Genomic DNA, 56,382 nt, shown 5'->3' with positions numbered 1-56,382 from the left:
GCTATAGGCTGTGCGGACATGCTCCGATTCCAGTCCAGAAATGAGTCCTGATCGTGCGTACATTGAAGACTTTGGTTGCCGCCGCCGTCGCCGCCACCCTGCTCGCCGGCTGCGGCGGTGCTTCCACCCCGCCCGCTTCCACCGGCGAAGCCTCCGGGGCTCCGGCAGGAGCCTCCGGGGACACCCTGGTGATCTACACCAACTCCAACGGCGAGGGCCGGGGCGACTGGTTAGCGGCCAAGGCGGCCGAGGCCGGATTCAAGATCGAGATCGTGGGGGCCGGGGGCGCCGATGCCACCAACAAGCTCATTGCGGAGAAGAACAACCCCATTGCCGACGTAGCATTCGGCCTGAACAACATGTACTTCTCGCAGGTCAAGAACGAGGGCGCGCTGGAGGCGTACCAGCCCGCGTGGGCCGGCGACGTGGACAAGGGCCTGGGCGACGGGGAGACGTACTGGCCCCTGGTGAAGCAGGCCATCCTCCTGGGGTACAACTCGGACAAGATCAGCAAGGATGCCGCACCGAAGGACTGGACGGACCTGTGGACCAAGGACGAGTTCAAGAGCCGCTATGAGCGAGTCACCGGCCTGGGCACGGCCACGGCGCAGCTGGTTTTCGCCGGCATCCTCTCCCGGTACCGGGACGACTCCGGGGATCTGGGGATTTCCGACGACGGCTGGAAGCAGGTTGAGCAGTACTTCAAGAACGGCAGCCCCGCAGTGGCCAAGACCGACCTGTTCGCCCGGATCGCCGCCGGCGACGTGGACATGGGCCAGATGCCGTCCTCGATCATTGCCGATCGCGAAAAGTCCTTCAAAGTGAACGTGGACACGGTCATTCCTTCCGTGGGGGTCCCCCTTGCCGTGGAGCAGATCGCCCTGGTGAAGGGGACCAAGAAGAAGGAGCAGGCGCAGAAGTTCATCGACTGGTTCGGCAGCGCAGACGTCCAGGGTGAATTCGCGCAGAAGTTCAACTCCATGCCGGTCAACAAGGCTGCCCAGGCAAAGGCCAATCCCGAGGTGGTGAACTTCTTTGCCGGCCTCAAGCAGCAGGACATCGACTGGGACTTCGTCCAGAAAAACATGGGCGCCTGGGTGGAGAAGATCGAACTCGAGTACATGACGTAGCCCGCACTGCCAGCCGCCGTTTCCGCGTTCCATCAGACAGGGTTGCCATGATCCGCTTGGAAAACATCGAAGTTACCTTTGGCGATTTCACCGCCATTCCGCATCTGGACCTTCATGTCCGGCCGGGTGAGTTCTTCACCCTCCTGGGGCCCTCCGGCTGTGGAAAGACGACGGCGCTGCGCACCCTGGCCGGCTTCATCCAGCCGGCCGGGGGTACGGTCCGGGTGGACGGGAAGGATGTGACCCGCCTTCCCAGCGACAAGCGGCAGGTGGGCATGGTGTTCCAGAACTATGCCCTGTTCCCGAGCATGAGCGTATGGGAGAACATCGCCTTCGGACTCCGGGTCCGGAAGGAAAAACCTGCCGACAGTGACCGCCTTGTGCGTGATATTGCACGGCGCGTGGAACTCAGCGACGAGCAGCTGGCGAAGAACGTGGCCGAGCTGTCCGGCGGCCAGCAGCAGCGCGTGGCTGTTGCCCGCGCCCTGGTGCTGCGGCCCAAGATCCTGCTGCTGGACGAGCCGCTGTCCAACCTCGATGCCAAGCTCCGCCACCAGTTGCGCCAGCAGCTCAAGGACCTGCAGAGCGAGTTCGGCATCACCACCGTGTACGTTACCCACGACCAGGACGAGGCCCTTGCCATGAGTGACCGGGTGGCGGTCTTCAACAAGGGCGTGGTGGAACAGGTTGGGACGCCCCAGGAAATCTACGACCATGCCGCTACGGAGTTCGTCTGCAACTTCATTGGTGACAGCTCGGCCCTGACGCCGGACTTCGTGGCGGAGGTCAACCGGCTCTCCGGCGCCGGCCTCAGCACGGATGCCAGATCCTACCTGCGCGTGGAAAAGGCCTCCCTGGACCGGCCGGCGGACGGAGGGGCCGCCGTCGGGCTTCCCGCCACCGTGGTGTCCCGGACCTACCACGGCCTGCACAGCCGGTATGTGGTCCGCAGCCATGGCGCGGATATCCGCCTCCTGGTCCGGGAAGACGGCGCCGCGCACCCTGAGGCCGGCACGGCCACAACGGTCTACGTCCAGCCCGGGCACATCCTCCAGTACCATCCGGGATCCGGTGCCGCGCTTGCACAGGACCGGGCGGTTGCCCTGCCATGAGCGGCAACAATGCGGTGCGCAGCATGGTCCGCTCCCCGTTCGTCGTGGTGGTGGGGGTCATCCTTACCTGGTTCATCGCCGCGTTCCTGGTATGGCCCAACGTGAACATCCTGATCGCCACGTTCTTCCCCGACGGCAGCTTTTCGGGCCGTGCCGCGGAGAAGCTGTTCTCCTCCCAGCGGGCCATGAAGGCACTGGGCAACAGCTTCCTGCTGGCCGTGGCGCTGTCCGTCACCGTCAACCTGGTGGGCGTCTTCATCGTCCTGGTGACGCATTACTTCAGGATCCGGGGTTCGAGGATCCTTTTCCTGGGCTATGCCTCCACCTTCATCTATGGCGGCATCGTGCTGGCGGCGGGGTATAAATTCATCTACGGGGACAAGGGCATTGTCACGTCGCTGCTGGTCCGGGTTGTCCCCGGCATGGACCCCGGCTGGTTTTCCGGGTTCTTTGCCGTGCTGGCGGTCATGACCTTTGCCACCACCACCAACCACATGCTGTTCGTTGCCAACGCCCTCAATGGCATTGACTACCAGACCATCGAGGCCGCGCGGAACCTTGGCGCCTCCACGTGGACCATCCTGCGGCGCATCGTCCTGCCGATGCTCAAGCCCACGCTGTTCGCCGTCACCATCCTGTCCTTCCTCACCGGCCTGGGCGCCCTCAGCGCCCCGCAGGTGCTGGGTGGCCGCGACTTCCAGACCATCACACCGATGATCCTGACGTTCACCAACAGCCCCACCTCGCGTGACCTGGCGGCGCTGCTGGCCGTGATACTTGGCCTGGCCACCATGGTGATGCTCGCCGTGATGTCCCGGCTGGAGAAGGGCGGCACCTACTTTTCGGTGTCAAAGGTGTCTTCCGAGCTGCAGAAACAGGACATTGCCAACCCCGTAGCCAACGTGGCCGTGCACGCCGTGGCCTATCTCCTCTTTGCCGTCTACACGCTTCCCGTGGTGCTGATCGTGCTTTATTCATTTGCCGACGGCGCCGCCATCCAGACCGGACAGCTCTCGTTTTCCAACCTGACACTGGACAACTACATCCGCGTCCTCACCCAGCAGTCCGGGCTCCGGCCGTTCATCGTCAGCGTGGTGTACAGCGCCCTGGCGGCCGTCATCGCCGTCGGCGGCCTGCTCTTTGTGGCCCGCCTGCTGCAGAAGTACAAAAACTGGGTGGCCTCAACGTTTGAGTACCTGCTGCACATCCCGTGGATCCTGCCGTCAGCGCTGCTGGCCCTGGGCCTGATTGTCAGCTACGACCATTCCAATCCTCTGGTGGGCGGTGCCGTCCTCACGGGAACAACGGTGATCCTGCTCATCGCCTTCGTCACGGTGAAGATCCCGTTCACCCTGCGGATGCTCAAGGCGTCCTTTGCCGCCGTGAACTCTTCCCTGGAGGAGGCTGCGGCCATTATGGGCGCCAAGACGCTGTATGTCTTCCGCCGGATCCTCCTGCCCCTGGTGCTTCCGGCGGCCGCAGCCATCACGGCCCTGAACTTCAACAGCCTGCTGGACGACTACGACACGGCGATCTTCCTGGCCCATCCGCTGGTACAGCCCCTGGGCCTGGTGATCAAGGCGAACACCGACGGTGCCGAGGGCACGGAGGGCATCGCAAACACCTTTGTCTACACGGTGCTGCTGATGGTGATCACCGGGGTGACGATGTACCTCGTGTACGGCAGGTCCGGGCGGCGGAAGGGCAGGAAGCGGCTTCCCGCAGCTCCGGCCGGCCCGCAGGTCTCCGGCGCCGGACTTCCCGGCGCCCAGGCGCCGGGTGAGGACGACGCCACGCGCCCGGCAGCTGCCGTCCGCTGACTACCTCCCCGGACCGCTGGCGACGGCGGCCCGTGCGTTCCGCCGCCGGGCCAGGTTGAGCACGCGGTCGCGCAGCGGCTGGGCACCGTCTGCCAGGGCTACCAGCATCATGACCGCCGATGCCCGACTGAGCGCCCGGGTCCGAAGCCGGCGCTGCCGGTTGTAGGCGGCGAGTGCCTTTTCCTGTGGGAGGCTGTTCAACAGGTCTGCCAGGACGACGGCATCCACCAGCGATTCACAGGCGCCCCGGCCCAGGTTCGGAGTCATGGCGTGTGCTGCATCGCCCACCAGCACGGCCGCGCCACGGACGTAGGACCGCAGAGGCGGCGTGGTCCAGATCCGCTGGGCGAGCGAGAGTTCGGGAACGGCGGCGGCCAGCACCTGGCGGATGGCGGGAGCGTGGCCTTCGAAACGCTGCCGCGCTTGCTCCAGCGCCTCTGCAACGTCGATCCCGGAAGGGCCCATGTCCGAACGCCAGCTGGCGTACCAGTTGGTTCCTCCGGGGGAGGCTGCGATCCCGAAAAGGTCACCCCGTCCCCAGTACTCCCCTACTGCATCGGGATCGACGGGCGCCGGAATGGTGCCCCGCAGCGCGAGGCAGGATGTCACCCTGGCATCTGCAGCGGCGCCCCAAACCTGACGGCGGACTACGCTGTGGACCCCATCGGCGCCCACCATCAGTCCTTGACCGGCCGGCAGGTCCTTCACCTGCCTGTTGACCCGCCGGACCGTTGCGGGGACAGCCGAGTCGAGGAGCCGAAGCAGGTCCACCCGCGACATCCCGATCAGTTCGCCGCCGTTAACGGTGATCCACGGTTCACCTGCCGCGTTGCGGATGGAACCGCTGCCAAGGACAGGGCTCACCGCCCGCGCCTGCCCGAGGATTCCCACCCGGGCCAGCGCCCGCTGCGCGTTGGGCCACATGGCCAGCACTGTGCCAACCGTGGGGAGCCCGGGGCGCTTCTCATAAACCGTCACGTGGAAGCGGCTGGGGTCCAGGGCTGCCGCAAGGGCCAGACCGGCGATGCCGCCGCCAACGATCGTGATCGTTTCCATGCGCGCCATTTTACTACTTTTGTAGTGATCCGGAAGGGGTCCCACTACACTGAATCCATGCCGGACCGACGCACCCTGTTGCTCGATGCCGCCCTGGCCGTGGTGGCGGACAAGGGCATGAAGGGGCTCACCCACCGGGCCGTGGACACCGCGGCAGGCCTGTCGGAAGGCACCACGTCCAACTACTACCGGAACCGCGCTGCCCTGGTTGACGCCGTCCTGGACCGTCTGCTGGAACTGGACGCCACCCTCCTCCGGGACCAGGGGCCTGCCGGTCCGCCCGAGGACGTGGATGAACTGGCAGGCCAGCTCGCCTCCATGATGGTGATGCTGGCAGGCCGGCACGCCGGCCTGACCCGCGCCCGGCTGGCACTCTCCCTGGATAAACCGGACTCCGTGACGGCCGGCCACTTCCAGCTGGTGGGCGGCCTGGAACAGGCGCTTGCCGGGCTGGGAGTGCCGGACGCGCGGGCGCGGGCGCGGGATGTGGCCGACTACGGCGACGGGGTGCTGCTGCACCTGCTCACCGTCAGGCGGGACGAGCAGCCCGACGCTGCCGCCATCGCCGCCGCCGTCCGGCGGCTGGTGGGCATTTGAGCCTCACCCGGCCAGCCGGCGTCGTCCTTCTCCGGATGCCCTAGGAGGAGGCGGGCCAGCCCGTGTAGGCCTCAGCCAGGTAGGCCCTGCCATGGCGGGAGGAGACCACGGAGTTCAGTTCGCCGAGCTGGCGGGCGCGGGAGAAGTCGTCCGCATCGGCCGGGGTGTGCAGCATGGTGGTCATCCAGTAGGAGAACTGCTGGGCCTTCCACACCCGGTCCAGGGCGCGGTCGCTGTACGTGTCCAGGAGCCGGTCCGAGCCGGAGTTGTAGTGGCTGTCCAGTCCCTCGAAAAGGAACTTGACGTCATTGATGGCCAGGTTCAAGCCCTTGGCGCCGGTAGGCGGCACGGTGTGTGCGGCGTCGCCGGCCAGGAACAGGTTGCCGTGGCGCATGGGGGTGTGGACGAAGCTGCGGAACGGCAGGACCATCTTTTCCAAAACCGGACCCTCCTTGAGCTCGAAGCCGTTGCCGTTGACGCGGCTGCGGAATTCGGCCCAGATCCGGTCGTCATCCCATTCCGCCACGTTCTCCTTGGGGTCGCACTGGAAGTACATCCGCTGCACGGTTTCCGTGCGCTGGCTGATCAGGGCGAAGCCGTTGGCCGAGTTGGCGTAGATGAGTTCATCGGAGCTGCGCGGCGCCTCGGCAAGGATGCCGAACCAGGCAAAGGGGTATTCGTGGAAGTACCACTTGCGGTGGGCCTCGGGGATCTGGAACCGGCAGTGGCTGCGCGAGCCGTCAGCGCCCACCAGGAAGTCGGCCTGGATTTCGAACTCGACGCCGTCGGCATCGGTGAACCAGACCTTCGGCCTGCCCTCCAGGTCGTGGACTGTGGTGTCGGTGACGCTGTACCGCACGTCGCCGCCGTCGTCCTTCCTCCGTGCGGCGAGGTCCAGGAAGACGTCCGTCTGCGGGTACAGCCACACGGACTCGCCCACGAGGTCCTTGAAGTCGATGCGGTGGCTCTCATTGTTGAAGCGCAGCTCGATGCCGTCGTGCCGGTCGCCGTCGCGCAGCACCCGGTCCGAGACTCCGCTGTCCACCAGCAGGTTGACGGTTCCGTGCTCCAGGATGCCGGCGCGCACGGTGTGGGCGATTTCCTCGTGGCTGCGGATCTCGATCACCGTGGACTCGATGCCTGCCTTGGCCAGCAGATGGGAGAGCATCAGCCCTGCCGGACCGCCTCCCATGATGGCTACCTGGGTGGTGATGATTTTTCGTGCCATGGCTTTGTCTCGCTTCGTTGCGGGGCCCGGGGGTGGGGCCGGAATGGGTGCCTGGGTTCAGTGTGCGCCAGGCCGGGTGACCGGCGTTACAGGCATTCCGTTCAACGGATTCCGGGGGTAGCGTGAGGGGGCCGGATCAGGCCTCGGCCAGGCCGCGGGCAATGCCGCGGGCCGCCGTCTGCAGCGCGGGAACCAGCGCCTGCAGCCGCATTTCCCGCAGTGGAACCACGACGCCGAGAGACGCCACCGCGCGCCGGCGGCGGTTCAGGACGGGCACGGCGATGCCCCAGGTATCCGGGTCAACCACGCCCTTCAGCTGGGCGAAACCCTGGAGGGACGTGTCCGCGAGGAGGGTCCGCACGTCATCGGCAGTCAGCTTTCCGTATGGATCGTGGAACTGGCCGAGGTACTCGTTCTGCAGCGCCCTGTCCTGGTGGGCCATGAGCGCCAGCCCGGCGGACGAAATGTGGATGGGCATCCGGCCTGCCACCTGGGCGCGGTTGGCCACCGAGCCGCGCCGGGAGAGCCGCTCCACGAAGAGCGCCTCCCAGCCGTCCAGTACCGCCAGGTTCACGTTCTGGTTCAGGACCTGCTGGATGTCCTCCATGAAGGGCATGGCGGCCTGGCGCAGCGCCAGTGCCGGGGAGGCACGGTTCACCAGTTCCCAGAGCCGGAGGCCGGGACGGACCGTTCCACCGGAGGCAGTCTCCAGCAGGCCATGCCCGGCGAGCTGGCCCACCAGCCGGTGCGTGGTGGTCAGGGGGAGGCCGGCCCGCTCCGCAAGCTCCGACAACCGGAGATCGGCGACGTCCTGGGGGAAGGCGGAGATCAGCCGCACAATCCGGTCCACCACCGAATCGCCCGAGCTTGAGTTCGCCACGGCCGCACGCCCTTCCGTTGAATGGGAAGTCCAGCGTACCGCGCCCGGCGGACCAAAGGCGGGACGAACCGAAGGCGGGGCGCACCCACGGGCGCTTTCCCGGACGGTTGTCAGGCCGCCGTCGGGCCCTGCTCCGGCCTGCGCCGCAGGCGCCGCCACGCGCCGGGGGCGAGCACCACCGCGATGCCGACGGCGGCGCCAATGACGGTCTCGATGATGCGGTCCCGCAGCAGGATGGACGCCGAGGCGGGGACCACCAGGAGCGTGGACACCAGCGCGAGGGGTGTGACGAACACCTGGGCCACCAGGTACTGGCGGATGATGAACATCTCCGCGCCGAACTGGCAGAGCGCCATCACCAGCACCGTCTGCCAGGGCTGCAGGCCCACCAATAAGACGGCTGCCAGGACCAGCAGGCCCAGCACCGTGCCGATGATCCTTTGGATGCCGCGGCGCACCCGGTGCCTGGTGGTGTGCCCCACCAGCGGAACCACGGCGGCCACCATGGCCCAGTAGTTGTGGCCGAAGCCGAGCCGGCCGCCGGCCCACGTGGCCAACGAGCCGGCCAGGCCTGCCGCCACCAGGTAGCCGAAACCCTCAAGCCACGCCGTCCGCTTCTCCGCCGGGGTCCGCCGGATGCGGGGAGGCCTGGCCCAAGGGGTGCGGTGACTGGGAAGGATCCGGGAGGAGAAGCCGATGAGCAGGGCGAACACCGTGGTGAGGACCGCGACCAGCATGCCCTGCCACAGCGGCGGCTGGTTGGGAATGGAGGCGATGGCGGCGAAGGCGAAGATGTGGAAGAGGGAGCCCGCCGGGCGCAGCCGCAGCCAGGAGATCGCCACCGAACACCCGCCGGCCACCAGGGTGGTGGCCAGGACCAGCAGCCAGGTGTGCGCGGCGGCATCCAGGCCCCAGGCTGGACCCATCCGGGCGGCGAGCGCGGCGAGGAGGATCACCAGCAGCATCAGCAGCCCGGCGCGCAGCTGCAGCACAAAACGGACGGCGTGCGGCTCTCCGCGGCCATAGATTCCGGTGAAGGCACCGAACGACGCGAAGATTGCCAGGTCCAGCCTGCCCAGCAGCACCAGGGTGATCAGGGGCACGAAGACGCCGACGGCGCACCTCAGTGCCGGGTGGTGGTCCTTGTTGCCGGGGGCGATGCTGAACATCTCAGCAAGCATCTTCACGGGGGCAGCGCCTTCCTTGGGGGTGGATTCCGGGGTGGCGGCCGCGCTGACGTTCCTGGTAAATCCTACGGCCCAGACCCCCGGGACCGCCCGGCACGTTCCCATGAACGGAATCGGGAGGCAATGCGGCGGAAACAACGCCCCATGATGCTTGAGTCATGAAGCGCCCTCCGCACAACTCGCCCGCCGCTGACCTGAGCTGTGAAGTCTGCGGCCGGATGCCGGAACCGCCCAAGGCGCGGCTGACCCTGGCGAACGTGGCAGCGATGCTGCCCATCGAGCTCCTGGTGCACGCGCTGGTGGTGGAGACGCACCTCCCTTACGTGGCGAAGGTGCTGGTGCTGACCCTCACCGCCACGGTCCTGGTGATCTGGGTGGCCGAGCCGTCCGCCGCCCGGATCCTGCGCGGCTGGCTGCATGCCCCGGCGCTGCGGCACCGCCGCCGGCTGGCCGCCGCCCCGGCGCTGTGGCGGGCGCGGACGATGCTCCAGGACCAGCCGGGATCGCTGCAGCGGGTCACGCGGGCGCTGTCCCGGCTGGATACCAATATCCTCGGCATCCACGTCCACCCGGTGCCGGGAGGGGTCCTGGACGAGTTCGTGCTCTCGGCTCAAGGGACCGTGGGCGAGCGTGAGTTGCTGGCCGCGCTTGCCGACGGCGGCGGGAGCCGTTCGCACGTTTGGCCCACCACCGCGCTGGCCATGGCGGACGGGCAGACCAGGGCGCTGAGCCTTGCCTCGAGGATCGCGGCTGCACCGGAGGAACTGCCCCTGGCGGTGGCCGAGCTGCTGCACGCAACGATTGTGCCGCCGTCGGACGCCGGCACCAAAGCGGCCGACGACGGCACCCGGCTTAAGATCCCCACGGCCTGGCATGGCCCCATCACCTTTGCCCGGCCGGGCGAGCCGTTCACCCCGGCCGAGTCGGCCCGGGCGCACCGTCTGGCGGAGCTTGCCGAGATCCTGTCCCACCGGCGCGAGGACTCCCGCGCCTAGGTCCACGGGCAGTCACAATCCGTTGGCAGGCCATCCGGGCTCATCGGACCGTGAAACCCCTTGACAGTGGCGGGAGTCACTTCTACCTTTGATTTTGGGATCCCAAATTGGGATCCCAAAAAGAGTATCCGCTCCACGCTCCGGATCGTCCAGCGGCCGCTCCCCCTCCGCAGGCCGGCCCCATCCTGCCCGCGACGCATCACACATCTTTTCGAACCCTCCCCATCCGTAAACTTCCCCGTGAAGGAGAAGCTGTGTCCATCCCAAACACCGAAACAACGGCCACGTCCGACGAGGCCGCACCCCAAACCGCCGAACAATCCGGAAAGGGCGGAACGCAACGGCGCACCTCCGTCCGCTGGAAGTTGTTCCTGCTCCTGCTCGTTCTGGTTTCCGTCAACTACATCGACCGCGGCTCCATCTCTGTCGCGCTGCCCATCATCCAGAAGGAATTCAACCTCGCTCCGGAGTTGGTGGGCCTGCTGCTGTCCGCTTTCTTCTGGACCTACGCCCTGATGCAGGTTCCCGTGGGCTGGCTGATCGACAAGTTCGGTCCCCGCAAGGTCATGACCGCTTCCTGCATCGGCTGGGGTGCTGCCACAGCGGCGTCCGGCATGGCCGGCGGCTTCCTGAGCATGTTCATCGCCCGGCTTGGAATCGGCGTGACCGAAGCCGGCGTGATGCCTGCCGGCGGAAAGCTCAACGCAATCTGGATGCACAAGTCCGAACGGGGCCGCGGTGCCACCATCCTTGACGCCGGCGCACCCCTGGGAGCAGGGCTGGGCGGCATCATTATCGCCGGCCTCATCGCCTCCACCGGCAGCTGGCGCTGGTCCTTCGTCATCGCCGGCGCCGCCACCGTCCTCATGGGCGTGGCCGTCTGGTGGTACGTCCGGGACAACCCCCGCCAGCACCGCGGCGTCAACGACGCCGAGGCCTCCTACATCGAAGCCTCGCATGCTGCCGAGGACGCCGAAGCAGCCATGGACGGCAGCAAGGGCAAGCGCGGCCTGCTCCCCTACCTGAAGTTCCGCTCCTTCTGGGCCATGTGCCTGGGCTGGCTGGGATTCAACGGCGTCTTTTACGGCCTGCTGACCTGGGGACCGCTGTACCTGGCCCAGGCCAAGGGCTTCGACCTGAAGACCATCGGCTGGTCCACCCTGGTGATCTTCGGCGCCGGGTTCGTCGGCGAAATCATCGGCGGCACCATCGCCGACAAGTGGCGCGCCTCGGGCGCCTCCGCAAACCTGGTGATGCGGACCCTCCTGGGCATCTCCAGCGCCATCGTCGTGGCGGGGCTGGTGGGCGTGACCGTTGTCCCGGACGCCACCACCGCCGTGGTCCTGCTCTCCGTGGTCCTGTTCTTCCTGCGCTGGGTGGGCCTGTTCTGGAGCATCCCCTCCATCCTGGGCGGCCGCACCAACGCCGGCGTCCTGGGCGGGGCCATGAACCTCAGCGGCAACATCTCCGGCTTCGTCACCCCCATCGTCGTCGGCCTGATCGTGGGAGCCACCGGCTCCTACACCTGGGCGCTGCTGTACTTTGTGGGTTCCGCCGTGATCATGGGCGCATCAGTGCTCACCCTGAACTACAACAAGCGGCTTCCTGTCTAAGCTGACCCTCGCAGGGAAACCTGCAAACACATGCCCCCGCAGCCGGGAGCAGTGCCGCACAAAATCCGAATGGAGCATCATGCTGACCGCAGAAGAGACCCAGGACAAGGACCGCCCCCTCCGCGAGACTGTCCGGGACACCCTCCGCACCCGGATTTTCGAAGGACACTACGCTCCCGGCACGCGGCTCGTGGAGCGCGACCTCGCAGCCGAATTCTCCGTATCCCGGCTGCCGGTCCGCGAAGCGCTCCGCATGCTCCGCCAGGAAGGCCTCATCAGTGACCGCGGCGCCCGCGGCGCCGAAGTCAGCAGCCTCAGCCCCAAGGATGTGGAGGACCTCTTCGACGTCCGCCAGTCCCTGGAGGTGCTGGCCTGCAGGCTCGCCGCCAAGCGGGCCACCAGGGACGACCTTTCCTACCTCAAGCGGCTGCTGGACAACGCGGAGGCGTTCCTGGCCAAGGGGGCGGTGATGGAGGCGCACCGCGCCAACAGTGAATTCCATGACGCCATCACCGCCATCGCAGACAACAACTTCCTCAAGTCCGCGCTGGAGCCCCTCCAGGGCCGCATGCACTGGCTGTTCCGGCACGTCAGCGACCTGCCCGAGCTCATCCGCGAACACCGCGAACTCTATGCCGCCATCGCCAGCGGCGATCCGGACAAGGCAGCCGCCCAGTCCGCCTCCCACATTGGAAAGTACCGGGACCAGTTCCCTGAGGACTTCCAAAAGACCGAACCAGAATTCCACCGGAAGAGAAAATGAAACTCCTGGTCATCAACCCCAACATCAGCGCAGATGTCACGGCGCTGATCGAATCCGAGGCGCTCCGATCCGCTTCCCCCGGCACTGAACTGCTGGTCCGGACGGCCGGCCACGGCGTCGAATACATTGAGACCCGCTTCGAATCCCTCATCGCCGCCGGCGCGGTGGCCGAAATCATCGCCGAACACACCCGCCCCGGAGCAGACCCGGTGGATGCGGTGGTGGTGGCAGCCTTCGGGGATCCGGGCATGCCGGCCCTCAAGGAACTGGCGGACATCCCCGTCATCGGCATCACCGAGGCTGCACTGTGCGCAGCCGCCCTGCAGGGCCACCGTTTTTCCATCATCGCCATCTCGGACCGGATCAAGCCCTGGTACCGCGAGTGCGTGGAGCGGTTCGGCCTGTCCGGCCGGCTGGCTTCCATCCGCTCCATCAACGACTCCCTCACCAGCATCGCTTCCGTGCAGCAGGACTTCCGGGAAACCCTGCTGGCGCTGGGCCGGCAGGCCGTGGCCGAGGACGGTGCCGACGTCGTGATCCTCGCCGGCGCCCCTCTGGCCGGGCTTGCCCGCGAACTCAACGGCCAGATCCCCGTCCCGGTGGTTGACGGCATTTCCGCCGGGATCCGCATGGCGGAGGCCGTGGCCGCACTGCAGTCCGGAACCCACCGCGCCGGAGCCTTCGCCCCGCCCCCGGCGAAGGACCGCAAGGGCCTGTCCGGCAACCTGGACGCGGCCCTCGCCGCCCGCCAGGAACGCGCCGGCACACCCCAGCCCACGGCCTGAACCACACGACCCAAACCCTAGGAGGACACCGATGTCCCACCAGCCAGAACTTGTCATAGCCAACGCCACCGTGGTCAACAGCGACGGCCGCCAGGAAGCCCACATCGTGGTTTCCGGAGGCCGGATCGCGGCCCTTGTGGGCGCCGCCCAACCCGCCCCGGCGGCAGACCGCACCATCGACGCCACGGGCAAGCTCGTGATCCCCGGCGGCGTGGACGGACACTGCCACGTGGCGCAGGTGACCGGCCGCTTCCGCACCGTCGACGACTACCGGACCACATCCACCGCAGCACTGTGGGGCGGCACCACCACCATCATCGACTTCGGCATCCCCCGCGACGCCCAGGAAACCCCGCTCGCCGCCGTCCTGCACAAGAAGGAACTGGCCACCCAGTCACGCTGCGACGTGGCCCTCCACGGCGCCGTGGTCAGCTGGGACGAAACCGTGCCGTGGCAGCTGGAGCAGTTGGCCGCCGAGGGCGTCCGTTCGGTGAAGATGTACACCACCAACCGCGGCACCACCATGGCCGACGGCGGCACCATCCTGAAGGTGATGCGCGAAATGGTGCGGCTGGACGGCCTGGCCTACATCCACGCCGAGCACGATCCCATCATCGCCGACTGCACCGAACAGCACGCCCAGGACGGCCGGATCGGCATCGAACACCTGCACCGGACCCGGCCCGAACTGGCCGAGGAGATCTCCGTCAAGGAAACCCTGGCCATGGCCGAATACACCGGCGCGCCGGTCTATTTCGTCCACCAGTCCACGCCCGGAGCCGTCGACCTGGTATCCCAGGCACGGGAACGCGGGCTCGAGGCCTACTCCGAGACCTGCCCGCACTACGTCACGCTGGACGACACCGTCTACGCCTCCACCTTCCCCGAGTGGTTCGCCTGCTGCCCGCCCATGCGCAGCGCGGAAACCGTGGCCGCCCTCAAGGAGCGGCTGGTCTCGGGCGCCATCCACACCATGTCCTCCGACCACTCCTGCTACGACCTCTCCCAGAAGCGCGAGCGCACCGATGATGTACGCGCCATGCCCCACGGGCTGCCCGGCGTGGAAACCCGGATGCCCGTCACGTTCACCGCCATGACCTCCGCCGGCGCCACCGTTGAGCAGTTCGTCAGTGCATTCGCTGCGGAGCCGGCCCGGATCAACGCCGTCCCCGGCAAAGGCCGCATCGCCGAGGGGTTCGACGCCGACCTGGTCATCTTCGATCCTGCCGAGGAACGCACGGTCAACGGCGCCGCCCTGCACATGGGAACCGACTTTTCACCCTTCGACGGGAAGGCACTCACGGGCTGGCCCGCCGTCGTGGTCTCCAACGGGCGCGTGGTCCTGGACGCCGACGGCTTCCACGACCCCGGCGCCGTGGGCCGCTTCGTCAACCGCAACGGCTTCCGGCAGCACCAGTCCGCCGCCGCCGACGCCTCCCACCTGCCTGCCGCCGTCCTCTAGGAGCCCCCATGCCCGCAACCACACGCCCCCGCAGGATCGGCATGATCGTGCCGTCCTCCAACACCTGCCTGGAACCCCAGACCTACCGCATCCTGGGCAGCCGCACCGATGTCACGGTGCACTTCACCAGGATCCCGGTCACCCGCATCGCCCTGGACGATTCCTCCAACCGGCAGTTCGACCCCGCCGTCATGGAGGAGGCAGCCAGGCTGCTGGCGACGGCGGATGTGGACGTGATTGCCTGGAACGGCACCTCGGGTTCATGGCTGGGGTCAGCCCACGACCAGGAACTGGCCGGCGGGATCACTGCCGCCACCGGGATCCCGGCCACCACCTCCACGCTGGCCTACCTTGAGGCCTTCCGGGCCTTCGGCACCGAGCGGATCGGCCTCTTCACGCCCTATACCGGGGACGTGAACCACCAGGTCATCGCGTCCTACGAGCGTGAAGGCATCAAGACCGTGGATCACCGGGCGCTGGGCCTGAGCGACAACGAGTCCTTTGCCCGGGTGACCGACGATGAGATGCGCCCGGGCTCCCTGGAACTGGCTGCCGCGGCACCGGACGCACTGGTGTACCTGTGCACCAACCTTTACGGAGCCAACATCACCGCAGAGATCGAGGAAGCCACCGGCATTCCCGTGCTGGACTCCGTGGCCGTCACCCTCTGGCACGCCCTGAAACTGGCAGGCGCGCCGTTGCTGGACCCACGCTGGGGACGGCTGCTGGGCTAGCGGACCTGCCCCAAAACCTCCCTGAAGCAGCAGGCCCCTACATGCGCAGGGTGAGGGCCCCGGGCTCCATGGTCATGAGCACGTGCTTGCCCTCGCCCTCGTGGTCTCCGTCCAGCTGGTAGTCGTCCTTGTGCTCCAGCGTGATCTCAACGGTCTTGCCCTGGAAGTACTCCACGGCGGTGTCCCTGTTCTTGCCCTTGCCGATGATGCCGGCCAGCACGGACAGCCAGCCCAGCTTGCCGTGGTGCGGCGCCAGGACGGCAATGTCCAGCAGGCCGTCGTCCACCTTGGCGTCCGGGAAGATCTCCAGGCCGCCCTGGACCTTGCCGCAGTTGCCCACCATCACGCTGCGGACGCCCCGGTGCACCACTTGCTTGCCGTCGATCACCACGGTGGCCTTGACGGGTTTGCCGGGCAGGTTCCTGATCCCGGCGTCCACGTAGGCGAGCCAGCCCACCTTGTCCTTCAGGTCCTCATTGGTGTCCGCCATGATGGTGGCGTCGTAACCCATGCCGGCCATGACCAGGAACAGCTGGTCCTTATCCGGGTCGCTGCGGCGGGCGCGGACCACGTCGATCTTCCGTTCGGTACCGATCAGGGCGCCGGCCATGGCGCCGTCGTAGTCGGTGACGTCCATGCCCAGGTTGCGGGCCAACAGGTTGCCGGTTCCCAGGGGCAGCAGGCCCATGGGGGTATCGCCGCCGGACAGCACCTCGGCGACGCAACGGACAGTACCGTCGCCGCCGGCCGCGATGACGATGTCCGCGCCCTGCGCCAGCGCTTCCTTGGCCTGGCCCACCCCGGGGTCCTCCTTGGTGGTTTCCAGCCAGATGGCTTCGCCCCAGCCGTTTTCCACGCAGTGCTTGGCCACCAGGCCGCGCACGTCGATGTCCACCGGCTTGGCGGGATTGACGATGATGGCGGCACGTTTGGGCGAAGTGGAGCTGGTCTCAGTCATGGCGTCCTCTAATGGCGAATGGAAAGCAGGCTTCTGAAAGAAGGGTATCCCGCCGCGGGGGCGGTCCGGCGCAGCGCGGCGGCCTACAACGCCTTGACCGCACCCAGCACCTGGGCAAGGGAGTCCTTGGCGTCACCAAACAGCAGGGAGGTCTGGGGCTCGTACAGCAGGTCGTTTTCGATGCCGGCGAAGCCCGGGCGCATGGAGCGCTTCAGGAACACCACCTGCCGCGCCTGGGCCACTTCCAGGATGGGCATGCCGTAAATCGGCGACCCGGAGGACGTCTTGGCGGCCGGATTCACGACGTCGTTGGCGCCTACCACCAGGGCCACATCGGTGGTCTTGAACTCCGGGTTGATCTCGCCCATCTCCTTGAGCGACTCGTAGGGCACGTTGGCTTCCGCCAGGAGGACGTTCATGTGGCCGGGCATCCGGCCGGCCACGGGATGGATGGCGAAGTCCACCTCGATGCCCCGGGCTTCCAAGGCCAGCGCCAGTTCCGCGGCCGTGTGCTGGCCCTGTGCCACCGCCAGCCCGTAGCCGGGGACGATAATCACCCGCTGGGCGTACCCCAGCAGGACTGCCACGTCCTCCGGTGAAGACGAGCGGACCGGACGCCCGCTCACAGCCGTGGACCCCGCCGTCGAACCTCCCCGGAAAGCCCCGAACAGGATGCCCGCCACGCTCCGGCCCATGGCAGCCGCCATGGCACGGGTGAGGATGGTGCCGGAGGCTCCCACCAGGGTGCCGGCCACCACCAGCAGGACGTTGCCCAGCACCAGGCCCGATGCCGCGACGGCCAGGCCGGTGAAGGCGTTCAGCAGCGAGATGACGATGGGCACATCGGCGCCGCCCACGGGCAGCACCAGCAGCACGCCGGCGGCCAGGCCCAGGGCCAGCAACAGCGCCGCGAGCGGCAGCGAAGCGGTGAGGACCACGGCGACGCCGGCGGCGATAGCGGCCAGGAGGACCACAGCCATCACCACGGGAAGGCCCGGAAAGACGACAGGCCGGGTGGTCATCAGTTCCTGCAGCTTGGCGAACGTGACGCCTGATCCGGCGAAGGACACAGCCCCCACCAGGAGCGTGAAGACGATCGCCACCCGCATCCAGGGGTTGTCCGCATGCCCCAACTCCAGGAGCGCCACCAGGGCTGCCGCGCCGCCGCCCACCCCGTTGAAGAGCGCCACCAGCTGTGGCATCTGCGTCATCTTCACCCGCCGGGCCACGGGCGCCGCCACCGCGGAACCCACGGCGATGGCGGCCAGGATCCAGGGGATGTTCTCCAGCCGGGCGGACAGGAAGACAGTGACGACGGCGATCAGCGCACCGAGTGCCCCCACCAGGTTTCCGCGGCGGGCCGTCCGCGGGGAACTGAGTCCGCGCAGGGCCAGGATGAAGCAGACCGCAGCGGCGAGGTAAAGCAGGGAAGTCCAGACGGGGTCGAGGAGGCTCATTTGCTGCCTGCCTTGGGCTGGGCGCCCGCCTTCACGGCGTCCTTTTTGCCGTGGAACATGTGCAGCATCCGGTCCGTCACCACGAACCCGCCCACCAGGTTGGCCGTGGCAAGGACGACGGCGAGCAGCGCCACCGCGAGCACCCAGGGGTCCGCTGCCTGGCCGGCGACAATGATGGCCCCCACCAGGATGATCCCGTGGATGGCGTTGGCGCCGGACATCAGGGGCGTGTGCAGGGTGCTGGAGACTTTGGAGACCACCTCGAAGCCAACGAACACCGCCAGCACGGTGATGGTCAGCAGCGCGATCCCGTCCATCAGCGCGCTCCTTCCTGCCCGGCCGCAGCCGTGGCCGTCCGTGCCGCCAGCAGGTCCGCGGTGGGCTGGTGCCGCACTTCCCCGGCGTGGGTGAGGCATGCGCCGGCCACCACTTCGTCACTGAAATCCAGCGCGAGGGTCCCGTCGCGGACCAGGAGGGCCAGCAGGTTGGCCACGTTCTTGGCGTAGAGGCGTGAGGCGTCCGATGCCATGGCGGAGGCGGGGTCTTTCAGCCCCACCAGGGTGATGTGGCCCGTTCCGTCGGCGGTGGAGATGGGGATGTCCCGGCCGGGCACGGAGCCCTCCACGTTGCCGCCGGACTCGGCGGCGAGGTCGACGACGACCGACCCCGGGCGCATGCCCTGCACCATCCCGCGGGTCACCAGGAGGGGCGCCGGGCGCCCGGGGACGGCCGCCGTCGTAATCAGGACGTCCGACTGCGCCACGTGGGGTGCCAACAGCTGACGCTGCCGCGTGCCGGCGTCGGAACTCAGCTGCCTGGCGTAGCCGCCGGCCGCTTCAGCGGTTTCGAGGTCCAGCCGGATAAAGGTGCCGCCCATCGAGGCGACCTCGTCGGCGGAGGCGGGGCGGATGTCGTTGGCGAAGACCCGTGCCCCGAGCCGCTTGGCGGTGCCGATGGCCTGCAGCCCTGCCACGCCGGCGCCGAGCACTAGGACGCGGGCCGGCGGGATGGTTCCCGCCGCGGTCATGTACAGCGGGAAGAACCGGGGAAGCCTGATGGCTGCCTCCAGGACGCACCGGTAACCGGCTACCAGGGCCTGGGAGGTCAGGGCGTCCATGGACTGGGCGCGGGAGATGCGGGGCACCAGTTCCAGGGCGAAGGAAGTCACTCCGGTGTCAGCGAGCGCCTGCACCGCGGGCAGTTCGGACGATGGCGACGCGAGGCCCACCGTCACGGCTCCCCTTGGCAGGGACGCGGCAGTGTGCGGGTCAAGGGGCCGGACGTGGGCCAGGACATCCAAGGCTGAGGTGTCCAGTACAGGGACGATGGTGGCGCCGGCCTGCTGGTAGGCGGGATCGGCATGTCCTGCGCCGTCCCCTGCCCCGGTTTCCACCAGGACGTCCAGTCCCATCCCCGCCAGCTCCCTGACAGTATCCGGAGTGGCGGCGACACGCCGCTCGCCCTCCCTGCGTTCCCGCGGAATCCCCAGTTTCACCCGCCGACTCCTCTTCCTGACGAGCTGTGCAGCGGCTCTGCTGCACGCAGTTGGGTTGAGTCTAGAGCGCGGCGGCCCTCGGCGGGAGTAGTCGGCGGGGAGCTTGTGGGTAACGATTCGCCTGTCAGCGCGCGTCCTCCCGGGGCTGGGCGTCCCTTGGCGCGGCGGGCGGGTTATTTGTTGCTGGCGCGGATGGCGTCCGCCACGCTTTCGAGATGGACGCGCATGGCCTCGGCGGCGGCGTCCGCGTCATGGGCGCAGACGGCATCGATGACGGCAAGGTGCTGCGGGAGCGAGACGGCCGGGCGCCCCGGCTGGCGCGCCAGCCGGAACTGGAAGCGGACCGCCTGTCCGCGCAGCCGCTGGATGGTTGCCGCGGCGGTCTTTTGCCCGCTCATGGCAATGATCTTTTCGTGCATCGCCTGGTTGCCTTCCGAGTAGGACTCGCGGTCTCCGCGGTCCACGGCGCCCTTCATCCGGGCTGCCAGCTCCTGCAGTTCGGCGATGTCGCTGTCCGTGGCCCGTTCGGCTGCCTTGCGGGCACAAAGGGCTTCCAGGGCTGCGCGCACCTCAGTGATCTCAACGGCCTCGTCCACCGAGACGGCGCGCACCCTGGCGCCCCGGTTCTGGACGCGTTCCACGAGGCCTTCAACGCTCAGCTCCGAGAGCGCCACCCTGATATTTCCCCGGCTGGCTCCATACTCGGCGGCGAGGTCGCCTTCCACCAGGCGCTGGTTGGGGACCAGTTCGCCGCTGACGATGGCGGTGCGCAGCAGCTCCGCGAGTTCGGCGGCGGTGAGGGTCCGGCCCGTTCCGTCCATGGTCTCCACAGCCCACCATCTCCCTGTTCAGCCGGTTGCCAATTTTGCTGACAATTTTCCGGATTCAGCGTACTCCAGACCCGGCCGCCCGGACCCCGTGCTGACCATTGATTGTTAGCTATATTGCTGACAACATTTGCTTGTGCGGTTATCGAGTTAGCACGGCGTCGTTCTGCAGGCGCCCCTGCCAGGAGCATGCGCGATGATTATTGACATCCACGGCCACTACACCACGGCCCCAGCCGCCCTTGGGGAGTGGCGCGAGCGCCAGGTGGCAGCGCTGCAGGATGCCTCGCCGCCCCCATCCCGTGCCGATGTGAAGATCTCCGACGACGACCTGCGGGCGAGCATCGAGGCGAACCAGCTCCGGCTCATGGACGAGCGCGGCATCGACCTCACCGTCTTCTCGCCCCGGGCATCCTTCATGGCCCACCACATCGGGTCGTTTGAAACTTCCGCCGAGTGGGCTGCCATCTGCAACGAACTCTGCTACCGGGTCAGCATGCTCTATCCGGAGCGGTTCGTCCCGGCCGCGATGCTTCCGCAGTCCCCCGGCGTGGACCCGGCGACCTGCCTCCCTGAACTGACCCGCTGCGTGGAGGATTACGGGGCCGTGGCCCTTAACCTGAACCCGGACCCGTCCGGCGGCCACTGGACTGCCCCGCCCCTGACGGACCGGTACTGGTACCCGGTCTACGAGAAGATGGTGGAGTACGGCATCCCCGCCATGGTCCACGTCAGCACCAGCGTCAATCCAGCCTTCCACACCACCGGCGCGCACTACCTCAACGCGGACACCACAGCGTTCATGCAGCTCATCCAGGGCGACCTGTTCGCGGACTTCCCCACCCTGAAACTCGTCATCCCCCACGGCGGCGGCGCAGTGCCGTACCACTGGGGACGTTTCCGCGGCCTTGCCATGGCACTGGGAAAGCCCGCACTGGAAGAACACCTCCTGCAGAACGTCTTTTTCGACACCTGCGTCTACCACCAGCCCGGAATCGACCTGCTGCTGGAAGTCATCCCGACGCAGAACATCCTCTTCGCCTCCGAGATGATCGGCGCGGTCCGGGACATCGACCCGTGGACCGGCCACCACTTCGACGACACGGCACGCTACATCGACGACGCCGGCCTTGACGAGGCCGAACTGGGCGCCATCCAGGAACACAACGCACGCAACGTTTATCCACGCCTTGACGCCCTGCTCACGCAGCAGGGCCGGTGACATGCCTTCGGAGGGAACAATGATGCAGGAACTCGGCGTGGTCCACACCAATATCACCCGCGCCGGGGAAGACGCCGTCAAGGCCCTCTCCGCGTTCGGCGTCAGCACTGTGCATGAGGCCATGGGCCGCCTGGGGCTCATGCGGCCCTACATCCGCCCCGTCTACCCCGGCGCCACCCTGTGCGGCACCGCTGTCACCGTCCTGCTCCAGCCCGGCGACAACTGGATGCTGCACGTTGCAGCCGAACAGCTCCGGCCCGGAGACGTGGTGGTGGCAGGGTGCACCACGGAATGCGAGGACGGCTTCTTCGGCGAATTGCTGGCAACGTCGCTCCGGGCACAGGGCGCAGCCGGCCTGGTCATCGACGGCGGCTGCCGCGATGTCGCAGCACTCCAGGCCATGGACTTCCCCGTTTTCAGCCGCGCCATCAATTCCAAAGGCACTGTCAAGGCAACGCTCGGTTCCGTGAACGTCCCGGTGGTCTGCGCCAACGCACTGGTCACCCCCGGGGACGTGGTGATTGCCGACGTCGACGGCGTGGTGGTGGTGCCCGCCGCCCGCGCCGCCGAAGTAGCGGCAGCCGCCAGGAAACGCGAAGAGAACGAAGAAGCCAAGCGCGGGCGCTTCGCAGCAGGAGAGCTCGGCCTGGACATCTACAACATGCGCGGACCGCTTGAAGCGGCGGGGCTGCGGTACGTGGATTAAACGGCGCGGACGGCAGGACCGCCGTAATCGAGTGCAATGCGCCGCGCGGCCTCCGTCAGCTGCGGGAGGACCGTTGCCTCGATATCCCGGGCCGCTGCCCGGTGTGTCTGCAGGGACACATTGGCCGCGGCAACAACCTCGTTTCCGCGGCGGACCGGGACGGCCACACCGCGCAGGCCCTCTTCGAGTTCCTGGGAGACCATGGACCAGCCCCTGGTCCGCGCCGCTTCCACCTCTGCCCTGAGGTCCTCCACACTGCCGATTGAGCGGTCGGTAAAGCGGCGCAGCTGGACCGACCGGAGGTACTCCTCCAGCTGTGGGCCAGGCAGCCCGGCAAGCAGGACGCGGCCCATGGAGGTTGCCCACGCCGGGAAGCGGGTCCCGACGGTGATGGAAACGCTGAGCAGCCCCGGAGACGGCACGCAGGCCACGTAGACCACGTCGCCGCCGTCGAGGATGCACAGGGCTGTTGTTTCATTGAGCTCCGCCGCCAGGTCCCTGAGATGGGGCTCGGCCACCCTGGGCAAGGTCAGGCCCGCGAGGTAGGAACGGCCGACGTCCAGGGACCGGGCCGTGAGTTCGAAGGCCGGCCCCTCGGCGCGGATGTACCCGAGGTCCGCCAGGGTCAGCAGGAAGCGGCGGGCGGAGGCACGGGTCATGTCCGTCCGGGCAGCCACCTGCGACACGGTCAGCCGGGGCTGGTCCGGAGTGAAAGCGAGCAGGACGTCGAATGCCTTCTCAACCGACTTCACGAAGTAGGCTGCCTGCTCCTCCATTGACGTTGCTGTTCCTCTCTGAACGGTTGGCGTGCCTGCGCCGGCCTGCCGGCCTGCGGTGCCTGTTTGATCTTATCGTTCGGCGCGTCCGCCTTTCAGTGCTTTTCCCGGAGCTCTCCCAGGGTCTGCTCCAGCAGCTGGCAGGCCCGCCCGTCCAGGCCGAGGAGGGGCACCATGGCCACGGCTTGCTCACGGAGGTGGTCCCACCCATCGATGCACCGGACCCCCAGCTCCATGGCCCGCTCCACGCTGGCAGTGGCATGGCCGGCGTAGACGTAGTCGTAGAGCACAGCATCGGGGGCCAGCCGGGCGCCGCCCCAGACCGGACCGTCGGTGGCCTTTTTCCCGACAGGAGTCGCATTGACAATCAGGGACGCCCCGGGCGCCAGATCCTGCGCCTCCTGCCAGGTGACGGCCCGGGCCTCGATGCCGAAGCCGTTGGCGAGGTCCAGCAGCTCCTCCGACGCGTGGGGATCGCGGTCCGCAATGGACACTCTTCCCACCTTGTCCTTCAGCGCGATCAAGGCCGCCCGGGCTGCTCCCCCGGCACCCAGCAACAGCGCGTGGCGCTGGTACCGGCCCTCCAGCAGGACGCCCACGGCGGTAACATCCGTGTTGTGCCCCGCCAGCCGGCGGTCCTGCCGTACCAGCAGGTTGCAGGCACCACTGAGTTGGACGGGCCTGGTGGCTTCATCAGCGGTTTCCGCCGCCCAGTGCTTGTGCGGCATGGTCACGTTGGCCGCCACGATGTCCGGTTCCAGGAGCCTGCGCCGGACGGCGCCAAGATCGGCGTCCGGCGCCACGTCCCAGGCCTCATAGGTCCACCCGCTGCCGAGTTCCTGCAGGACCGGATTCCACAGGCCGGGGGACATGGCCTGTGATGCGGCGGAACCGATCAGGACCAGCCGGGATGCGTGCCCGCGTCGTTCGGCCATGATGCACCTTTCCTTTTGCCGTTGTGATTGGCGTCACGGCCTAGTATCCTCTTTCTAGGCGCATTCCGCACACCTGTTCGCATTGCGTACAAATAATGACAGATCCCCACCTTCAGCGTGGAAGGGAACCCCACCATGACCCACATCGCAGCAGGAGCCCAGGCGCAGTCAACGCCTGAAGCACAACGCCAGCTCAAGCGCGCCCGGAAAGCCGCGCTGGCTGCCTTCCTTGGCGGCGCCCTGGAGTACTACGACTTCTTCATCTATGCCACCGCCGCGTCGCTTGTGTTCTCGAAGATCTTCTTCCCGGCCGGCGATCCCACGGTGGCCCTTATCGCCTCCTTTGCGACGTTCGGCGTCGCCTACGTCGCACGGCCCTTCGGAGCTGTGGTGTTCGGTCATCTCGGTGACAAGATCGGCCGCAAGAACACCCTGGTGCTCACCCTGGTGCTCATGGGCAGTGCCACTTTCCTGATCGGCGCCCTGCCCGATTTCAACGCAGCCGGCTACTGGGCCCCGGCACTGCTGGTGGTGCTGCGCCTGATGCAGGGCCTGTCGGCCGGAGCGGAAACCGCAGGTGCTTCCGCGCTGTCCACGGAGGAAGCACCCGAAGGCCGCCGCGGCTTCTTCGCCAGCTTCGCCATGAGCGGCATCTCCGCCGGCATCGTCCTCGCGTCCCTGGCCTTCCTGCCCGTGGCCGCCATGAGCGAGGCGGACCGCCTCGCCTGGGGCTGGCGGATCCCGTTCTGGCTCTCCCTGGTGGTCCTGATCGTCGCCTACCTGGTCCGCCGCTCGCTGGAGGAGCCGGAGGTCTTTGAGGAAAAGCATGACCACGGGGAACTGGTGAAGCTCCCCTTCGCCAAGATGTTCCAGACGCACCCGGCCCAGTTCTTCCAGGTGGCGCTGATGTCCTTCGAGACCGTCACCAACACGTTCATGCAGTCCTTCGGCCTGGCCTATGCGGTGTCGGTGGGCGTCCCCGCCTCCACCATGCTCTGGGTCAGCATCCTGGGCAACGTGCTGGCGATCGCCAGCCAGCCCCTGATGGCACGCTGGTCCGACAGCTTTGGCCGGCGCCCCATCTTCATCAGCGGTGTGCTCGGTTCCGGCGCCATGATCTTTGTCTACTTCTGGGTGATCTCCACCGGAAACATCCCCATGATCTTCCTGACCAGTACGCTGATCACCGCCGGCACCTACTCCATGTCCAACGCCATCTACCCGGCCTGGTTCTCCGAGCTCTTCAACGTCAAGGTCCGGTACTCCGGCATGGCAATCGGACTCCAGGTCGGCATCCTGTGCGCCGGCTTCACCCCGCTGCTCGGCACCGCCCTGGTGGGTGCGGACAAGGCGAACTGGGGACCGGCAGCCTGGATCGTGGCAGGTTCCTCGATCCTCGCGGTGGCGGGCGCCTGGTGGGCGCGCGAAACTGCAAAGACCCCGCTCCGCGAGCTGGGCAACCACGTAAAGTAACGGCCTTCGCGGCCACACCGGAAAACTGAAGAGGACGACGGCGGGAAGCACCCGCCGTCGTCCTCTTCAGTTAAGCTCCGGATAAAGTCAGCCGCGGGCAGTGAGGTCCGCGGAGATGAGCTTGGCCGTGGCCACGATCTCCTGCGCCACCGAAGCCAGGTACGCCTGCGGGTCCGGCTTGGCCTCCACGGACTGGGCCTGCAGCGACACGTTCACCGCCGCCACCACCTTGGCCCCGTCATAGACCGGGGCGGCCACGGACATGAGGCCCAGCTCCAGCTCCTGGTCCAGGAGGCACCAGCCCTGCGCCCGGACGGTGTCCAGCACCTTCAGCAGCGCCGGAACGGTGCTCAGGGCGCGGGGCGTGAGCGGCTTGATTTCGGCCGCCGCCAGGTACGCCTTAAGGTCGGCCGGCGGCAGGTAGGCAAGCAGCACCCGGCCCATCGACGTCGCATACGCCGGGAACCGGGTACCCACCGTTATGCCGACGGTCATGATCCGGCGGCTGGTCACCCGCGCGATGTAGGCGATATCCGTGCCGTCCAGCACGGCCGCGGACGTGGATTCGCCCAGTTTGAGGGACAGCTCCTCCAGGTGCGGCTGCGCCAGCTGCGGCAGCGACAGCCCCGAAAGGTAGGCGTAGCCCAGCTGGAGGACCTTGGCCGTGAGCGCGAACGTCTTGCCGTCGGTGCGTACGTAGCCGAGCTCCACCAGGGTGTGCAGGAAACGGCGGGCCGTGGCCCGGGTCAGGTTGGTACGCGAGGCCACCTCGGTGAGCGTCATGACCGGGCGCTCGGCGTCGAAGGCGCGGATCACGGCCAGGCCCCGGGCCAACGACTGGACGTACTGGTCGCTGGCCTGCGGGGCGGCCTGGGTATCTGTGCCTGCGGCGTCAATCATGGTTACCAATCCTAGGTGCGGTGACGGGCGCAGGCTCATCCGGCGGCGGGCGTGGCCTTGAGCGGGACGGGTACCAGGTCCTGGAGTTCCTTGAGGGTGCAGCCGAAGGTTTCACGGACGGTGACGCCGTCCGGGCCGATGAGGAAGACGGCCTTGTCCGTGTAGACGCGGGTGACGCAGCCGACGCCGGTGATGGGGTAGGTGCAGGCGTCCACGATCTTGGACGCACCTTCACGGGTCAGGAGCGTCATCATCACGAAGACGTCCTTGGCGCCGGTGGCCAGGTCCATGGCACCCCCGACGGCGGGAATCGCCCCTGGTGCGCCGGTGTGCCAGTTGGCGAGGTCGCCGGTGGCGGAGACCTGGAAGGCGCCCAGGACGCAGATGTCCAGGTGCCCGCCGCGCATGATCGCGAACGAGTCGGCGTGGTGGAAGTAGGACGCGCCCGGGAGTTCGGTGACGGGGATCTTGCCGGCGTTGATGAGGTCCTCGTCGATCTGGTCGCCCTTGGCTTCCGGGCCCATGCCGAGCATGCCGTTCTCCGTGTGGAGGGTGATGTTCTGGTCCTCGGTGAGGTAGTTGGACACCAGGGTGGGCTGGCCGATGCCGAGGTTCACGAAGGACCCGGGGGCGATGTCCTTTGCCACCAGCCGGGCCAGGTCATCCCGGCCCAGGGGCGTCGCCGAGGTCTGGAGGGACTTTTCGTTGGACTGCACGCTCATGTCAGGCCGCCTTTCCTGCTGTGCTGCCGCTGCCGGCAACCTTGACGATGCTGTTGACGTAGATGCCCGGGGTGACCACGTTCTCCGGGTCCAGCGCCCCGGTGGGCACGATCCCGGAGACCTGGACGATGGTGTGCTTCGCGGCCGCTGCCATGATGGGGCCAAAGTTCCGGGCGGTCTTGCGGTAGACGAGGTTGCCCTTGCCGTCCGCCTTCAGGGCCTTGATGAGGGCGACGTCGGCGTGGATGGGGGTTTCGAACACGTGGCCGCGGCCGTCGATGATCCGGGTTTCCTTGCCCTCGGCGAGCATGGTGCCGTAGCCGGTGGGGGTGAAGAACCCGCCGATGCCGGCCCCTGCGGCGCGGATGCGTTCGGCGAGGTTGCCCTGCGGGACGAGTTCGAGCTCGATGGCGCCGGCCTTGTACTTGGCGTCGAAGTGCCAGGAATCGGACTGCCGCGGGAAGGAGCAGATCATTTTCTTCACCCGGCCTTCCTTGATCAGCAGGGCCAGGCCCTGGTCTCCCTGGCCGGCGTTGTTGTTCACCACGGTCAGGTCCGTGGCGCCGCAGTCCAGCAGCGCGTCGATCAGTTCGAACGGCTGGCCGGCGTTGCCGAACCCGCCGATCATCACGGTGGAGCCGTCCTTGATGCCGGCGACGGCGTCCTGGACCGAATCTACGAAGTTCAGCATTACTGGTCCTTTCCAGTGTTGGTTCCGGCGGCGGTCACGTTCTCGAGCACGACGGCCAGGCCCTGGCCCACGCCGATGCAGATGGCAGCGACACCCCAGCGTTCACCGGAGGCCTGCAGGGACCGGGCCAGGGTGCCCAGGATCCGGGTCCCGGAAGCACCCAGCGGGTGGCCCATGGCAATCGCCCCGCCGTGCCGGTTCACGATCGAGTGGTCGACGCCCCAGGCGTTGATGCAGGCCAGGGACTGCGCGGCGAAGGCTTCGTTAAGTTCGACGGCGCCCACCTGCTCCCAGCCGATCCCCGCCTTTTCGAGGGCCTTGTTCGCCGCCTCGACGGGGGCGTAGCCGAAGTACTGGGGATCGTTGGCGTGCGCGCCACGCCCGGCGATACGCGCCAGCGGGTCCAGGCCCAGCAGCCCCGCGGCCGCCTCGGACCCGATCCAGGCCGCGGAGGCGCCGTCGGACAACGGGGACGCGTTCCCCGCGGTGACGGTGCCGTTCTCTGCCCGGAACACGGTCTTGAGGCCGGCGAGCTTCTCCGCCGAAGAACCCGCCCGGATGCCCTCGTCGCGCACCAGGTCCGTGCCCGGGACCGGGGCGACCAGGTTGTCGTAGAAGCCCTCGTCCCAGGCGGCCGCGGACAGGTTGTGCGAGGCGGCGGCGAACTCATCCTGCGCCTCGCGGGTCACGCCGTACTTCTCGCGGAGCCGCTCGGTGGCCTCGCCCAGGGAGATGGTCCACTCCTTGGGCATCGCCTTGTTCACCAGGCGCCAGCCCAGCGTGGTGGACGCCAGGGTCATGTCCCCGGCCGGATACGGCTTCTCCGTCTTGGGCAGCACCCAGGGCGCGCGGGACATCGACTCGGCGCCACCGACCAACATCAGGTCGGCGTCGCCCGCGTTGATCTGGCGGGAGGCAATAATGGCGGCATCCAGGGAGGAACCGCAGAGCCGGTTCACCGTGGTGCCCGGGATGGAAACCGGGAGCCCGGCCAGCAGCGTACCCATCCGGGCGATGTTGCGGTTCTCCTCACCGGCACCGTTGGCGTTGCCGAACACCACCTCATCAATCCGCTCGACGTCGAGGGACGGCGCCCGCTTGACGGATTCCTTGATCACGTGCGCGGCAAGGTCGTCCGGACGGACGGCGGCGAGGCCGGAGCCGAACTTTCCAAAGGGGGTGCGCACAGCGTCGTACACAAAAGCCTGGTTCATCGGGTGGTGTCCATTTCTCGAAAGACCTGTTGGGCGGTCTTGAAGGCGGTGTTGGCGGAGGGGACTCCGCAGTAGATGGCGGTCTGCAGCAGGATTTCCTTGATTTCGTCCCTGCTGAGGCCGTTCCGGAGGGCGGCGCGGATGTGCATGGCCAGCTCCTCCCAGTGGCCGTGCGCCACCATGGCGGTGATGGTGACCGCGGAGCGCATCTGGCGGGTCAGGCCGGGCCGGGTCCAGATTCCGCCCCAGGCAATGCGGGTGATCATGTCTTGGAAGTCGTCGGTGAATTCGTCCTTGTTGGCGTTGGCCCGGTCCACGTGCGCGTCGCCCAGCACCTCGCGCCTGACCACCATGCCGCCGTCGTAGATTTCCTGGCTGGTGGCGCCGGGCTGGACCACGCCGTGGCGCTGCGCCCCGTCGTGTTCAGCGCCGCTCACTGGGCGGCCTGCCGTGATTCGGCCCAGCTGGCCAGGCTGCGCATCAGGTCCGCAACGTGTGCCGGAGCTTCGGCGGGTGCCAGGTGGGAGATGCCCTCCACGGTCACCGCCGTCGCGGTTCCGCCCCCGGCGGTGATTCCCGCTGCCACTTCCTCGGCCATGGCGGGCGTGGCGACGCCGTCCAGGGACCCGGCGATGACCTGGGTGGGGACGGTGATGCTGCCCAGCTCCTGCCGGGCGTCGAATGCGGCCAGCGCCTCGCAGCAGAAGGCATAGCTGAACCGGTCGGCGTCGCGCAGGGCGTGCAGCAGGCGGCTGCTGAAATCGGGTTCCCGGTCCATGAAGCCCGGCGCGAACCAGCGCTCCGCGGACCCCTGGATCATGACCGGCGTGCCCTGGGTGCGGACGGTCTCGGCGCGCTCCAGCCACCCTTCGGGGGTGCCGATCTTGGCGCCGCTGTTCTGCACGGAAAGGCTCTTCAGCCGTTCCCCGTGCTTGATGCCCAGCTGAAGGCCGACGGCGCCGCCCAGGGAGACTCCTGCGCAGTGGAAGTTTTCACCGGGGGCGATGGAGTCCACCAGGTCCACGACGGCGTCAGCGAGCGCGGCGACGTCGAACGCTTCGGTGGCGGCGGGTGAGACGCCGTGACCGGGAAGGTCCCAGGCCACCACGTCGTAGTCGTTGCCGAGCAGGGACGCCACCCTGTTCCACAGGATCGACGAGGTGCCCAGGGAGGGCCCCACCACCATCAGGGGGTGGTCGCCCAGGGGACGTTGCGGGGACAGCAGCGCTGCTTTCAAGGCCGGCTTAGCCACGGGAGGCTCCATTCGCGTCGGTGGTAGGGGAAGTGAATTCGGGAAAGGCGGCCAGGACGCGGCGGGCGATCTCCGCCGCCTGGCCCAGGTAGCTGGCGGGGCCCAGGAGCTCCTCCAGCCGGGCGTCAGGGACGACGGCGGCGGGGACGGCGCCGCGGAACAGCTTGCGGTAGGTGGCGGCTTGTTCCGGAGGGGGCGCCTGCAGCGTCTGGTCCACCACGTCCTGCAGCTGCTGCTTGCCGCTGCGGCCGTCCTTCTCCTCAAGGAGGGGGGCCACCGCGGCGCTGACGCCCTCAGCCAGCAGCAGCGGGCCGGACAGGTCAAGGTTGCGGCGCATGGCGTCCGGGAAGACCTGCAGCCCCCCGGCGAGTTCGCGGATGTGGCCAGCGGCGCCGAGGGCCAGGGCCAGCAGCTGGCGCAGGGCCGGCCATTCGGTGTGCCAGGCGCCGTCCGGGCGTTCGTCATTGAAGTTGGCGGCAGCCACATGCAGCTGGGCGGCCAGCTGTGGTGCCTGCAGCGCCGCGCTGCGGACCAGGACGGACAGCACCGGGTTCTGTTTCTGCGGCATGGCGGATGAGACTCCCCGCCCTGCCGCCCGCGGTTCGGCGAGCTCCGCCACCTCGGGCCGGCTCAGGAACAGCACGTCGGCGGCGATCTTGCCAAAGGCGTCCAGCACGGATGCCAGCGCATGGCCCAGGGATGTGATGGCCAGGCGGTTGGTATGCCAGGGAGCCGCGGCTGGAGCCAGGCCCAGCTGGGCCGCCAGGGCGTCGGCCAAGGTAAACGGCGTGGCCTGGGAGCCATCCGTCAGCACGGTTCCGGCAGCGAGGGTCCCCGCCGCCCCGCCGAACTGAACCGGGAACTCCAGGTTTTCCAGTTGCCGCCCCGCGGCGGCCACGCCCTGGAACCACTGAGCGGCCCGCAGCCCGAAGGTGTAAGGCAGCGAATGCTGTGTCAGGCTCCTGCCCACGCACAGCGTGTCCGCATGCTGCCCGGCAAGGTGCGCGAGCGCCGTCGCGGTGCCTTTCAGGTCCGCCAGCACCGCGTGGACGGTGTTGCGGGCCAGCAGCATCAGGGCAGTGTCCAGCACGTCCTGGCTGGTCAGGGAGGTGTGCACGGCCTTCGCGGCACCAACCCCGGCGGCATCGAGAGCCGCCACGTTCTTCCGGAGGTCCGCCAGCAGCGGGATCACCGGGTTGCCGCCGCCCTGGGCGCGCAGCGCAATACCGGCCAGGTCGTAGCGCCCCGCCTCGGCGGCGGAGGCGACGACGGCGGCCGAACCGGCGGGTGCCAGCCCGGCCCGTTGCAGCACGGCGGCCCAGCCGGCTTCGACGGCGAGGATGGCCGCCAGCACTGCCCGGTCCCCCGTCAGCGCCGCCACCAACGGCGACGCTGAGACGGGGGTGAGCAGGCCGGCGTCGGCCTCTTCCGCGAAGGCGCGCAGGTCTCCCAAAGCGGCGGCGTGGGTCACTGGAAGTCCAGGAAGACCGTCTCGCCCTCACCCTGGAGGCGGATGTCCCAGGTGAGGCCGCCGTCGGGGGCGCGGCGGGCGATGAGCGTCTCGCGGCGCTCCGGCTCCAGCGAGCTCAGCAGCGGGTCATTGGCCAGTGCCTCGGTGTCCTCCGGCAGGTAGATGCGGGTGAACAGCCGGTTAGTCAGGCCGCGGGCGAAGAGTGCCACGGAAATGAACGGGGCCGCACCCGGCTTGGTGGGGCCGGGGTTGACGGTGGTGAAGGTGAAGACGCCGGAGTTGCCCACGGCGCCGCGGCCCCAGCCGGTGAAGGTGTAGCCGTCCCGGACCAGGGAACCGGTGCGCTGGACAACCTTGCCCTCGGCGTCCGGCTGCCAGATCTCCAGGATGGCGTCCGGGATGGTGTGGCCCGCGCCGTCATAGACGGTGCCCTGCAGGCGGATGGAGCCCGGGAAGCCGGGGGGCAGGAGTTCGTTGTCCTTCTCGAACGGGAGCGCATAGCCGTAGAACGGGCCCACGGTCTGGCCGGGGGTGGGTACCAGTTTGGTGCTCATCTTTCCTACTCCTCGTCGCCTGCGGCGCCGAGCGCCTCGTTTTCGGTCCAGGTCCGCTTCGGGCCGGTCAGGACGATGTCCCAGTTGTAGCCCAGGGCCCATTCGGGTTCGGTGATGCTGTGGTCATAGGTGGCCACCAGCCGGTCGCGGGCGTCCTGGTCCACGATGGTCTGGTAGATCGGGTCCAGCGGGAACAGCTGGTCGCCAGGGAAGTACATCTGGGTGATGATCCGCTGGGTGAATTCGGTGCCGAACAGCGAGAAGTGGATGTGCGCCGGCCGCCACGCATTCAGGTGGTTCTTCCACGGGTAGGCGCCGGGCTTGATGGTGATGAACCGGTACGAGCCGTCCGGGCCGGTGATGCAGCGGCCAATGCCCGTGAAGTTGGGGTCGATGGGCGCGGGGTGCTGGTCACGCTTGTGGATGTAGCGGCCGGAGGAGTTGGCCTGCCAGATTTCCACCAGCTGTCCCGCCACCGGGCGGCCCTCGCCGTCCAGGACCTTCCCGGAGACGATGATCCGTTCGCCCAGCGGTTCGCCGTTGTGCTGGATGGTCAGGTCCGATTCCAGGGCGTGCACATCCTGGTGCCCGAACGCCGGCGAGTACAGCTCGATGGTTTCCGGGTCCGCGTGCTGCAGGCTCTTGGTGGGGTGGCGCAGGATGCTGCTGCGGTACGGCGGGTAGTCCAGGCGCGGCTGGATCTCCGGCTGGCCGCCGTCCTTGAGGGCGCGCCGGTAAGCCTCGCCGATGGCGCTGATCTCTGCACTGAGGTCCGCCTGCGACTCGATGGCCTTGTCCAGGGGCTGGTGGGCAGCCTTGGGTTCGGCCGGGGGCACGAGCTCCTCCGACTCCAGCTCGGCGTTGATGTCTTCCTTCACGGCTGGCTCCTTTCTGATCTGTTGGGTTTGTTGCGTCTGGGTACTGGGTGGTGCGGGCTAAGGGGTGCGGTGCAGCGAGTCGTACTGGACCGCATGCCGCACCGGAGCATTTGGGGCGCCGTAGCCGTCGTAGGCGCCGCGGCGTTCCACCATTTCGAAGAACACGCTGCCCACGGTGGCGGTGTAGAAGTGCAGGAACTCGCCCTCGGCATCCCGGTCGAACAGCAGGTTGAGTTCCTGCAACGTAGCCAGGAATCCCGGTTCCAGGTCGAACCGGGCGTCCAGGTCCTCGTAGTAATTGGCCGGGATCTGCAGGAATTCCAGGCCGCGGTCCCGGGCGGCCCGGGCGGTGGCCACCAAGTCCTCCACGGCGAAGGCGATGTGTTCCTGATAGGTCTTGCGGGCCTCGTTCCGTGCCTGCTGGATGGGTGCCAGGTTGAGCACGAGCCGCACGGCGCCGTCGGAGGTCTGCATGACCTGGGACCGGACCAGGCCGCTGGGGCTGGGTACCTCGGCGAACGGCTGGGGCTCCAGGGCCAGGGCGCTGGTGTAGAAGAGGACAGCCTCGTCAAAGTGCTGCCACGGCTGGGCCAGGTTGACGTGGTCGATGACCGCCCTCGCTCCTGCCGAAGGGTGTTCCAGCCCTTCCCCGAATTCGTGCGTCCACGCCGCGGTTCCGTCCGGGCTGCCCTGGCAGAGGAAGATCTCGGTGGAGTCCGGGGCGGAGATGCCCTGGAACACTTCCTCGTCCGCCTGGACCTTGCGGGCCACCACGGGGGCCTTGAGCTGCTGGGCCCGCGCGGAGGCAATCACGGGGGAATCGACGTCGAACCCCAGCGCGGCAATGGCCGGCTCGGCGTGCTGCGCGGCCTGCTCGTTGATGATCACCCGGGCCTGCCCCATGGTCCACAGCTGGACGTCCTTGGTGCGGTGGCGGCCCTCGAACTGGAACCCGAGCTGGCCCAGGAGCTTCTCCAGCTGGGCGGTATCGTCCGCCTTGACCTCGGCAAAGTTGAAGCCGGCAGGTTCGTTGACCTTGGGCAGCGTGGCAAGTTCCATGGGATAACGACGGCGGAGCGCGGCTGCGTTGCCGGGCGCGGCTTCGGCGCCGGCGAGCCATTTGGCACTTTGCTCCTCCAGCCAGATCAGGGACCGCATGGCATCCACCGCGGTGCGCTCGACGTCCGACTGGCGGAAGACGTCGTTGAAGACCTCCAGCGACACGGGTCCGGTGTAGCCGGCGCGGACCACGTGGCCCATGAACTTGGCGAGCTCGAACTGCCCCTCGCCCGGGAAGACGCGGTAATGGCGGCTCCAGGACAGGACGTCCATGGAGAGCTTGGGGGCGTCCGCCACCTGGACGAAGAAGATCTTGTCCGGGTTGATGTCCTCGATCGGCGCCGTGTCCCAGTCGCGGGACAGGATGTGGAAGGAGTCCAGGCAGGTTCCCAGGTTGGGGTGGTCCACCATCTCCACCAGGCGGTAGGCGTGCTCGTAGTCGTTGACGTACTTGCCCCAGGCCAGGGCCTCATAGGCCACCTTGACGCCGTGGTCCCCCGCCAGGTTTGCGAGCTGTGCCAGTTGTTCGGCGCGGACGGCGTCGTCGTCAATGGTGGCGGTGGCAACGTTGGAGCACACCAGGATGGTGTCCATGCCCAGGCGGGCCATGAGCTTGAACTTGGCCTCGGCGCGGCGGAGGTTGGCCTTCAGCAGGTCCGGGGTGACGCCGTCGAAGTCGCGGAAGGGCTGGTACAGGTCCAGGCCGAGCCCCAGGTCCGCTGCCATCTTCCGCACGTCTTCGGGGCTGAGCGGTGAGGTGACCAGGTCCTGCTCGAAGATTTCGATGCCGTCAAAGCCGGCGATGGCGCAGGCCTGCATCTTTTCCTTCAGGGTGCCGGAGAGGCAGACCGTGGCGATTCCGGTGCGCATCAGGCGGCCACCTCCTCGGCGGCCACAAGCTCCAGGAAGTGCGAGCGCATGCGCTCCGGGTCGGCGTCCAGGCCGGTGAAGATCCGGAACGCGTCGGCGGCCTGGCCCACTGCCATCCTGCCGCCATCCAGGACCTCGCAGCCCTTGGCGCGGGCGCCGCGGACCAGTTCGGTGTCGATCGGGCGGTAGACGATGTCCGCCACCCAGTGCCGGGGCTCGAGCAGGTCAAGGTCCAGCGGGACGCCGGGGTGGGCTGCCATGCCAACGGGTGTGCAGTGCACCAGGCCATCGGCCAGCTGCATCAGCTGCGGCAGCTCCGCCGTCGTGCGGGCCGTGACGGTGCTGTCCGGGAAAAAGCCCTGCAGCTCGGCAGCCCGTGCGGTGGCCCTGGCGGGGTCCATGTCCACCAGGTCCAGGGATTTAACGCCTGCGCTGAGCAGGGCATAGGCGACGGCGGACCCGGCACCGCCCGCGCCGAGCTGCACCACGCGGTCCAGCCGGGCGCCGGGAAGGCCGGAGGCGAGGGCGGCGGCGAAGCCGGAGAAGTCGGTGTTGTGGCCGATGAAGCGGCCGTCCCGGATGACCACGGTGTTGACGGCACCGAGGCGGCGCGCGTCCGGGCTGACCTCATCCAGGTGCTGCAGGACCAGCTGCTTGCAGGGATGGGTGATGTTCAGGCCGTTGAAGCCCAGGATGCGGGCACTGTCCAGGATGGCGCCCACCGATTCCCCGGTCAGCCCCAGTTCCAGCAGGTCGATGGGACGGTACAGGTAGCGCAGGCCCTGCACGTCACCTTCCCGTTCGTGCATGGGCGGCGTGAGCGATGGCGTAACGCCATCACCAACCAGCCCTACAAGGTAGGACTCAGTTCGATTGCTCATGCGTGCAGCTCCTTTGGTACGGCACCGGGCAGGCGCGGAACTCGGCCGCGCTGCGGGTGATAGGGATTACGGTACAACAAATGTTCACTTATCGCACTCTTGTTCGTCATGCGAACAACAGTGTTGCCCCGGGGACGGTTGATGCCGTCCTGGCGCTACCGCTGCGGCAGCCTGGCCGCCAATTCGGCAGCGGCTTCCTGCAGCAGGGGAACGTGCGCCACGAGCCCCTCAAGGTCCAGCCGGAAGACCGGTACGGCAGTTGCCAGCGAGGCGAAGGCGTGCCCCTGGTCGTTGAGCAGCGGCACGGCCACGGCACGCATTCCCGCTTCGTTCTCCTCGTCCATGACCGCGTATCCCTGCCGGCGGACCTTTTCGATCTCAGCCCGGAAAGCGCGGCGGTCCGTCACGGACTTGTCAGTCAGCGCCTCCAGCGGGAGCTCCGCCAGCAGCTTTTCCCGTTCCGCATCCTCGGCAAAAGCCACCAGGGCCTTGCCCACGGCGGTGGTCGAGAGCGAGCCCAGGTGGCCGGGGTCGCTGGTCACGCGGAAGGTCTGCGGCCCGTCCACCTTGCTGACGGTCAGGTGGTGCAGGCCGTCGCGGACGCTGAGGATGGTGGCCTCGCCGGTCTGCTCGGTGACCCGGCGGAGGATGGGCATGGCCGTACCCGCGAAGCCATGGTGGTTGGAGACGCGCTGCCCCAGCTGGAAGATCCGCAGGCCCAGGTGATAGCGGCGGCCGTCCGGCTCGTAGTCGACAAAGCCGTCGCGGGTCAGGGAGCCCAGCAGGCGGTAGGTGGTACTGAAGGGAAGTTCGGCGCGGCGGGAAATTTCTGCGGCACTGGCACCGCGGGGTTCATCACCCAGGAGGACCAGCAGCCCCAGGGCCTTGCCCACCATGTCCGTGCGGTCGGCGGGACGGGCGCCCACTTTGCCTTCCGGCGGCATGGCATTCACGGGCTCTCCGGCGCGGGCGGCGGCAGCGGATTCTTCATTGACCGCTGTGGTTTGGTTCACACTCATGCATTCGATGTTGCCACAATGTGAGAGCTATTTCTAGATGGTGATTATTTTCTTGACAGGTGACTGCCCTCACAGTCATAGTTTCTGTATCGCAAAAGTAGCTCCCACCATGTGGCTACAACTGCCGGGTCTTTGCACCGGACTCCAGCCGCATCCCCCGCCCGCACCAAGGCATCGGCGGCTGCGACCCCCCAGATCCATCCGCGACAATGTCGTCACACCAAAGGAACACCATGAGCAAGACACTTCCGTCCGCAGGGGCGGGTGCCCTCACCTCCGCCGGGACACCCAAGAAGGCCGCCCTCGCCAGCTTCCTGGGCAGCGCCGTCGAATACTATGACTTCTTCATCTTCGGCTCGGCCGCAGCACTGATCTTCCCCACGGTCTTCTTCCCCAATGCCGATGCCAACGCCGCCATCATGTCCTTCGCAACCTTCGGGTTCGCGTACGTGGCACGTCCCATCGGCGCCATCATCCTGGGCCACTTCGGCGACCGGGTGGGCCGGCAGAAAGTCCTGATGTTCACCCTGGTGCTCATGGGTGCTTCCACCTTCGTCATCGGCTGCCTGCCCGACTTCCGTACGGTCGGCTGGTGGGCTCCGGCGCTGCTGGTGCTGGCCCGCCTCTGCCAGGGCCTCTCCGCGGCAGGCGAGCAGGCCGGCGCCTCCTCCATGACCCTGGAGCATGCCCCGGACAACCGCCGCTCCTTCTTCACCTCCTGGACCCTCACCGGCACCCAGGGCGGCCAGATCCTCGCAGCCCTGGTGTTCATCCCCGTCCTGGCCCTGCCGGACGAGATCAAGTTCGGCATCGGCTGGCGCATCCCGTTCTGGCTGAGCGCCGCGGTGGTGGTGGTGGCGTTCCTCATCCGCCGCACCCTGCACGAGCCGCCCGCCTTCGAGGAAGCCCGGAAGAACGCACAGATCGCCAAGCTGCCCGTGGCAGACCTGCTCAAGGGCCACTGGCGCGACGTGCTCCGCGTGATCTGCTGCGCCTTCATCGCCGCCGTCTCCACCGTCTTCGGCACCCTGGCCATCAGCTACGCCAAGACCGTTGCCGGCGTGGACGGCACCACCACCCTGTGGCTGGTGGTTGCTGCCAACATCGTGGCCCTGGGCACCCAGCCGCTCTTCGGAATGCTGGCCGACAAGATCGGCCGCAAGCCCGTCTTTATCTACGGCGCCCTGGCCAGCGCGGTCCTCACCCCCGTCTTCCTGCTGAGCCTGGAGTCCCACAGCGTCCCGCTGATGTTCCTGGCCGCCATCGGCTACTTCTCGTGCGGCTACGCGGCGGCCAACGCCGTCTGGCCTTCCTTCTACGCCGAAATGTTCAGCACCAAGGTCCGGTTCTCCGGCCTGGCCATCGGAACCCAGCTGGGCTTCCTGATGGCAGGGTTCGCGCCCGCCATCGTGGCTGCCATGGGCGGCATCAAGCCCGGCGGCTGGGTCCAGATCAGCATCTTCACTGCCATCATCTGCGCGGTGGCCGCTGTCTCGGCCCTGACCGCAAAGGAATCCTTCCGGACCCCCACCAAGCAGCTCGGCCTGAAGTAGGCCGTCCGCCGCGTACAGCCTGGCCCGGTTTTCAGGCCGGAGAGCCCGCCATTCCCCCACATGGCGGGCTCTCCGGCGTTAAAACTGGGCCAGGCCGTTAAGACTGGGCCAGTCTCCGGCTACCGCCCTGTCTCCAGCACCGAGGCGAGGTCGAAGTTCACCGGCTCCTCCAGCTGCGCGTAGGTGCAGGATTCCGGGTCCCGGTCCGGCCGCCAGCGGTTGAACTGGGCAGTGTGGCGGAACCGGTCACCCTCCATGTGGTCGTAGCGGACCTCCACCACCAGTTCGGGCCGGAGCGGAACGAAGGACAGGTCCTTGCCGGCGCTCCAGCGGCTCCCCTCCGCGTTCCGCGGGGTCCGTTCGCCTTCTTCCTGCTTGGCCCAGGCCCAGGGGTGGTTGTCGAAATCGGTCACCAGCGGCTGGAGTTCCTGGAACAGCTCCTGCCGCCGCTTCATCGGGAAGGCGCCGATGACTCCCACGCTGGCCAGGCCGCCGTCGTCCTTGTACAGCCCCAGCAGCAGCGAGCCGATGGCGTCCGGGCCGCTCTTGTGCAGGCGGTAGCCGGCCACCACGCAGTCCGCGGTGCGCTCGTGCTTGACCTTGAACATCACCCGCTTGTCGGGTTCGTACCGGCCGTTCAGCCGCTTGGCCACGATGCCGTCCAATCCGGCCCCCTCGAACTGCTCGAACCAGTGCCCGGCCGTGTCCTTGTCCGTGGTGGCCGCGGTGAGGTGCACTGGTGCCTTGCTCGCGGCGAGCGCCTTCTCCAGCGCAGCGCGCCGCTCAGCAAAGGGCCTGCCGGTGTAGTCCTCATCGCCGAGGGCCAGGAGGTCAAAGGCCACAAAGCTTGCCGGGGTTTGTTCCGCCAGGAGCTTCACGCGGCTGGCGGCAGGGTGGATGCGCTGCTGCAGGGTGTCGAAGTCGAGCCTGTCCCCGGACGCCCCCACGAGGATGATCTCGCCGTCCACCACGCAGCGCGGGGGCAGGTTCTCCTTGAGCGCGGCCACGAGTTCCGGGAAGTACCGCGTCATGGGTTTTTCGTTGCGGCTGCCGATCTCCAGGTCATCGCCGTCACGGAAAATGATCGACCGGAAGCCGTCCCACTTGGGTTCGTAGCTGAGGTCCCCGCCGCCGGGAATACCGTCGATGCCGCTGACGGCCTTGGCAAGCATGGGCGGGACGGGCGGCATCACGGGAAGTTCCATGTGCCCATTCTTGCCCGGCCGGTGGCCCGGGCGGTAGGGCGGCGCGCCCGCTTCAGGCCGCCAGCAGCCACACGACCAGCACCAGCACCGGCGCAGCGGCGGCCGTGGAAAGCAGGATGGTTTCGCGCGCCACGGCCACGCCCCGCCCATACTTGCTGGCGAACAGGAACACGTTCTGGGCCGAGGGCAGCGCTGCCATGAGCACCACGCCCAGGAGCATGTGGTGGTCCAGGTTGAACAGGAAACGTCCGACGACGAACGCGACCGCCGGCATCACAGCGGACTTCAGTGCCGTGGCAGTGAGGATTTCGGCCGTGTGGCCGCCGCTCCGGAGCATCCTGGTTCCGCGCAGCGACATGCCGAAAGCCAGCAGCACCACCGGGACAGCAGCACCGCCCAGCAGGGTGAGCGGCGCCATCACCGGGGCGGGCAGCTCCACGTGGAACGCCGCCAGGACCACACCGAGGAGCGAGGCGATGATCATGGGGTTGCGGAAGGGCTGCGTGAGCATCAGCCGGGGCGAGAACCGGCCGGCTTCCGCGAGGTCCAGCAGGGTCAGGACCAGCGGGGCGAACAGGAGGAGCTGGACCAGCAGGACCGGGGCCACCGGGGTGGCATCCCCCAGGGCATAGAGCGTGATGGGGATGCCGATGTTGTTGGCGTTGACGTAGGAGCCGGCCATGGCACCCACTGCGGTCTCAGCCAGGGGCCGCCGGAACCAGATCCGGCTGGCGGCCACGTATAACAGCGCGGTGGCCGCCGCAGTGATCATGGCCAGCGGAACATAGGCGGAAAAGACCACGGACAGATCCGATTTCAGCACCACCGTGAACAGCAGGACCGGGTTGGTGATGAAGAAGGCAGTACGGGTCAGGGCGTTGATGGTGGGTTCATCGCCCAGGCCGCAGCGCGCGGCAAGGTATCCGACGGCAATGACGACGCCGATCACCGCCAGTCCGATCAGCACACCGCCCACGTGGGGTACTTCCTTCCGGTTCCGCCGTGCACCACCGCAGGAAGGCAGTACTACAAGTTCACAACTTATCGAATAAGGTGCGTTGTGCCAGCAGGCGTCCACGGAGTGGCCTCCCCCGCCGCCCGCCGTCGTGCTTTGTGAAAAGATCAACCATGCGCGCCATGCAACACTCCAGCAAACTCCGGAACGTCCGTTACGAACTTCGCGGGCCGATCCTTGAGGCGGCCAAGAACATGGAGGCCGAAGGGCACCGGATCCTCAAGATGAACCTTGGGGACACCGCGCCTTTTGGGCTGGAAGCGCCCGAGTCCGTGGTGGTGGACATGATCCACCACCTTCGCGGCGCCCAGGGCTACAGCGATTCAAAGGGCATCTTCACGGCCCGGACCGCCATCTCGCAGTATTACCAGACCCGGGGCCTGATGAACATTGGGGTCGAGGACATCGTCATCGGCAACGGCGTCAGCGAACTGATCTCCATGTGCCTGCAGGCCTTCATGGAGAACGGCGACGAAATCCTGGTCCCGGCACCTGACTACCCCCTGTGGACGGCCGCCGTGACCCTGACCGGCGGCAAGCCCGTCCACTACGTGTGCGACGAGGCGGAGAACTGGTGGCCGGACATGGCCGATGTGGAAGCGAAGATCACCAACCGCACCAAGGGCATCGTGATCATCAACCCGAACAACCCCACGGGCGCCGTCTACCCCCGGCACATTTTGGAACAGTTCGCCGGGCTGGCCCGGAAGCACAACCTGGTCCTGTTCTCCGACGAGATCTACGAGAAAGTGCTCTACGAAGGCGCCACGCACATCCACACCGCCGCGGTGGCCGAGGACGTGTGCTGCCTGACCTTCAGCGGCTTGTCCAAGGCCTACCGGATGCCCGGCTACCGGGCCGGATGGGTGGCCATTACCGGCCCGCTGGCTGCCACCGCCGCCTACCGTGAAGCGTTGGAACTGCTCGCGTCGCTGCGCCTGTGCGCCAACGTTCCCGCCCAGCACGCCATCCAGACCTGCCTCGGCGGCTACCAAAGCATTGACGCGCTGGTGAAGCCGGGGGGCCGGCTGCGCGAGCAGCGGGACCTTGCCCACAAACTGCTCACGGCCATTCCCGGCGTCACCTGCGTCCCGGCGTCGGGCGCCATGTACCTGTTCCCACGCCTGGACCCGGAGCTGTACCCGATTGAGAGCGACGAGAAATTCGTCCTGGACCTGCTGCGGGACCAAAAGATCCTGGTCTCCCACGGCTCGGCCTTTAACTGGCCTGCGCCGGACCACTTCCGCTTTGTCATCCTTCCCTCGGTGCTGGACATCGAGGAAGCCGTCCGGAGGATTTCCACGTTCCTGGCGGCCTACCGGAGCGGGGCCGTGGCCTGAAACCGCGGCGGCGCGAAGAACTAACCGGGCCCTAACCGCGGGGAAACCGGTACGCAACATTCCAGGCCCACACTTGGTAGTGCAGGCAAGAGCCGGCACCAGCTCCAGCCAGGAGGCCCCAGCGATGTTGAAGAAAGCGACCACGCATGTAACACGAGTCCGCGCCCTGGACCAGCTCCACCGCGGCGATGAAATCGAAGCCCGCCTGTCGGTGGGGCCCTCCTACGACGACGTGGTGATCCGCCGCGGCAGCGTCCAGGAAACAGCGCCCGGCATCGGTGTGGTCTGGATCCTGGACCGCATCAGCGGCGTGCGCAAAGCCATCAATACGGACGAGTGCAGCGTCTGGCGGGTGGCATAGCAGGTCCGGGAAGACGGTGGCGGGCGTAGTCAGGAAGGACTGTCCGCAACCTGTTCCTCCTCCGGCTCCTGCTGCCGGAGTGCGAGCGAATGCAGCCACTCGATGCTGGCGTCCGTTACCGGATGGGCGGTCCCGAGCGACTCCAGGAAGTCCCGCACCTCAACCATTTCTGCCTCCCTGCGGACGGCATGCAGCCGCGTGCCCTCAAGCATCCGCGCCACCAGCGCATCGCCTGACGGGCCAAGTTCCGCTGCAATCTGGCTGATGACCCAGTCTTTTGCCCCTGCCGCCTCGGCGGCCGTGACTGACTCCAGGACAGTGGCGGCCAGCCCCTTCATGAAGACGCTGCGGAGCAGCTTCCGGCCGGCCGCCGCTCCCGCTTGGCTTCCGGCGTTGGTGGCCGGGATGCCCCATCCGGTGAAGATGGCCACCAACGCGTCCGCCCCCGTGCCGCTGACCAGCAGGGGCGAACTGATCCGGCCCCGCGGAACGGGCGCCAGGACGGCGACATCGGCGAAAAGGATGCCGCTCCCGGCCGCCCGTTCCGCGAGCTGCCGCTTTTGGTCCGGTCCGGTGGTGTTGAGGTCCGCGAAGATGGCCGCCGGGTCCATCGCGGCCAGCGCCTCGTCAAGGACGGATTCGGCGGCGCGGGCTCCCACCAGGCTGATCACCAGGCCGGCGCCCGCCACTGCTTGACTGATGCCAGGGGCCCGCAGCACCCCGGGCGGGACTGCGTCGACAGCAGGGTCCGTTCCCGTCACCCGCAATCCACGGGCGGCCAGGTCCTGGGCGTAGATGCTCCCGGCTTCCCCCAGGCCCAGGACGGCGACAGGCCGGCTGGCCGTTCCCGCCGGACTACCGTGCACCGGCGGCCGCGGTCCGCCAGCCGCCGTGGTATTCGGTACGGGCGGTGACCGCGTAGGGCGCCGGGCTGACGACCGCCCGGACACTGATCTGTTCATGCGGTTCCACGGTGGTCTTGCGGGATCCGCCGTCGGGTTCGCCCCAGACAACCCGCACTTCGGTACCGATCTCCACGTTGGGGTCCACCGTGGCCAGCGAGAGGCCCCGGCGTTCATTGGCCGTCACGCCGGTGAAGAGCGACAGTCCAACCCCCGTCCCGTCCGCGTCGATGACGGAGTCGTAGTTGGACGACCCGTAGTTGGCGTTGGGGACGTCGAAGAACTGGTAGCCGGGCTTGTCGCGGTCCAGGAACGATGCCCAGATGGTGGCCAGGTCCTCATCGTTCCAGGCGAGGGTGACCTTTTTCCGCTGCGCGGCGGGGTCGATCTGCTGGAGGGCGTCCCGGCCAATGAAGTCGTGGTCGAATTTGACGAAGGAGCCGTAGCCCAGTTCCCAAGGGGTCAGGTAGTAGTCCTCGATGTTGCCGGAGACGAACGAGCCGGCGAGCGCGTTGACCGCTTCGTAGCTGGTGGCCGGCAGCCATTCACGGTAGGCGCGCTCGGCGTCGCTGCTGTAGATGGCCGGCAGCGGCGAGGGGATCCAGCCCGATTCGAGCGTGTTCGAGGAGTAGGCCCGCGACCCGCACGGTTCCAGCCCGAACTCAGCCCCGGCCTCGAGCACGGCATCCCGGATTTTTCCGTGCTGTTCGTAGGGTCCCCAGATTTCCAGCCCCGGGGCTCCCGCCATGCCGTGGCGCAGCGTGCGGACCTGCTCCCCGGCGATGGCCAGGTGGCCCATGTGGAAGAACTTCACCTGCTCCAGAGTCCCGCCGTTGAGCTTTTCGATGATCTGCCAGGCGCTGGGGCCCTGGATCTGGAAGCGGTAGTACTTCCGGCTGACAGCCTGGCCGTAGGGGCGCGACGGCGACCTGTCATCGTAGGTGCATTCGACGTCGTATCCGCCGGTTTCGGCGTGGAACTGGAGCCAGTTGGCGGCCGGCGCGCGGCCAACGTAGACGAACTCCTGCTCTTCCAGGTGGAACAGGATGCCGTCGCCGATCACCCCGCCGTTGGAGGCCGTGGGCACGAACTGCTTGGCGGTGTTCACCGGGAAGTTGGCGAAGCTGTTGATGCCCGTGTCCGAGAAGAGCTTCAGCGCATCGGGGCCCTTCACGAAGAAGTTGACCATGTGGTGGGACTGGTCGTAGAGCACCGCCGTTTCACGCCATGCGCGCTGCTCGCGCCGCCAGTTGGTGAACTCGGCGGGAACCACCGGATAGATGTAGGTGCCGAGCTGGGAATTGCGCAGCAGTTCAACGGTGTTTCCCGCCGCATCAAGCACGTCCTGCAGGGATTTCGGGGCCATGGGCTTTCTCCTTCGGTTCAGGGGTGGCGCAGTTCAGTGGGTGGCGCGGTAGCTCTCGCGTGCGTATTGCACGAAGGGAGCGGGGGCGACGGTGGCCCGGATGGGGACCTGCCGGTGGGGTTCCACCTGCAGTTTGGCGGAGTTGGGCTCTTCGCCCCAGAGCACGGTGACCTCGGCGCCGTCCTCCAGTCCGTCCACCGCCGCCAGGGAAACAAAGGAGTGCTCGTTGGCGATGTAGCCGCAGTCAAAGGACTGGCCCACCGTTACGCCACCCTGGAGCACCCGGTCCACCTGGAACAGGGCGTAGCGGGCCTTTGGCATGTCGATGTACTTGGCGGGAAGCCCGGGACGCAGGAGGGAACCCATCACGTCCTGGACGTCGTCCGGGTTCCAGACGAGTGTCACCTTGCGGCGGGAGGGTGTGCGGGAGAGCGCCTCCAGCGCCTCACGGCCCACGAAGTCGTGGTCGAATGCGACGGAGCGGCCGTACCCGAGCTCGTACGGGGTGAGGAAGTAATCCTCGATGGCCGCCGAATCGAAACTCCCGCCGAGTGAACCGGCCGCTGACGCCGGGAGCCATTCGCGGTAGCCGCGCAACCGTTCGTCCGTAAAGACCGCCGGGACGGGCGAGGGCACCCACCCGGACTCAAGGTTCGCCGTCGAGTAGCCTTTTGCCCCCACCTGCGTCAGCCCGAACTCCCCACCGGCCTGCAGCAACGCGTCCCGGACGCGTTCGCCCTCTGCCCAAGGGCCGAACAGCTCATAGCCGGGCTGCCCGGCCATGCCGTGCCGGATCGCCCGGACCTGCAATCCGGCGATGGGGAGGTGCCCCATGTGGAAGAAACCGAGCTGCGGCACAGGGGCGCCGGTGAGTTTTTCGACGAGGGCCAGGGCGGTTGGCCCCTGGAGTTCGTAGCGGAACAGCCGGGGGTCACCGGCGCGGACGATCGAGTTTCCGTCCCGGGAGACCTCAACGTCGTGGCCTCCGGTTTCGGCGTGGTACTGCACCCAGTCGATGGCCATCGGGTGGCCCACCAGGTTGAAGGACTGTTCGTCGAGGTGTGCCAAGATGGCGTCGCCGATGAGCTGCCCTGAATGGTTCACCGCGATGAACTGCTTGGCACGGTCCACGGGAAAGTTCGCGAAAGAGTTCACCGCGAGCCCGCGCAGCAATCCTTCCGCGCCCGGTCCGGAGAGGAAGAGATCGGTCATGTGGTGCGACTGGTCCAGGAGGGCACAGGCTGTACGCCAGGAATTCTGCTCGGAGCGCCAGTTGCTGAACTCGGCCCGCACGGGAAAAACGTGGGGGCTGGCGGGCGAATCGCGCAAAAGCTGGACCGGTGAAGCCGCCTGGTCCAGCGCCTCCTGCAAAGACCCTGTCACTGCCAAATCCCTGTCACTGCGAACTCCATCGTTCGGTCCACGGTGGAAAGCAGCCCGGGACGTCCAGTACCAACACGATTGCTAACAAAATTGTATCGGATGTCTTGACCAGAGTTCCAGAGCGTGGTTTTCTGGCACTGTCCGCCGGAAAGGACTGACCATGGGCCGCCCAGGCACCATGCCCGCCGTGGAACGCGAGGGTGCACATGCCCGATACAGAGGGGATCCCCTGCCTCCTGATGCGGGGCGGGACCTCCAAGGGTGCCCTGTTCCTGGCGTCGGACCTGCCTGCCGACCCCGGAGAACGCGACGACCTGCTGCTGCGGATCATGGGCTCTCCTGATCCCCGCCAGGTGGACGGACTGGGTGGAGCGCACCCCTTGACCAGCAAGGTTGCCGTCATCGCGCCGTCTCCGGACGCCGGCGCGGACGTGGACTACCTTTTCCTCCAGGTCGCTGTGGACACCGCACTTGTCAGCAGCCGGCAGAACTGCGGCAACATCCTTGCCGCCGTCGGGCCCTTCGCCGTGGAACGTGGCCTGGTGCAGCCAGCCGACGGCCACACCGAGGTGCGCATCCGGATGCTGAACACCGGCAGCATGGCCACCGCACGGTTTGCCACGCCCGGCGGCGTGGTGGATTACGACGGCGGCCCGGCGGCAGGCGGTGCGGTGGCGATCGATGGCGTTCCGGGGACGGCGGCAGCCATCCGGCTCAACTTCGAGGGCACGGCGGGGTCTTCGACCGGCGCCCTGTTCCCCACGGGCAGGACCCTGGACCACACGGAGGGCGTGGACCTCACCTGCGTTGACAACGGAATGCCCACCGTCCTGATGCGTGCCGCCGCTCTGGGCATCACCGGGAACGAGGCCCCTGCAGACCTCGAGGCCAATGAAGACCTGGCACAACGGCTGGCCGGGATCCGCCTCGCCGCGGCGGACCTGATGGGCATGGGCGATGTCAGCGCTGCCACCGTGCCCAAGCTGGTGCTGCTGGCGCCGCCACGGGCCGGGGGCGCCATTGCCACCCGCAGCTTCCTTCCCGTCCGGGTCCACACCTCCATCGGCGTGCTCGGAGCACTCACGGTGGCGGCGGGTGTGCTGGCGGAGGGGTCGGTGGGCCATGACCTGGCCGCGCTTCCTTCACCGGGGGAACCCTTCCGGGTGGAACACCCCACCGGCCATTTTGACGTCGAGGTGGCCATCGAGAAGACCCCGGACGGCTGCACGGTGACCCGCTCAACTGCCCTCAGGACAGCACGGAAGATTTTCGAAGGACGCGTCTTCCCGCGCCCGCGCCCCTAACCACTGCACAACGACCCCTTGAGAGAGGACAGCTTCATGACCGGGTATACCTCGTTCGACGTCGCCCACCTGGGAAACGTGGAACTGCTGACCCCCGTCTTCGAGGAAAGCCTGTGGTTCTTCCGCGACCTGCTCGCCATGCGCGTTGTAGCGGAGACCGGCAGCGCTGGCACGAGGTCCGCCTACCTTCGCACCTGGGACGAATACCAGCGCTACACCCTCAAGCTCACCGCCTCAGCCGACGCAGGCGTCGGGCGCACCACCTTCCGGACCACCAGCCAGGAGGCCCTGGAGCGCCGGGTCAACGCCATCGAAGCCACCGGCCTGGGCATCGGCTGGGAAGACGGCGAGGTGGGCACCGGGCCCACCTACTCCTTCCGGGACCCCGACGGGCACCTCATGGGCATCTATTACGAAACCGAACGGTACGTGGCCACGGACGACAAACCCGCCCTGAAGAACCAGGCCTCGGCCTTCCCCGGCCGGGGCGTTAACGCCCGCCGGCTGGACCACATCAACTTCCTGGCCAAGGACGTGGTGGCCAACGGGGAGTTCGTGGCCCACGCGCTGTGCGGGCGGGAGAGTGAACGCATCCGGCTCGACGACGGCGGATATGCCGCCTGGTGGTTCCACTTCAACAACAAGTCCTATGACATCGTCTACTCCGACGACTGGCTCAAGCACGGCAACCGGCTCCACCACGTGGCATTCGCCCCGGATACCCGCGAGGACATCCTGAAGGCCGCGGACATCTTCCTTGAAAACGGCATCCACATCGAGTCCGGTCCGCACAAGCACGCCATCAACCAGACGTTCTTCCTCTACGTCTGGGAGCCCGGCGGCAATCGGATCGAACTGGCCAACGCCGGTGCCCGCCTGCTGCTGGACCCGGACTCGCCCGTGGTGGAGTGGAGCCAGGAGGAGCGCAGGAAAGGGCAGGCCTGGGGCATGAAAACCATCGAGACATTCCATACCCACGGAACGCCAAACATCCCCCAGTGAGAAAATTAAAGGATCCCGGCAGTACCGCACAGAGAGGTGCACCATCATGACCAACACAGTGGATACGTCCGCCCCGGTGACCACCGGCCTCTTCATCGGAGGCACCGAACGCCAGGCCGCCGCCACCATGGACATTGCCGATCCGGGCAAGCCTGGCACAGTGGTGGGCCACGCCGCGGCGGCCGCCCCCGCCGACGTCCAGGATGCCATCGCCGCGGCCAAGGCGGCCTATCCCGGATGGGCGGCGCTGGGTGCACAGGAGCGCGCAGACCGGATGCGGCAGGCACTGGAGGGCATCGCGGATTTCCGTGATGAGGATGCCGCCATCCTCTCGCAGGAAAACGGCAAGATCCGCATGGAAGCCTGGGTGGACTCCCTGGTGTTCGAGATCAGGTGGAACCTCGCCCTGGAACTGGCCCCCGACGTCGACACCGCCAAGGTGCTGCCGCCCGCGCCCGGCATTCCCGTCTCCACGTCGGTCACCTTCCAGCCCCTTGGCGTGGTGACGGTCATCGTGCCGTTCAACTGGCCCATTGCCATCCTCGCGGCCTCGCTCCCGCACGCACTGCTGGCGGGAAACACGGCGATCGTTAAGCCGCCACCCACCGCGCCGCTGGCAACGACACGCGTGGTCCAGCGGATTGCTGAAAAGCTGCCGCCGGGAGTGCTGAACGTGGTGACCGGCAAGGACGCGGACATGGCTGCGCTCATCACCAGCCCGGACATCGCCAAGGTCTGCTTCACGGGAAGCGTGGGCGGCGGCAAGCGCATCATGGAAATGGCCTCAAAGTCACTCACCCGGGTAACGCTTGAACTCGGCGGAAACGATGCCGCCGTCATCCTCTCGGACGCGGTCCTCGATGACACCCACCTGGACCGGCTCTACGCCGCGATCTTCGATACCACCGGCCAGATCTGCATGAACGCGAAGCGGGTCTATGTGCACCGGTCGCGCCTGGACGAGGTGGTGGCCGGGCTCTCGCAGCGGCTGGAGAAGGCGGTCATTGGCTACGGGCTCGACGACGGGACCACCATGGGTCCGCTGCACTCCCCCGTACAAAAGGCCTTCGTGGCTGAGCTCATCGAGGAGGCCAAGGAGGCGGGCGCGGATGTCAGGGAATTCGGCACCCTTCCCTCGGACCCTGAACTGCACGGCGGGAACTTCCTGCGCCCGGCACTGGTCATCGACCCGGACCCCTCGCTGCGGGTTGTCACCCAGGAACAGTTCGGGCCGGTCATCCCCCTGATCCCGTTCGACACGGAGGACGAGGCGGTGGAGGCGGCGAACGCCACCTGGGCGGGGCTGTGCGGCTCGGTGTGGACCGCCGACCCGGCAGCGGCCGACCGCGTGGGCGGACGCCTGGTCTGCGGCTACGTCTGGGTTAACGACCACGGGGCAACCCGACTGGACCTGCGCGCGCCATTTGGCGGAATGAAGCAGTCCGGCATGGGCAGGGAACAGGGTATTGAAGGAGTCCGGGCCTTCCAGGACACCCGTGCCATCGCCCATCTGGAACCGGAAGCAGCACAGGGGTAGGCCCGGAACGGACGGCGGACCGGAAGGTTCCGGATTCCATCAATAGCTATCGACATTACCTATGCACATAGGTAATCTTGGAGGTGGGTGCACCGCTGCACCCGCCGAAAGGATGACCTGATGGCGACTCGAATCATGCCCGCCCCCAACCGGGCAGCATCCCTGGAACTCATCAACAACTTCTCGCTGGAGATGACCGGCAAGGACATTCCCGCGCTCATCGAAGCAAAAGACAGGATTCCGCCGGGCACCCGCATTAACGTCACCTTCCTCGGCAACGAGGACCTGGAGATGCGGGTGGCCGCCGCCAAGGCCGCCCGGGACCTGGGATTCATTCCCGTGCCGCACGTCTCTGCGCGCCGGCTGGCATCGAAGGGCGAGCTCGAAAAGTTCCTTCAGCGCCTGGCGGAAGTGGGCGCCGCCGAGCACCTTTTCGTGGTGGGCGGCGACCCCGCAGAACCCGAGGGCCCGTACGAAGACTCCCTGGCGCTGGTCAACACCGGCCTCCTGCAGCAGTTCGGGGTGCGGGAAGTGGGAATCGGCGGATATCCGGAGGGCCATCCCGACATCCGCAAGGAAGACCTTTGGCGGGCGCTGGAGGACAAGACCGCAGCCCTCGCCGCGCAGGACCTTGGCGCCTCCATCATCACCCAGTTCGCCTTCGACACCGAACCTGTGGCTGCGTGGATCGCCGAGGTCCGGGCCAGGGGAATCCAGGCACCGATCCGCGTGGGAACCCCCGGCCCGGCGGGAGTCAAACGGCTCCTGGGCTTTGCGCGCCGTTTCGGGGTGGGCGCCAACGCGATGATCGTGAAGAAATACGGCTTCTCGCTGACCAACCTGATGGGCGATGCCGGCCCGGACCGGTTCGTGAACGACCTGGCCGCCGTCCTTGCCGACCGTGCGCCCGGCCAGGACCAGCACCTCCCGGGGCAGGTTGGCCTGCACTTCTATACGTTTGGCGGCCTGCTGGCCACGGCCAACTGGGTCCGGCACTTCACCGCGGAAGAGGGCTAGGACGGCATCCGATGGTCCTGCATACTGAATCCCGCAAGGACCAGTCCTGCCTGATCGTCCACGGGCCGGACCAGCCGGGCATCGTGGCTGCGGTGGCCGCCCTGGTGACCCGCAACAGGGGAAACATCGTCTCCCTGGACCAGTACTCCAGTGATCCTTCGTCGGGCGACTTCTTCCAGCGGGTGGTCTTCAACCGGCCGGACCTGGCCGCCGCGATGCCTGAGATCGAAGCCGACCTCGCCAGGACCCTCACCCCGCTGGGGTTGTCCTGGACCCTGACCGACCGCTCCATCCCCAAGCGCATGGCCATCCTGGTATCCACCTCCGACCACTGCCTGCTGGAACTGCTCTGGCGGCACCGGAGGGGTGAACTGCCGGTGACCATTCCCATGGTGATCTCCAACCACACGAACACGGCCGAGGATGTGCGGGCCTTTGGCGTTCCGTTCTTCCACGTCCCCTCCGCCGGGCCGGACAAGGCAGCAGCGGAGGCCCAGATCCTGAAGCTGCTGGAGGGCAACGTGGACTTCGTGGTGCTGGCCCGGTACATGCAGATCCTGTCCCCCGGATTCCTGGACGCGGTTTCCGTGCCGCTGATCAATATCCACCACTCCTTCCTGCCTGCGTTCGTGGGCGCCGCGCCCTACCGCAAGGCCAAGGAGCGGGGGGTCAAACTGATCGGCGCCACCTCGCACTACGTGACCAAGGACCTGGACGAGGGGCCCATCATCGAACAGGACGTGGCCCGCGTAACGCACGGGCACTCCGCCCTGGATCTTCAGGCGCGCGGCGCCTACGTGGAACGCGCGGTGCTCTCCCGCGCCGTCCAGTGGCATGCCGAGGACCGGGTCATCCGGCACGGCAACCAGACCATCGTCTTCTAAAGACCCACCACCAATCCGATACAGAACAAGAGGTTCAACGTGGCACCGAAAAACCTGCAGGAAGTCCTCGACGCGTCGAAGGGGGCGGTTGACCTCCTCCGCAACTCCCAGATCGGCTCCTACATCTACCCGGTGGTCCCGGCCGACTTCCAGAACTGGATCAAGGAGCAGACCGCGTGGCGGCAGACGGCCGTGCTGTACGACCAGTCGCACCACATGGACAACCTGTTCCTGAAGGGCCCGGACGCGATCAAGCTGATCACCGCCACCGCCATCAACTCCACCGCCACCTTCCCGGTGAACAAAGCCAAGCAGTACGTGCCCACCACCGAGTCCGGGCACGTGATCGGCGACGGCATCCTCTTCCACGAGGCGGAGGACGAATACGTGTACGTCGGTCGGTCCCCGGCGGCCAACTGGCTGCTCTACCACGGCGAGACGGGCGGCTACCGGGACCTGGACATCACTGTGGACCGGCGCTCACCGTCGCGGCCGTACGGCCACCCCGTGACCCGCCAGTACTACCGCTTCCAGATCCAGGGGCCCAATGCCTGGCAGGTCATCGAAAAGCTCAACGGCGGCGCACTGGAGCAGCTCAAGTTCTTCAACATGTCCACCATGGCCATCGCCGGCACCACCGTCCGCACCCTGCGGCACGGGATGGCCGGCGCACCGGGCCTGGAGGTGTGGGGACCGTACGCGGACCACGACCGCATCCGCGACGCGATCGTGGAGGCCGGAGCCGAGTTCGGGCTGGTCCCCGTCGGTTCCCGGGCGTACCCGTCCAACACCCTCGAGTCCGGCTGGATCCCGTCGCCGCTGCCCGCCATCTACACCGGCGAAGCGGAGCGCGGCTACCGCGAATGGCTGCCCGCTGACGGCTACGAAGCCACCGGGACCCTGGCGGGCTCGTTTGTGTCCGGGAACATCGAGGACTACTACCTGACCCCGTGGGAGCTGGGCTACGGCTCGTTCGTCAAGTTCGACCACGACTTCATTGGCCGCGACGCACTCCAGAAAATCGACCCCGCCGCCCAGCGCAAGAAGGTCACCCTGGCCTGGGACGCGGAAGATGTCACCTCCATCTTCGCGTCGCTGTTCAACGTGGACGGACCCAGCTACAAGTTCTTTGACCTGCCCCTGGCAAACTACGGCTCGGCCAACTACGACTCGGTGGTGGACGCCGACGGAACGGTGGTGGGCTACTCGATGTTCACCGGCTACAGCGCCAACGAACGCCGGGCCCTGTCGCTGGCCACCATCGATCCCAACGTCCCGGAAGGCACGGAACTGAAGGTCGTGTGGGGTGAGCCGAATGGCGGAACCGCCAAGGCCGCCGTCGAACCCCATGTGCAGACTGAAGTGCGGGCCGTGGTCAGCCCCGTGCCCTACTCCACCGTGGCGCGCGCCACGTACCACGGCGGGTGGCGGACGAACTACCAGTCGGCCTAGGCTGGGGACCCCGGAGTGCGGGGGCGCAGGCGCCCCCGCACCTTCCTTGAGCCCTTGGAGGAGTACCGCATGAGCCTTCGGTACGCGCTGCTTGCGCTGCTGCGCGTGGGCCCGCTGTCAGGCTACGAACTGCAGAAGCAGTTCTCCATGTCGGTGGGGCACGTGTGGCACGCGCCCGACTCGCAGATCTACCCCGAGCTGCGCAAGATGGAGGCGGAAAACCTCATCGAAGGTGAGGAGCAGCCCCGGGGCCAGCGCGCCACGCGGCGGCTGTACCACGTGACGGATACCGGAAACCAGGCCTTCCTCGACTGGATGCAGACGCCCTTGGAGTACGCCCGGGTCCGCGACCCCGCCCACCTGCGGGCCGCCTACCTTGAAGCGGCGTCGCCGGAGGCCGCCCGTGCGTTCTTCCGCCGGCACAAGGAGCAATGGGAGTCCGAACTCGCCCAATGGGAGGGTGAGCTCCAGCGCATCGACCAGGTGGACAACCCAATGCTGGTGCGCCGCCTGGCCGTGACCGATCCGGCCGACCGCGAACGGACCATCGCTTTTAAAAGGTTCACCTACGAGGGCCTGGTGGACCGGGCGCTTGTGGAGATCGCGTGGGCCCGGCGCGGGCTGGAACTGATGGACGCCCTGGAAGCTTCGGGCGGCACGAGGCCAGTGCCAAGCGCCGCCCGGAGCTGATCAGACCCGGGGCTGATCAGCCAAAGTTCTCGGCAGTTGCATAGCCCTTGCCGTTGTACTTCTGCACCACCACCGAGGACACGGCCGGCTGGCCATCCACCGTCGTGTTGACCGACGTGCCCTCCAGCATCAGTGGCGCCTTTAGGTCCTTGATATCCCGCAGCGCCGTCATGAAGCTGTCCCGCGTGGGCTCCTTCATGTTCTGGAACGCCTTTTCAAGGGTGGCCCCCACCATGTAGCTCCACATGCAGTGCGGGAAGGCCGGCATGTCCGGGTAGTTTCCGTACTTCTTCAGTTCGTCGAGGAATTTGACGACGTCGGGGTCCTTGGCGAACGCCGGGCTCTGCGGTGCCTTCGCAAAGGACACTGAGTAGATGCCGGGGTAGGCGGAGGCGCCACCCGGTTCGAGGATCGCTGTGGGGCTGGACGTGTTGGAGGGTAGGAACCAGCTGGGCTTCCAGCCGATCTGCTGCGCCTTCTGTAACGAGGCGATGGTCAGCGGCGTGATGGACATGGCGTTGAAGAAGACATCCGCCCCGGAGGAGGCCAGCTGGGTGAGCTGGGCATCAACGGACGTGTCGGTGGCCTCATAGGTCTGCTCGCCCACCACCGAAATGTTGGACGCCCCCTGGATGGCCTCCTTGAAGCCCGAGACGTAGCCCTTGCCGTAGTCATCGTTCTGCGACAGGATGGCCACCTTGTGCTGCGCACCCGACTTCGCCAGGAGCTTTCCGAACGCGGCACCCTCATTCTGGTAGACGGGCACGAAGCCCAGTTGCCAGGGGCTCTGCTTCCGGTCGCTGAAGAGCGGGTCACCGGTCATCACCAGCACCTGCGGGACCTTCTGGCTGATGGCAGCGTCACGGAATGCCCTGTTGGTGGGCGTCCCCAGGCCCGCGGTGGCGGCAAACACGTTGTCGGACACCATCTGCTGGAAGTTGGCCAGGGACTTTTGTGGGTCGTAGGCGTCGTCGTAGGACTTAATGTTTACGGTTCGCGTCTTGCCGTCACCAAACTTCACCCCGCCGGCGGCGTTCGCGGCCCCGAAGTACGCCGAGACCCCGGCGACCGTGCACTTGCCCGGCCCGGCAGTGGCGCCGCTGAGCGGCGTGGTGATCCCCAGCGTGATCGCCGAGTCCGTGATCCCCGGGGAGGACGCCGAACCGCCGCCCTGGCCGCCGCTGTCACCCCTGCATCCGGACAGGGAAAGCGCGACGGCGGCCGTCACGGCAACGATGCCAAGTACCCCGCCGGGCTTCTTTCTCATCTTCATGGTCCATCCTGCCTCTCTGTTTGTTCGTGTCCATCCAGCGCACTGTCCGGTACCGGATGGTGCGCTGGAGCGTTCTGCTCGGAGGTCTGCGGTGGAAGGGCCGCGGTGGAACGGCCGGTGGAGCGGCCGCGGGCGGCATCGGTCCGGCGGGCCAGCCGCCGCACCACCCGGGGCAGGCTGACCAGGCCGCCGGGCAGCAGGAACAGCACCGCCAGAAGGATGGCGCCCTGGCTGATGGTGGTGAGGTTGGGGTCAATGGCGTTGGTCAGTTGCGGGACGAAGACGTAGTAGGCGCCTCCCAGGAGGGAACCGGCGATGCTTCCGGCCCCGCCAATGACCATCGCGGCCAGGAGGCTGATGGAGTGGCCGAAGCTAAGGGTCTCAGGCGAGGTGTACTGCACGGCCGCGAGGTACAGGAAGCCGCTGGCACCGCCGAAGATGGAGGCGATGGTGAAGGCGAGGACCTTGGTCCGGTAGGGCGAAATGCCCATGGAGGCCGCAACGGCCTCGTTTTCCCGGACGGCCGCAAATGCCCGCCCGTACTTGCCCCGGACCAGGCTCCGCGCCAGCAGGAAGGCCGCGGCCGCCACCAGCAGGACGATGTAGAACTGCCATTGGTCGTTGTCCAGCCCGGACCAGTCCGGGGCGTCCGTGAACCGCGCGGAAATCCCCTGCGAGCCGCCGGTAAATTCGGAGAGGCGCTTGGCGAGGGGCACGCCGACGATCGGGAGGGCGATGGTGACCATCGCGATGGCAAGGCCGCCCAGGCGGGCGGCGGCAAGGGCCACCAGCAGCCCCACCACGCCGGCAACGGCGCAGGCGGCGGCGAACACCAGCAGGATGTTCCAGCCATGGTTGACGCCGTACGCGGTGACATAGGCGCCCAACCCCACGAAGAAGATCTGCCCGAGGTTGACCTGGCCTGTGTAGCCCATGACGATGTTCAGCCCGAGCACCGCCACCGCATAGACGCCGATACGGACCAGCGTCTGGTTCGCAAAGGCCGGCAGGGCCAGCGGGGCCACGATCAGCACCACGGCCACGACGGCGGCGAGGACAATCCGGACCCAAGGCCTGCGGGCGGTGGCGGCAACGGCGTTCATCAGACCCTCACCACGACCTTTCTGCCGAACAGGCCCTGGGGACGAACGATGAGGATGACGAAGATCAGCGCGAAGGGCACGGCGATTTTGAGGTCGTGGCCAATGAGGGGAACGTAGACCGCCACCAGGTTTTCCAGGACACCGATGGCCGATGCCGCCACCACGCAGCCGATGGGGCTGGTCAGGCCGCCGAGGATCACGGCTGCGAGCGCGTAGACCAGTGCGGTGTCCAGCATGCCGGGCGTGAGGGTCAGCTGCGGAGCCACCAGGACG

The 56,382-nt window shown here is 67.5% G+C and carries 54 protein-coding genes (1 of these 54 cut by a window edge); 23 read left to right on the top strand and 31 right to left on the bottom strand.

Annotation, left to right across the window (positions count from 1 at the left end):
- Nucleotides 1-53: 53 nt before the first annotated feature.
- From AB0280_RS12040 to AB0280_RS12030, 3 genes are read left to right on the top strand one after another with little or no spacing between them, the layout of a single operon-like run.
- A complete protein-coding gene (locus tag AB0280_RS12040; RefSeq protein ID WP_307490911.1) occupies nt 54-1,130 on the top strand; it encodes an extracellular solute-binding protein in 1,077 nt (358 codons plus the stop codon).
- Nucleotides 1,131-1,177: 47 nt separating this feature from the next.
- Nucleotides 1,178-2,242, top strand: a complete 1,065-nt coding sequence (locus AB0280_RS12035; protein WP_307490909.1) for an ABC transporter ATP-binding protein — start codon at nt 1,178-1,180, stop codon at nt 2,240-2,242.
- On the top strand, nt 2,239-4,062 hold the full coding sequence (locus AB0280_RS12030) for an ABC transporter permease (RefSeq protein ID WP_307490907.1): 1,824 nt from the start codon (nt 2,239-2,241) through the stop codon (nt 4,060-4,062). Before AB0280_RS12035 ends, AB0280_RS12030 begins: the two co-directional genes overlap by 4 nt.
- On the opposite strand, the gene AB0280_RS12025 is transcribed toward AB0280_RS12030, so the two are convergent.
- Nucleotides 4,063-5,118 carry an FAD-dependent monooxygenase gene (locus tag AB0280_RS12025; RefSeq protein ID WP_307490905.1) on the bottom strand — a complete coding sequence of 352 codons (1,056 nt, stop codon included), beginning with the start codon at nt 5,116-5,118 and terminating at the stop codon, nt 4,063-4,065.
- A gap of 57 nt (nt 5,119-5,175) precedes the next feature.
- Between AB0280_RS12025 and AB0280_RS12020 the strand changes: the two genes are divergently transcribed.
- Nucleotides 5,176-5,715, top strand: a complete 540-nt coding sequence (locus AB0280_RS12020; protein ID WP_307490903.1) for a TetR/AcrR family transcriptional regulator — start codon at nt 5,176-5,178, stop codon at nt 5,713-5,715.
- Nucleotides 5,716-5,755: 40 nt separating this feature from the next.
- Here AB0280_RS12020 and AB0280_RS12015 read toward each other — a convergent pair whose 3' ends face one another.
- The 3 genes from AB0280_RS12015 to AB0280_RS12005 form a co-directional block, all read right to left on the bottom strand.
- Entirely contained in the window at nt 5,756-6,943 is a 1,188-nt protein-coding gene (locus AB0280_RS12015; RefSeq protein ID WP_307490901.1) for a 4-hydroxybenzoate 3-monooxygenase, read from the bottom strand.
- A 136-nt stretch (nt 6,944-7,079) separates the two neighbouring features.
- Complete coding sequence (locus AB0280_RS12010) at nt 7,080-7,823, bottom strand: IclR family transcriptional regulator (protein WP_307490899.1); 744 nt, start codon at nt 7,821-7,823, stop codon at nt 7,080-7,082.
- A gap of 110 nt (nt 7,824-7,933) precedes the next feature.
- The gene (locus AB0280_RS12005) at nt 7,934-9,010 is read right to left on the bottom strand and encodes an FUSC family protein (RefSeq protein WP_159634991.1); all 1,077 of its coding nucleotides are present in this window, start codon (nt 9,008-9,010) and stop codon (nt 7,934-7,936) included.
- Between the two features lie 158 nt (nt 9,011-9,168).
- On the opposite strand from AB0280_RS12005, the gene AB0280_RS12000 reads away from it, so the two are divergent.
- From AB0280_RS12000 to AB0280_RS11975, 6 genes are all read left to right on the top strand, one after another.
- Complete coding sequence (locus AB0280_RS12000) at nt 9,169-10,005, top strand: amino acid-binding protein (RefSeq protein WP_366367342.1); 837 nt, start codon at nt 9,169-9,171, stop codon at nt 10,003-10,005.
- Between the two features lie 254 nt (nt 10,006-10,259).
- The gene (locus AB0280_RS11995; protein ID WP_275181967.1) at nt 10,260-11,618 is read left to right on the top strand and encodes an MFS transporter; all 1,359 of its coding nucleotides are present in this window, start codon (nt 10,260-10,262) and stop codon (nt 11,616-11,618) included.
- 79 nt (nt 11,619-11,697) lie between these two features.
- Nucleotides 11,698-12,381: a GntR family transcriptional regulator gene (locus AB0280_RS11990; RefSeq protein ID WP_224023781.1), complete on the top strand. Its 684-nt coding sequence runs from the start codon at nt 11,698-11,700 to the stop codon at nt 12,379-12,381.
- Nucleotides 12,378-13,166 carry an aspartate/glutamate racemase family protein gene (locus tag AB0280_RS11985; protein WP_275181966.1) on the top strand — a complete coding sequence of 263 codons (789 nt, stop codon included), beginning with the start codon at nt 12,378-12,380 and terminating at the stop codon, nt 13,164-13,166. The genes AB0280_RS11990 and AB0280_RS11985 overlap by 4 nt, the downstream gene beginning before the upstream one ends.
- Before the next feature lie 31 nt (nt 13,167-13,197).
- Nucleotides 13,198-14,628: an amidohydrolase family protein gene (locus AB0280_RS11980; RefSeq protein ID WP_366367340.1), complete on the top strand. Its 1,431-nt coding sequence runs from the start codon at nt 13,198-13,200 to the stop codon at nt 14,626-14,628.
- An 8-nt stretch (nt 14,629-14,636) separates the two neighbouring features.
- On the top strand, nt 14,637-15,362 hold the full coding sequence (locus AB0280_RS11975) for a maleate cis-trans isomerase family protein (RefSeq protein WP_224023788.1): 726 nt from the start codon (nt 14,637-14,639) through the stop codon (nt 15,360-15,362).
- A gap of 37 nt (nt 15,363-15,399) precedes the next feature.
- On the opposite strand, the gene AB0280_RS11970 is transcribed toward AB0280_RS11975, so the two are convergent.
- The 5 genes from AB0280_RS11970 to AB0280_RS11950 form a co-directional block, all read right to left on the bottom strand.
- Nucleotides 15,400-16,320: a diacylglycerol/lipid kinase family protein gene (locus AB0280_RS11970; protein WP_159629597.1), complete on the bottom strand. Its 921-nt coding sequence runs from the start codon at nt 16,318-16,320 to the stop codon at nt 15,400-15,402.
- An 83-nt stretch (nt 16,321-16,403) separates the two neighbouring features.
- Nucleotides 16,404-17,777: an NAD(P)(+) transhydrogenase (Re/Si-specific) subunit beta gene (locus AB0280_RS11965; RefSeq protein ID WP_224023789.1), complete on the bottom strand. Its 1,374-nt coding sequence runs from the start codon at nt 17,775-17,777 to the stop codon at nt 16,404-16,406.
- On the bottom strand, nt 17,774-18,094 hold the full coding sequence (locus AB0280_RS11960) for an NAD(P) transhydrogenase subunit alpha (RefSeq protein ID WP_159629594.1): 321 nt from the start codon (nt 18,092-18,094) through the stop codon (nt 17,774-17,776). Before AB0280_RS11960 ends, AB0280_RS11965 begins: the two co-directional genes overlap by 4 nt.
- Nucleotides 18,094-19,272 (bottom strand): Re/Si-specific NAD(P)(+) transhydrogenase subunit alpha, encoded by a 1,179-nt coding sequence (locus AB0280_RS11955; protein ID WP_366367338.1) that lies wholly within the window; start codon nt 19,270-19,272, stop codon nt 18,094-18,096. The genes AB0280_RS11960 and AB0280_RS11955 overlap by 1 nt, the downstream gene beginning before the upstream one ends.
- 173 nt (nt 19,273-19,445) lie before the next feature.
- Entirely contained in the window at nt 19,446-20,093 is a 648-nt protein-coding gene (locus AB0280_RS11950; protein ID WP_224027240.1) for a GntR family transcriptional regulator, read from the bottom strand.
- Between the two features lie 202 nt (nt 20,094-20,295).
- On the opposite strand from AB0280_RS11950, the gene AB0280_RS11945 reads away from it, so the two are divergent.
- Nucleotides 20,296-21,321: an amidohydrolase family protein gene (locus AB0280_RS11945; protein ID WP_224023793.1), complete on the top strand. Its 1,026-nt coding sequence runs from the start codon at nt 20,296-20,298 to the stop codon at nt 21,319-21,321.
- 22 nt (nt 21,322-21,343) lie between these two features.
- Nucleotides 21,344-22,027, top strand: a complete 684-nt coding sequence (ligK, locus tag AB0280_RS11940) for a 4-carboxy-4-hydroxy-2-oxoadipate aldolase/oxaloacetate decarboxylase (protein ID WP_159634988.1) — start codon at nt 21,344-21,346, stop codon at nt 22,025-22,027.
- Here ligK and AB0280_RS11935 read toward each other — a convergent pair.
- Both AB0280_RS11935 and AB0280_RS11930 read right to left on the bottom strand, forming a co-directional pair.
- Nucleotides 22,024-22,803: an IclR family transcriptional regulator domain-containing protein gene (locus tag AB0280_RS11935; protein WP_159629588.1), complete on the bottom strand. Its 780-nt coding sequence runs from the start codon at nt 22,801-22,803 to the stop codon at nt 22,024-22,026. The genes ligK and AB0280_RS11935 overlap by 4 nt on opposite strands.
- Before the next feature lie 95 nt (nt 22,804-22,898).
- The gene (locus AB0280_RS11930; protein ID WP_366367336.1) at nt 22,899-23,738 is read right to left on the bottom strand and encodes a shikimate dehydrogenase family protein; all 840 of its coding nucleotides are present in this window, start codon (nt 23,736-23,738) and stop codon (nt 22,899-22,901) included.
- A 135-nt stretch (nt 23,739-23,873) separates the two neighbouring features.
- Between AB0280_RS11930 and AB0280_RS11925 the strand changes: the two genes are divergently transcribed.
- Nucleotides 23,874-25,211, top strand: a complete 1,338-nt coding sequence (locus AB0280_RS11925) for an MFS transporter (protein ID WP_159629585.1) — start codon at nt 23,874-23,876, stop codon at nt 25,209-25,211.
- A gap of 87 nt (nt 25,212-25,298) precedes the next feature.
- Here the strand turns inward: AB0280_RS11925 and AB0280_RS11920 are convergent, their stop codons facing one another.
- From AB0280_RS11920 to AB0280_RS11865, 12 genes are all read right to left on the bottom strand, one after another.
- Entirely contained in the window at nt 25,299-26,111 is an 813-nt protein-coding gene (locus AB0280_RS11920; RefSeq protein ID WP_366367335.1) for an IclR family transcriptional regulator domain-containing protein, read from the bottom strand.
- Nucleotides 26,112-26,146: 35 nt separating this feature from the next.
- Nucleotides 26,147-26,833, bottom strand: a complete 687-nt coding sequence (locus tag AB0280_RS11915) for a 3-oxoacid CoA-transferase subunit B (protein WP_366367333.1) — start codon at nt 26,831-26,833, stop codon at nt 26,147-26,149.
- A 1-nt stretch (nt 26,834) separates the two neighbouring features.
- On the bottom strand, nt 26,835-27,524 hold the full coding sequence (locus AB0280_RS11910; protein ID WP_366367332.1) for a 3-oxoacid CoA-transferase subunit A: 690 nt from the start codon (nt 27,522-27,524) through the stop codon (nt 26,835-26,837).
- On the bottom strand, nt 27,524-28,738 hold the full coding sequence (locus AB0280_RS11905; RefSeq protein ID WP_224025936.1) for a thiolase family protein: 1,215 nt from the start codon (nt 28,736-28,738) through the stop codon (nt 27,524-27,526). The genes AB0280_RS11910 and AB0280_RS11905 overlap by 1 nt, the downstream gene beginning before the upstream one ends.
- Nucleotides 28,735-29,175, bottom strand: a complete 441-nt coding sequence (gene pcaC / locus AB0280_RS11900; protein ID WP_159629579.1) for a 4-carboxymuconolactone decarboxylase — start codon at nt 29,173-29,175, stop codon at nt 28,735-28,737. Before pcaC ends, AB0280_RS11905 begins: the two co-directional genes overlap by 4 nt.
- Nucleotides 29,172-29,990, bottom strand: a complete 819-nt coding sequence (locus AB0280_RS11895) for an alpha/beta fold hydrolase (RefSeq protein WP_366367330.1) — start codon at nt 29,988-29,990, stop codon at nt 29,172-29,174. Before AB0280_RS11895 ends, pcaC begins: the two co-directional genes overlap by 4 nt.
- Nucleotides 29,983-31,461, bottom strand: a complete 1,479-nt coding sequence (locus tag AB0280_RS11890; RefSeq protein WP_366367328.1) for a lyase family protein — start codon at nt 31,459-31,461, stop codon at nt 29,983-29,985. The genes AB0280_RS11895 and AB0280_RS11890 overlap by 8 nt, the downstream gene beginning before the upstream one ends.
- Nucleotides 31,458-32,015, bottom strand: coding sequence for a protocatechuate 3,4-dioxygenase subunit alpha (gene pcaG / locus AB0280_RS11885; protein ID WP_366367326.1), 558 nt, complete (start codon nt 32,013-32,015; stop codon nt 31,458-31,460). The genes AB0280_RS11890 and pcaG overlap by 4 nt, the downstream gene beginning before the upstream one ends.
- 5 nt (nt 32,016-32,020) lie before the next feature.
- Nucleotides 32,021-32,893: a protocatechuate 3,4-dioxygenase subunit beta gene (gene pcaH / locus AB0280_RS11880; protein WP_366367325.1), complete on the bottom strand. Its 873-nt coding sequence runs from the start codon at nt 32,891-32,893 to the stop codon at nt 32,021-32,023.
- Nucleotides 32,894-32,950: 57 nt separating this feature from the next.
- Complete coding sequence (locus AB0280_RS11875) at nt 32,951-34,822, bottom strand: bifunctional sugar phosphate isomerase/epimerase/4-hydroxyphenylpyruvate dioxygenase family protein (protein ID WP_307490856.1); 1,872 nt, start codon at nt 34,820-34,822, stop codon at nt 32,951-32,953.
- Complete coding sequence (locus AB0280_RS11870) at nt 34,822-35,703, bottom strand: shikimate dehydrogenase (RefSeq protein WP_366367324.1); 882 nt, start codon at nt 35,701-35,703, stop codon at nt 34,822-34,824. The genes AB0280_RS11875 and AB0280_RS11870 overlap by 1 nt, the downstream gene beginning before the upstream one ends.
- A gap of 155 nt (nt 35,704-35,858) precedes the next feature.
- Nucleotides 35,859-36,722, bottom strand: coding sequence for an IclR family transcriptional regulator (locus AB0280_RS11865; RefSeq protein WP_201302370.1), 864 nt, complete (start codon nt 36,720-36,722; stop codon nt 35,859-35,861).
- Nucleotides 36,723-36,955: 233 nt separating this feature from the next.
- Between AB0280_RS11865 and AB0280_RS11860 the strand changes: the two genes are divergently transcribed.
- On the top strand, nt 36,956-38,275 hold the full coding sequence (locus AB0280_RS11860) for an MFS transporter (RefSeq protein ID WP_159629566.1): 1,320 nt from the start codon (nt 36,956-36,958) through the stop codon (nt 38,273-38,275).
- 119 nt (nt 38,276-38,394) lie between these two features.
- Here the strand turns inward: AB0280_RS11860 and AB0280_RS11855 are convergent, their stop codons facing one another.
- Complete coding sequence (locus AB0280_RS11855) at nt 38,395-39,480, bottom strand: ATP-dependent DNA ligase (RefSeq protein ID WP_366367322.1); 1,086 nt, start codon at nt 39,478-39,480, stop codon at nt 38,395-38,397.
- A 52-nt stretch (nt 39,481-39,532) separates the two neighbouring features.
- Nucleotides 39,533-40,456: an AEC family transporter gene (locus tag AB0280_RS11850; protein WP_224023814.1), complete on the bottom strand. Its 924-nt coding sequence runs from the start codon at nt 40,454-40,456 to the stop codon at nt 39,533-39,535.
- Between the two features lie 152 nt (nt 40,457-40,608).
- Between AB0280_RS11850 and AB0280_RS11845 the strand changes: the two genes are divergently transcribed.
- Nucleotides 40,609-41,835 (top strand): pyridoxal phosphate-dependent aminotransferase, encoded by a 1,227-nt coding sequence (locus AB0280_RS11845; protein ID WP_366367320.1) that lies wholly within the window; start codon nt 40,609-40,611, stop codon nt 41,833-41,835.
- A gap of 124 nt (nt 41,836-41,959) precedes the next feature.
- The gene (locus tag AB0280_RS11840; RefSeq protein ID WP_141158887.1) at nt 41,960-42,196 is read left to right on the top strand and encodes a hypothetical protein; all 237 of its coding nucleotides are present in this window, start codon (nt 41,960-41,962) and stop codon (nt 42,194-42,196) included.
- A gap of 29 nt (nt 42,197-42,225) precedes the next feature.
- Here the strand turns inward: AB0280_RS11840 and AB0280_RS11835 are convergent, their stop codons facing one another.
- The 3 genes from AB0280_RS11835 to AB0280_RS11825 are packed head-to-tail and all read right to left on the bottom strand — an operon-like array spanning nt 42,226 to nt 45,847.
- Nucleotides 42,226-43,062 (bottom strand): NAD(P)-dependent oxidoreductase, encoded by an 837-nt coding sequence (locus tag AB0280_RS11835; RefSeq protein WP_366367318.1) that lies wholly within the window; start codon nt 43,060-43,062, stop codon nt 42,226-42,228.
- Nucleotides 43,052-44,464 (bottom strand): vanillate/3-O-methylgallate O-demethylase, encoded by a 1,413-nt coding sequence (ligM, locus tag AB0280_RS11830; protein ID WP_366367316.1) that lies wholly within the window; start codon nt 44,462-44,464, stop codon nt 43,052-43,054. Before ligM (AB0280_RS11830) ends, AB0280_RS11835 begins: the two co-directional genes overlap by 11 nt.
- 33 nt (nt 44,465-44,497) lie before the next feature.
- Nucleotides 44,498-45,847 carry an aminomethyl transferase family protein gene (locus tag AB0280_RS11825; protein ID WP_366367314.1) on the bottom strand — a complete coding sequence of 450 codons (1,350 nt, stop codon included), beginning with the start codon at nt 45,845-45,847 and terminating at the stop codon, nt 44,498-44,500.
- 206 nt (nt 45,848-46,053) lie between these two features.
- On the opposite strand from AB0280_RS11825, the gene AB0280_RS11820 reads away from it, so the two are divergent.
- The 7 genes from AB0280_RS11820 to AB0280_RS11790 all read left to right on the top strand — a co-directional run bounded on the left by AB0280_RS11820 (nt 46,054) and on the right by AB0280_RS11790 (nt 53,733).
- A complete protein-coding gene (locus AB0280_RS11820; RefSeq protein WP_366367312.1) occupies nt 46,054-47,151 on the top strand; it encodes a 4-oxalomesaconate tautomerase in 1,098 nt (365 codons plus the stop codon).
- Nucleotides 47,152-47,187: 36 nt separating this feature from the next.
- On the top strand, nt 47,188-48,153 hold the full coding sequence (locus AB0280_RS11815) for a VOC family protein (RefSeq protein WP_366367311.1): 966 nt from the start codon (nt 47,188-47,190) through the stop codon (nt 48,151-48,153).
- A gap of 46 nt (nt 48,154-48,199) precedes the next feature.
- Nucleotides 48,200-49,690 carry an aldehyde dehydrogenase family protein gene (locus tag AB0280_RS11810; RefSeq protein WP_224023824.1) on the top strand — a complete coding sequence of 497 codons (1,491 nt, stop codon included), beginning with the start codon at nt 48,200-48,202 and terminating at the stop codon, nt 49,688-49,690.
- 120 nt (nt 49,691-49,810) lie between these two features.
- On the top strand, nt 49,811-50,707 hold the full coding sequence (locus AB0280_RS11805; RefSeq protein ID WP_159629546.1) for a methylenetetrahydrofolate reductase: 897 nt from the start codon (nt 49,811-49,813) through the stop codon (nt 50,705-50,707).
- 11 nt (nt 50,708-50,718) lie between these two features.
- On the top strand, nt 50,719-51,591 hold the full coding sequence (gene purU, locus AB0280_RS11800) for a formyltetrahydrofolate deformylase (RefSeq protein WP_159629544.1): 873 nt from the start codon (nt 50,719-50,721) through the stop codon (nt 51,589-51,591).
- A 39-nt stretch (nt 51,592-51,630) separates the two neighbouring features.
- Nucleotides 51,631-53,043, top strand: a complete 1,413-nt coding sequence (ligM, locus tag AB0280_RS11795; protein WP_275181663.1) for a vanillate/3-O-methylgallate O-demethylase — start codon at nt 51,631-51,633, stop codon at nt 53,041-53,043.
- Nucleotides 53,044-53,112: 69 nt separating this feature from the next.
- On the top strand, nt 53,113-53,733 hold the full coding sequence (locus AB0280_RS11790; RefSeq protein WP_366367309.1) for a PadR family transcriptional regulator: 621 nt from the start codon (nt 53,113-53,115) through the stop codon (nt 53,731-53,733).
- 16 nt (nt 53,734-53,749) lie between these two features.
- Here AB0280_RS11790 and AB0280_RS11785 read toward each other — a convergent pair whose 3' ends face one another.
- The 3 genes in view from AB0280_RS11785 to AB0280_RS11775 are tightly spaced (each overlapping or abutting the next) and all read right to left on the bottom strand, a layout consistent with a single transcriptional unit that may run on beyond the window.
- Entirely contained in the window at nt 53,750-55,006 is a 1,257-nt protein-coding gene (locus AB0280_RS11785) for an ABC transporter substrate-binding protein (protein WP_224023830.1), read from the bottom strand.
- Nucleotides 55,003-56,109: a branched-chain amino acid ABC transporter permease gene (locus AB0280_RS11780; RefSeq protein WP_307490834.1), complete on the bottom strand. Its 1,107-nt coding sequence runs from the start codon at nt 56,107-56,109 to the stop codon at nt 55,003-55,005. Before AB0280_RS11780 ends, AB0280_RS11785 begins: the two co-directional genes overlap by 4 nt.
- Nucleotides 56,109-56,382 carry the final stretch of a branched-chain amino acid ABC transporter permease gene (locus AB0280_RS11775; RefSeq protein ID WP_159629536.1) on the bottom strand. Its footprint extends 608 nt past the window's final position, so the window shows 274 of its 882 coding nt (coding positions 609-882); the start codon falls outside the window, past its right edge; the stop codon is at nt 56,109-56,111. Before AB0280_RS11775 ends, AB0280_RS11780 begins: the two co-directional genes overlap by 1 nt.

This window comes from Pseudarthrobacter sp. 902506025, from assembly GCF_040702325.1.
Taxonomy (GTDB): Bacteria; Actinomycetota; Actinomycetes; order Actinomycetales; family Micrococcaceae; genus Arthrobacter.
This window is presented reverse-complemented; position numbering and strand designations above follow the sequence as displayed.

Bases quoted from the DNA above. Each gene is read 5' to 3' on its own strand.
- AB0280_RS11985 (WP_275181966.1), top strand. From the start codon at position 12,378: ATGAAACTCCTGGTCATCAACCCCAACATCAGCGCAGATGTCACGGCG.
- AB0280_RS12000 (WP_366367342.1), top strand. From the start codon at position 9,169: ATGAAGCGCCCTCCGCACAACTCGCCCGCCGCTGACCTGAGCTGTGAA.
- AB0280_RS11935 (WP_159629588.1), bottom strand. From the start codon at position 22,803: ATGGAGGAGCAGGCAGCCTACTTCGTGAAGTCGGTTGAGAAGGCATTC.
- AB0280_RS11790 (WP_366367309.1), top strand. From the start codon at position 53,113: ATGAGCCTTCGGTACGCGCTGCTTGCGCTGCTGCGCGTGGGCCCGCTG.
- AB0280_RS11950 (WP_224027240.1), bottom strand. From the start codon at position 20,093: ATGGACGGAACGGGCCGGACCCTCACCGCCGCCGAACTCGCGGAGCTG.
- AB0280_RS11980 (WP_366367340.1), top strand. From the start codon at position 13,198: ATGTCCCACCAGCCAGAACTTGTCATAGCCAACGCCACCGTGGTCAAC.
- AB0280_RS11905 (WP_224025936.1), bottom strand. From the start codon at position 28,738: ATGAACCAGGCTTTTGTGTACGACGCTGTGCGCACCCCCTTTGGAAAG.
- AB0280_RS12015 (WP_307490901.1), bottom strand. From the start codon at position 6,943: ATGGCACGAAAAATCATCACCACCCAGGTAGCCATCATGGGAGGCGGT.
- AB0280_RS12030 (WP_307490907.1), top strand. From the start codon at position 2,239: ATGAGCGGCAACAATGCGGTGCGCAGCATGGTCCGCTCCCCGTTCGTC.
- AB0280_RS11855 (WP_366367322.1), bottom strand. From the start codon at position 39,480: ATGGAACTTCCCGTGATGCCGCCCGTCCCGCCCATGCTTGCCAAGGCC.
- AB0280_RS11820 (WP_366367312.1), top strand. From the start codon at position 46,054: ATGCCCGATACAGAGGGGATCCCCTGCCTCCTGATGCGGGGCGGGACC.
- AB0280_RS11845 (WP_366367320.1), top strand. From the start codon at position 40,609: ATGCGCGCCATGCAACACTCCAGCAAACTCCGGAACGTCCGTTACGAA.
- ligM (WP_366367316.1), bottom strand. From the start codon at position 44,464: ATGGCCCCGAAATCCCTGCAGGACGTGCTTGATGCGGCGGGAAACACC.
- ligK (WP_159634988.1), top strand. From the start codon at position 21,344: ATGCAGGAACTCGGCGTGGTCCACACCAATATCACCCGCGCCGGGGAA.
- AB0280_RS11870 (WP_366367324.1), bottom strand. From the start codon at position 35,703: ATGAGCAATCGAACTGAGTCCTACCTTGTAGGGCTGGTTGGTGATGGC.
- AB0280_RS11960 (WP_159629594.1), bottom strand. From the start codon at position 18,094: ATGGACGGGATCGCGCTGCTGACCATCACCGTGCTGGCGGTGTTCGTT.
- AB0280_RS11920 (WP_366367335.1), bottom strand. From the start codon at position 26,111: ATGATTGACGCCGCAGGCACAGATACCCAGGCCGCCCCGCAGGCCAGC.
- AB0280_RS11785 (WP_224023830.1), bottom strand. From the start codon at position 55,006: ATGAAGATGAGAAAGAAGCCCGGCGGGGTACTTGGCATCGTTGCCGTG.
- AB0280_RS11840 (WP_141158887.1), top strand. From the start codon at position 41,960: ATGTTGAAGAAAGCGACCACGCATGTAACACGAGTCCGCGCCCTGGAC.
- AB0280_RS11970 (WP_159629597.1), bottom strand. From the start codon at position 16,320: ATGACTGAGACCAGCTCCACTTCGCCCAAACGTGCCGCCATCATCGTC.
- AB0280_RS11990 (WP_224023781.1), top strand. From the start codon at position 11,698: ATGCTGACCGCAGAAGAGACCCAGGACAAGGACCGCCCCCTCCGCGAG.
- AB0280_RS11975 (WP_224023788.1), top strand. From the start codon at position 14,637: ATGCCCGCAACCACACGCCCCCGCAGGATCGGCATGATCGTGCCGTCC.
- pcaG (WP_366367326.1), bottom strand. From the start codon at position 32,015: ATGAGCACCAAACTGGTACCCACCCCCGGCCAGACCGTGGGCCCGTTC.
- AB0280_RS11865 (WP_201302370.1), bottom strand. From the start codon at position 36,722: ATGAGTGTGAACCAAACCACAGCGGTCAATGAAGAATCCGCTGCCGCC.
- AB0280_RS11945 (WP_224023793.1), top strand. From the start codon at position 20,296: ATGATTATTGACATCCACGGCCACTACACCACGGCCCCAGCCGCCCTT.
- purU (WP_159629544.1), top strand. From the start codon at position 50,719: ATGGTCCTGCATACTGAATCCCGCAAGGACCAGTCCTGCCTGATCGTC.
- AB0280_RS11805 (WP_159629546.1), top strand. From the start codon at position 49,811: ATGGCGACTCGAATCATGCCCGCCCCCAACCGGGCAGCATCCCTGGAA.
- AB0280_RS12035 (WP_307490909.1), top strand. From the start codon at position 1,178: ATGATCCGCTTGGAAAACATCGAAGTTACCTTTGGCGATTTCACCGCC.
- AB0280_RS11910 (WP_366367332.1), bottom strand. From the start codon at position 27,524: ATGCTGAACTTCGTAGATTCGGTCCAGGACGCCGTCGCCGGCATCAAG.
- AB0280_RS12025 (WP_307490905.1), bottom strand. From the start codon at position 5,118: ATGGAAACGATCACGATCGTTGGCGGCGGCATCGCCGGTCTGGCCCTT.
- AB0280_RS11925 (WP_159629585.1), top strand. From the start codon at position 23,874: ATGACCCACATCGCAGCAGGAGCCCAGGCGCAGTCAACGCCTGAAGCA.
- AB0280_RS11965 (WP_224023789.1), bottom strand. From the start codon at position 17,777: ATGAGCCTCCTCGACCCCGTCTGGACTTCCCTGCTTTACCTCGCCGCT.
- AB0280_RS11860 (WP_159629566.1), top strand. From the start codon at position 36,956: ATGAGCAAGACACTTCCGTCCGCAGGGGCGGGTGCCCTCACCTCCGCC.
- AB0280_RS11875 (WP_307490856.1), bottom strand. From the start codon at position 34,822: ATGCGCACCGGAATCGCCACGGTCTGCCTCTCCGGCACCCTGAAGGAA.
- AB0280_RS11915 (WP_366367333.1), bottom strand. From the start codon at position 26,833: ATGAGCGTGCAGTCCAACGAAAAGTCCCTCCAGACCTCGGCGACGCCC.
- AB0280_RS12020 (WP_307490903.1), top strand. From the start codon at position 5,176: ATGCCGGACCGACGCACCCTGTTGCTCGATGCCGCCCTGGCCGTGGTG.
- AB0280_RS11815 (WP_366367311.1), top strand. From the start codon at position 47,188: ATGACCGGGTATACCTCGTTCGACGTCGCCCACCTGGGAAACGTGGAA.
- AB0280_RS11780 (WP_307490834.1), bottom strand. From the start codon at position 56,109: ATGAACGCCGTTGCCGCCACCGCCCGCAGGCCTTGGGTCCGGATTGTC.
- AB0280_RS11930 (WP_366367336.1), bottom strand. From the start codon at position 23,738: ATGGCCGAACGACGCGGGCACGCATCCCGGCTGGTCCTGATCGGTTCC.
- AB0280_RS11810 (WP_224023824.1), top strand. From the start codon at position 48,200: ATGACCAACACAGTGGATACGTCCGCCCCGGTGACCACCGGCCTCTTC.